Source organism: Pantoea sp. X-Soil-TKNS-1279, from assembly GCF_059730565.1.
In genome coordinates this window covers 1-57,671 of record NZ_AP035951.1, presented here as the reverse complement: position 1 = coordinate 57,671, position 57,671 = coordinate 1, and the positions used below count along the sequence as shown (strand labels likewise).

At 51.1% G+C, this 57,671-nt stretch carries 52 protein-coding genes and 2 pseudogenes (1 of these 54 running past the window's edge); 15 read left to right on the top strand and 39 right to left on the bottom strand.

Features of this window, described 5'->3' with window-relative positions; all coding sequences use genetic code 11:
* The 8 genes from AC6I8N_RS24870 to AC6I8N_RS24835 form a co-directional block, all read right to left on the bottom strand.
* A protein-coding gene (locus AC6I8N_RS24870; RefSeq protein WP_497831494.1) for a mandelate racemase/muconate lactonizing enzyme family protein crosses the window boundary here: on the bottom strand, positions 1-259 show its beginning. 908 nt of this gene lie to the left of the window's left edge; only the first 259 of its 1,167 coding nucleotides appear in the window; its start codon is at positions 257-259; its stop codon lies beyond the left edge, outside the window.
* 51 nt (positions 260-310) lie between these two features.
* Positions 311-1,198, bottom strand: coding sequence for an SMP-30/gluconolactonase/LRE family protein (locus AC6I8N_RS24865; RefSeq protein ID WP_497831493.1), 888 nt, complete (start codon positions 1,196-1,198; stop codon positions 311-313).
* Between the two features lie 220 nt (positions 1,199-1,418).
* The gene (locus AC6I8N_RS24860) at positions 1,419-2,099 is read right to left on the bottom strand and encodes a type 1 glutamine amidotransferase domain-containing protein (RefSeq protein WP_497831492.1); all 681 of its coding nucleotides are present in this window, start codon (positions 2,097-2,099) and stop codon (positions 1,419-1,421) included.
* Between the two features lie 49 nt (positions 2,100-2,148).
* Positions 2,149-3,276, bottom strand: a complete 1,128-nt coding sequence (locus AC6I8N_RS24855) for an alkene reductase (RefSeq protein ID WP_497831491.1) — start codon at positions 3,274-3,276, stop codon at positions 2,149-2,151.
* 108 nt (positions 3,277-3,384) lie between these two features.
* Positions 3,385-4,332: a LysR family transcriptional regulator gene (locus AC6I8N_RS24850; RefSeq protein ID WP_497831490.1), complete on the bottom strand. Its 948-nt coding sequence runs from the start codon at positions 4,330-4,332 to the stop codon at positions 3,385-3,387.
* 219 nt (positions 4,333-4,551) lie between these two features.
* On the bottom strand, positions 4,552-5,940 hold the full coding sequence (locus AC6I8N_RS24845; RefSeq protein WP_497831489.1) for a c-type cytochrome: 1,389 nt from the start codon (positions 5,938-5,940) through the stop codon (positions 4,552-4,554).
* Positions 5,937-7,541 carry a GMC family oxidoreductase gene (locus AC6I8N_RS24840; RefSeq protein ID WP_497831488.1) on the bottom strand — a complete coding sequence of 535 codons (1,605 nt, stop codon included), beginning with the start codon at positions 7,539-7,541 and terminating at the stop codon, positions 5,937-5,939. Before AC6I8N_RS24840 ends, AC6I8N_RS24845 begins: the two co-directional genes overlap by 4 nt.
* 11 nt (positions 7,542-7,552) lie before the next feature.
* Positions 7,553-8,089, bottom strand: coding sequence for a sugar dehydrogenase complex small subunit (locus AC6I8N_RS24835; protein WP_036625989.1), 537 nt, complete (start codon positions 8,087-8,089; stop codon positions 7,553-7,555).
* A 302-nt stretch (positions 8,090-8,391) separates the two neighbouring features.
* Between AC6I8N_RS24835 and AC6I8N_RS24830 the strand changes: the two genes are divergently transcribed.
* Positions 8,392-9,291, top strand: a complete 900-nt coding sequence (locus tag AC6I8N_RS24830) for a LysR substrate-binding domain-containing protein (RefSeq protein ID WP_497831487.1) — start codon at positions 8,392-8,394, stop codon at positions 9,289-9,291.
* 80 nt (positions 9,292-9,371) lie between these two features.
* On the opposite strand, the gene AC6I8N_RS24825 is transcribed toward AC6I8N_RS24830, so the two are convergent.
* The 11 genes from AC6I8N_RS24825 to AC6I8N_RS24775 all read right to left on the bottom strand — a co-directional run bounded on the left by AC6I8N_RS24825 (position 9,372) and on the right by AC6I8N_RS24775 (position 22,928).
* On the bottom strand, positions 9,372-10,919 hold the full coding sequence (locus tag AC6I8N_RS24825) for an HAL/PAL/TAL family ammonia-lyase (RefSeq protein ID WP_497831486.1): 1,548 nt from the start codon (positions 10,917-10,919) through the stop codon (positions 9,372-9,374).
* A gap of 54 nt (positions 10,920-10,973) precedes the next feature.
* Entirely contained in the window at positions 10,974-11,849 is an 876-nt protein-coding gene (locus AC6I8N_RS24820; protein ID WP_497831485.1) for an ABC transporter substrate-binding protein, read from the bottom strand.
* Between the two features lie 5 nt (positions 11,850-11,854).
* Positions 11,855-12,574, bottom strand: coding sequence for an ABC transporter permease (locus tag AC6I8N_RS24815; RefSeq protein WP_497831484.1), 720 nt, complete (start codon positions 12,572-12,574; stop codon positions 11,855-11,857).
* Positions 12,571-13,221 carry an ABC transporter permease gene (locus AC6I8N_RS24810; RefSeq protein ID WP_497831483.1) on the bottom strand — a complete coding sequence of 217 codons (651 nt, stop codon included), beginning with the start codon at positions 13,219-13,221 and terminating at the stop codon, positions 12,571-12,573. The genes AC6I8N_RS24815 and AC6I8N_RS24810 overlap by 4 nt, the downstream gene beginning before the upstream one ends.
* Positions 13,218-14,321, bottom strand: a complete 1,104-nt coding sequence (locus AC6I8N_RS24805; RefSeq protein ID WP_497831482.1) for an ABC transporter ATP-binding protein — start codon at positions 14,319-14,321, stop codon at positions 13,218-13,220. The genes AC6I8N_RS24810 and AC6I8N_RS24805 overlap by 4 nt, the downstream gene beginning before the upstream one ends.
* A 68-nt stretch (positions 14,322-14,389) precedes the next feature.
* Complete coding sequence (ertE, locus tag AC6I8N_RS24800) at positions 14,390-15,655, bottom strand: N-carbamyl-l-glutamate amidohydrolase ErtE (RefSeq protein WP_497831481.1); 1,266 nt, start codon at positions 15,653-15,655, stop codon at positions 14,390-14,392.
* A complete protein-coding gene (ertD, locus tag AC6I8N_RS24795) occupies positions 15,649-17,046 on the bottom strand; it encodes a hydantoin-5-propionate amidohydrolase (protein WP_497831480.1) in 1,398 nt (465 codons plus the stop codon). Before ertD ends, ertE begins: the two co-directional genes overlap by 7 nt.
* A gap of 155 nt (positions 17,047-17,201) precedes the next feature.
* Positions 17,202-19,523, bottom strand: a complete 2,322-nt coding sequence (locus AC6I8N_RS24790) for a molybdopterin-dependent oxidoreductase (RefSeq protein ID WP_497831479.1) — start codon at positions 19,521-19,523, stop codon at positions 17,202-17,204.
* A 5-nt stretch (positions 19,524-19,528) separates the two neighbouring features.
* Positions 19,529-21,160 carry an S-methyl thiourocanate hydratase gene (locus AC6I8N_RS24785; protein ID WP_497831478.1) on the bottom strand — a complete coding sequence of 544 codons (1,632 nt, stop codon included), beginning with the start codon at positions 21,158-21,160 and terminating at the stop codon, positions 19,529-19,531.
* A gap of 74 nt (positions 21,161-21,234) precedes the next feature.
* On the bottom strand, positions 21,235-21,837 hold the full coding sequence (locus AC6I8N_RS24780; protein ID WP_497831477.1) for a glutathione S-transferase family protein: 603 nt from the start codon (positions 21,835-21,837) through the stop codon (positions 21,235-21,237).
* 11 nt (positions 21,838-21,848) lie between these two features.
* Positions 21,849-22,928: an S-methyl thiohydantoin desulfurase gene (locus AC6I8N_RS24775; RefSeq protein ID WP_497831476.1), complete on the bottom strand. Its 1,080-nt coding sequence runs from the start codon at positions 22,926-22,928 to the stop codon at positions 21,849-21,851.
* Positions 22,929-23,246: 318 nt separating this feature from the next.
* On the opposite strand from AC6I8N_RS24775, the pseudogene AC6I8N_RS24770 reads away from it, so the two are divergent.
* Together AC6I8N_RS24770 and AC6I8N_RS24765 are read left to right on the top strand one after the other, a co-directional pair.
* A pseudogene (locus tag AC6I8N_RS24770) lies at positions 23,247-24,520 on the top strand (O-acetylhomoserine aminocarboxypropyltransferase/cysteine synthase family protein).
* Positions 24,521-24,556: 36 nt separating this feature from the next.
* Positions 24,557-25,567, top strand: a complete 1,011-nt coding sequence (locus AC6I8N_RS24765; protein ID WP_497831475.1) for a substrate-binding domain-containing protein — start codon at positions 24,557-24,559, stop codon at positions 25,565-25,567.
* Between the two features lie 138 nt (positions 25,568-25,705).
* Here the strand turns inward: AC6I8N_RS24765 and AC6I8N_RS24760 are convergent, their stop codons facing one another.
* The 5 genes and pseudogenes from AC6I8N_RS24760 to AC6I8N_RS24740 all read right to left on the bottom strand — a co-directional run bounded on the left by AC6I8N_RS24760 (position 25,706) and on the right by AC6I8N_RS24740 (position 30,259).
* Positions 25,706-26,560, bottom strand: coding sequence for a fumarylacetoacetate hydrolase family protein (locus AC6I8N_RS24760; protein WP_021183865.1), 855 nt, complete (start codon positions 26,558-26,560; stop codon positions 25,706-25,708).
* 20 nt (positions 26,561-26,580) lie between these two features.
* Positions 26,581-27,189 (bottom strand): L(+)-tartrate dehydratase subunit beta, encoded by a 609-nt coding sequence (gene ttdB / locus AC6I8N_RS24755; protein ID WP_021183864.1) that lies wholly within the window; start codon positions 27,187-27,189, stop codon positions 26,581-26,583.
* Positions 27,186-28,046: a L(+)-tartrate dehydratase subunit alpha gene (ttdA, locus tag AC6I8N_RS24750; RefSeq protein WP_497831474.1), complete on the bottom strand. Its 861-nt coding sequence runs from the start codon at positions 28,044-28,046 to the stop codon at positions 27,186-27,188. Before ttdA ends, ttdB begins: the two co-directional genes overlap by 4 nt.
* Positions 28,047-28,106: 60 nt before the next feature.
* Positions 28,107-28,967, bottom strand: a pseudogene (locus AC6I8N_RS24745) (MFS transporter); the annotation flags it as partial.
* A 383-nt stretch (positions 28,968-29,350) separates the two neighbouring features.
* Entirely contained in the window at positions 29,351-30,259 is a 909-nt protein-coding gene (locus AC6I8N_RS24740; RefSeq protein WP_497831473.1) for a LysR family transcriptional regulator, read from the bottom strand.
* Positions 30,260-30,389: 130 nt separating this feature from the next.
* Between AC6I8N_RS24740 and AC6I8N_RS24735 the strand changes: the two genes are divergently transcribed.
* From AC6I8N_RS24735 to AC6I8N_RS24710, 6 genes are all read left to right on the top strand, one after another.
* Entirely contained in the window at positions 30,390-31,700 is a 1,311-nt protein-coding gene (locus tag AC6I8N_RS24735) for an MFS transporter (RefSeq protein ID WP_497831472.1), read from the top strand.
* Positions 31,701-31,718: 18 nt separating this feature from the next.
* On the top strand, positions 31,719-32,807 hold the full coding sequence (locus AC6I8N_RS24730; RefSeq protein ID WP_497831471.1) for a tartrate dehydrogenase: 1,089 nt from the start codon (positions 31,719-31,721) through the stop codon (positions 32,805-32,807).
* Positions 32,808-32,809: 2 nt separating this feature from the next.
* On the top strand, positions 32,810-34,069 hold the full coding sequence (locus tag AC6I8N_RS24725) for a glycerate kinase type-2 family protein (RefSeq protein ID WP_497831470.1): 1,260 nt from the start codon (positions 32,810-32,812) through the stop codon (positions 34,067-34,069).
* A gap of 434 nt (positions 34,070-34,503) precedes the next feature.
* Positions 34,504-35,232 (top strand): gluconate 2-dehydrogenase subunit 3 family protein, encoded by a 729-nt coding sequence (locus AC6I8N_RS24720; RefSeq protein ID WP_497831469.1) that lies wholly within the window; start codon positions 34,504-34,506, stop codon positions 35,230-35,232.
* Positions 35,233-35,249: 17 nt separating this feature from the next.
* A complete protein-coding gene (locus AC6I8N_RS24715) occupies positions 35,250-37,019 on the top strand; it encodes a GMC family oxidoreductase (RefSeq protein WP_497831468.1) in 1,770 nt (589 codons plus the stop codon).
* Between the two features lie 10 nt (positions 37,020-37,029).
* On the top strand, positions 37,030-38,292 hold the full coding sequence (locus AC6I8N_RS24710; protein ID WP_497831467.1) for a c-type cytochrome: 1,263 nt from the start codon (positions 37,030-37,032) through the stop codon (positions 38,290-38,292).
* A 49-nt stretch (positions 38,293-38,341) separates the two neighbouring features.
* Here the strand turns inward: AC6I8N_RS24710 and ydfG are convergent, their stop codons facing one another.
* The 5 genes from ydfG to AC6I8N_RS24685 are packed head-to-tail and all read right to left on the bottom strand — an operon-like array spanning position 38,342 to position 40,769.
* On the bottom strand, positions 38,342-39,091 hold the full coding sequence (gene ydfG, locus AC6I8N_RS24705; protein ID WP_497831466.1) for a bifunctional NADP-dependent 3-hydroxy acid dehydrogenase/3-hydroxypropionate dehydrogenase YdfG: 750 nt from the start codon (positions 39,089-39,091) through the stop codon (positions 38,342-38,344).
* A gap of 17 nt (positions 39,092-39,108) precedes the next feature.
* Positions 39,109-39,294 carry a tautomerase family protein gene (locus tag AC6I8N_RS24700; protein ID WP_208727054.1) on the bottom strand — a complete coding sequence of 62 codons (186 nt, stop codon included), beginning with the start codon at positions 39,292-39,294 and terminating at the stop codon, positions 39,109-39,111.
* A gap of 9 nt (positions 39,295-39,303) precedes the next feature.
* Positions 39,304-39,852, bottom strand: a complete 549-nt coding sequence (locus AC6I8N_RS24695) for a YbhB/YbcL family Raf kinase inhibitor-like protein (protein ID WP_497831465.1) — start codon at positions 39,850-39,852, stop codon at positions 39,304-39,306.
* 21 nt (positions 39,853-39,873) lie between these two features.
* Entirely contained in the window at positions 39,874-40,167 is a 294-nt protein-coding gene (locus AC6I8N_RS24690) for a putative quinol monooxygenase (protein ID WP_497831464.1), read from the bottom strand.
* A gap of 26 nt (positions 40,168-40,193) precedes the next feature.
* Complete coding sequence (locus tag AC6I8N_RS24685) at positions 40,194-40,769, bottom strand: cupin domain-containing protein (protein ID WP_497831463.1); 576 nt, start codon at positions 40,767-40,769, stop codon at positions 40,194-40,196.
* Positions 40,770-40,930: 161 nt separating this feature from the next.
* Between AC6I8N_RS24685 and AC6I8N_RS24680 the strand changes: the two genes are divergently transcribed.
* Together AC6I8N_RS24680 and AC6I8N_RS24675 are read left to right on the top strand one after the other, a co-directional pair.
* Positions 40,931-41,263 carry a helix-turn-helix transcriptional regulator gene (locus AC6I8N_RS24680; RefSeq protein ID WP_013512403.1) on the top strand — a complete coding sequence of 111 codons (333 nt, stop codon included), beginning with the start codon at positions 40,931-40,933 and terminating at the stop codon, positions 41,261-41,263.
* Positions 41,263-41,895, top strand: a complete 633-nt coding sequence (locus AC6I8N_RS24675) for a hypothetical protein (RefSeq protein WP_021183850.1) — start codon at positions 41,263-41,265, stop codon at positions 41,893-41,895. The genes AC6I8N_RS24680 and AC6I8N_RS24675 overlap by 1 nt, the downstream gene beginning before the upstream one ends.
* Here the strand turns inward: AC6I8N_RS24675 and AC6I8N_RS24670 are convergent.
* From AC6I8N_RS24670 to AC6I8N_RS24645, 6 genes are all read right to left on the bottom strand, one after another.
* On the bottom strand, positions 41,892-42,728 hold the full coding sequence (locus tag AC6I8N_RS24670; protein ID WP_021183849.1) for an aldo/keto reductase: 837 nt from the start codon (positions 42,726-42,728) through the stop codon (positions 41,892-41,894). The genes AC6I8N_RS24675 and AC6I8N_RS24670 overlap by 4 nt on opposite strands.
* Positions 42,709-44,058 (bottom strand): NTP/NDP exchange transporter, encoded by a 1,350-nt coding sequence (locus AC6I8N_RS24665; RefSeq protein WP_497831462.1) that lies wholly within the window; start codon positions 44,056-44,058, stop codon positions 42,709-42,711. The genes AC6I8N_RS24670 and AC6I8N_RS24665 overlap by 20 nt, the downstream gene beginning before the upstream one ends.
* A 143-nt stretch (positions 44,059-44,201) precedes the next feature.
* Complete coding sequence (locus tag AC6I8N_RS24660) at positions 44,202-46,490, bottom strand: membrane-bound PQQ-dependent dehydrogenase, glucose/quinate/shikimate family (RefSeq protein ID WP_497831461.1); 2,289 nt, start codon at positions 46,488-46,490, stop codon at positions 44,202-44,204.
* A gap of 39 nt (positions 46,491-46,529) precedes the next feature.
* Positions 46,530-47,999: a prolyl oligopeptidase family serine peptidase gene (locus AC6I8N_RS24655; protein WP_497831460.1), complete on the bottom strand. Its 1,470-nt coding sequence runs from the start codon at positions 47,997-47,999 to the stop codon at positions 46,530-46,532.
* A 29-nt stretch (positions 48,000-48,028) separates the two neighbouring features.
* The gene (locus AC6I8N_RS24650) at positions 48,029-49,366 is read right to left on the bottom strand and encodes a hypothetical protein (protein WP_497831459.1); all 1,338 of its coding nucleotides are present in this window, start codon (positions 49,364-49,366) and stop codon (positions 48,029-48,031) included.
* Positions 49,366-50,019 (bottom strand): O-methyltransferase, encoded by a 654-nt coding sequence (locus AC6I8N_RS24645; protein ID WP_497831458.1) that lies wholly within the window; start codon positions 50,017-50,019, stop codon positions 49,366-49,368. Before AC6I8N_RS24645 ends, AC6I8N_RS24650 begins: the two co-directional genes overlap by 1 nt.
* A 116-nt stretch (positions 50,020-50,135) precedes the next feature.
* On the opposite strand from AC6I8N_RS24645, the gene AC6I8N_RS24640 reads away from it, so the two are divergent.
* Together AC6I8N_RS24640 and AC6I8N_RS24635 are read left to right on the top strand one after the other, a co-directional pair.
* Complete coding sequence (locus AC6I8N_RS24640) at positions 50,136-50,777, top strand: TetR/AcrR family transcriptional regulator (protein WP_497831457.1); 642 nt, start codon at positions 50,136-50,138, stop codon at positions 50,775-50,777.
* Between the two features lie 79 nt (positions 50,778-50,856).
* Positions 50,857-51,480: a TetR/AcrR family transcriptional regulator gene (locus tag AC6I8N_RS24635; protein ID WP_497831456.1), complete on the top strand. Its 624-nt coding sequence runs from the start codon at positions 50,857-50,859 to the stop codon at positions 51,478-51,480.
* A gap of 307 nt (positions 51,481-51,787) precedes the next feature.
* On the opposite strand, the gene AC6I8N_RS24630 is transcribed toward AC6I8N_RS24635, so the two are convergent.
* Entirely contained in the window at positions 51,788-52,072 is a 285-nt protein-coding gene (locus AC6I8N_RS24630) for a hypothetical protein (RefSeq protein ID WP_497831455.1), read from the bottom strand.
* Between the two features lie 376 nt (positions 52,073-52,448).
* The gene (locus AC6I8N_RS24625; protein WP_244634106.1) at positions 52,449-52,919 is read right to left on the bottom strand and encodes a hypothetical protein; all 471 of its coding nucleotides are present in this window, start codon (positions 52,917-52,919) and stop codon (positions 52,449-52,451) included.
* A gap of 118 nt (positions 52,920-53,037) precedes the next feature.
* On the opposite strand from AC6I8N_RS24625, the gene AC6I8N_RS24620 reads away from it, so the two are divergent.
* Positions 53,038-53,706: a DUF3313 domain-containing protein gene (locus AC6I8N_RS24620; RefSeq protein WP_497831454.1), complete on the top strand. Its 669-nt coding sequence runs from the start codon at positions 53,038-53,040 to the stop codon at positions 53,704-53,706.
* A 117-nt stretch (positions 53,707-53,823) separates the two neighbouring features.
* Here AC6I8N_RS24620 and AC6I8N_RS24615 read toward each other — a convergent pair whose 3' ends face one another.
* Positions 53,824-54,714 carry a LysR family transcriptional regulator gene (locus AC6I8N_RS24615; RefSeq protein ID WP_497831453.1) on the bottom strand — a complete coding sequence of 297 codons (891 nt, stop codon included), beginning with the start codon at positions 54,712-54,714 and terminating at the stop codon, positions 53,824-53,826.
* 129 nt (positions 54,715-54,843) lie between these two features.
* Here AC6I8N_RS24615 and gstA point away from each other — a divergent pair, with 129 nt between their 5' ends.
* Positions 54,844-55,449 (top strand): glutathione transferase GstA, encoded by a 606-nt coding sequence (gstA, locus tag AC6I8N_RS24610; protein ID WP_497831452.1) that lies wholly within the window; start codon positions 54,844-54,846, stop codon positions 55,447-55,449.
* A gap of 600 nt (positions 55,450-56,049) precedes the next feature.
* On the opposite strand, the gene AC6I8N_RS24605 is transcribed toward gstA, so the two are convergent.
* Positions 56,050-57,129 carry a RepB family plasmid replication initiator protein gene (locus tag AC6I8N_RS24605; protein ID WP_021183835.1) on the bottom strand — a complete coding sequence of 360 codons (1,080 nt, stop codon included), beginning with the start codon at positions 57,127-57,129 and terminating at the stop codon, positions 56,050-56,052.
* Positions 57,130-57,671: the final 542 nt, after the last annotated feature.

Below are 57,671 nucleotides of genomic sequence, written 5' to 3'. Positions count from 1 at the left end.
CGTACAGCTCCTCCCAGATACGAACCGGCTCGCAGGGATCGCGCCCGAGGATCCGTGGGGTGAAAACATGGTCAACCACTGCGGCGACCGGTTGCGCTGGCCCGTATTGTCCCCCTTCACCCCAGCCGACCAGCCCGATATCGGTTTCGATCCGCACCAGATAGCTGTTTCTTTCCGGAAAGGCCGCCTGCGATGAATAGAACGTTTTATCGCCCAGCGGCACACGCAAAAGATGAGACGTCACTGATGTTATTTTCATTGATAAGTTACTCATGAAGGAAAGTGGCAGAACGCTGCACGGTGCAGCACGTTAACGATGAAACCGGTGTTCTCGCTGCCCCCGGACGCCAGGCCTGAAAGCAAAGACACTGCCAGCAAAGGGCTGCTGCTGGCGCTGATCCTCGGTTAGCCCCCACCAGGCGGAGGTAATAAACAACACATCCCGCTGGGGGCCACCGAATGTCAGGCAGGTCGGGTTGTCGACCGGGAGAGAGACAATGCGATCGATGGCACCGTCCGGCGAATAACGCACGATACGCGCCCCACCCCATTGCGCATTCCACAAGTACCCTTCTTCATCCACCACTGATCCATCAGCCAGACCAGGCTGTTCGGCAAGGTCGGCAAACAGGCGTGGTTCACCGACTTCACCGGTGTCCAGGTTATAGGGATAGGCGTTGATGGTGCCCTCCGGCATATCGGTGAAATACAGGGTTTTACCATCCGGGCTCCAGCAAAGTGAGTTTGCACATGACACATGTGGCAAACACAGGCTGACCTGGTTGTTGCCTTCCCAGCGCCAAAGCGCGGAATGCGGCAACTGTGGTGAGCCTTCATGCATCCCGCCGCAGAGAAAACGTCCGGCGGGATCCACCCGACCATCATTGAGCCGGGTGTCAGGCACGGCAGACTCAACATCCGCGCACCATTCAACCGCGCCAGTAGCGGTATCCATCATCCCAAAACCTTTTTCCAGCGCCAGCGCAATCCCCGGTCCTTCACATAACGCAATGGCCCCAACCCGCTGTTGCATGGCATAGATACGTGGAGATTTCTGCTGTCCGGGTGCCCAGCACCACACTTCACGGGCATGAATATTCGTCCACCAAAGCTGGTTGGTTCGGTCATCCCAGAGGATGCTTTCACCCAACACGTTTTGGCAGTCAAGAATGACTTGAGGTGACTCGGTAAGTTGCATCGCTAAATTATCCGATCAGGTGACATGTTAGATATAGTAAGTATCAAATCTGATATATCAGGCAAGTCAATTTGTGAACAACTTGTGATAAATGTGATCGTGATGGCGATTTTTTATGCGGGAACAGCAAGGTGGTCAGATGCACAGGAGGGTTGAAACCGGTACAAAGATAAGTATTGCTGCGGCATAAGCATCCAGCAGCAATAACTATCGATCTCAGTTACCCCTTCAAGGCGTTGAGAATCGCCTTGCCCACACCTGTTGCCGACTGCGGGTTCTGGCCTGTAATCAGGTTTCCGTCCACAACAACTTTTTCGTGCCAGTTCGGCACACCGTGATGATGTGCACCACGCTGTTTCAAAGCAGATTCCAGCAGGAAAGGAACCGTATCCGCCATGCCGACTTCCTGCTCTTCGGTATCGGTAAAGGCCGCCACATTTTTACCTGCTACAAGGTACGAGCCATCGCTGAGTTTCACATTCACCAGAGCAGCCGGGCCATGACAAACGGCGGCTACGATTTGGCCATTCTCATACATCTCTTTTGTAATATGTTTAACCGCGTTGCTATCCGGGAAATCCCACATCACACCATGACCGCCAACGTACATGATGGCGCTATATTTGCTGCTGTCCGCTTTATCCAGGGCGAGAGTGTTGCGGATATTTTCCCGGAATGCCGGGTTTTCCCAGTAATGTTTATTGATTTTGTCTTCGAGGTCGATGCCATAAACCGGCGGTTCTCCCCCCAGGATCGAAGCAAACTCGGTGGCGATCCCGGCCTCATCAAGCACATGAAGCGGGTGGGTTAATTCAGGCAGATAGAATCCGGAATCGTCGTGGCCTTTTCCCAGATCTTTGTGGCTGGTCAAAACAAATAATACGGGTTTAATAGCTGACATGGTTTACTCCATTACGTCATTAATTAATTTAAATCGGTGTGATATCAGGTTACAGCTTAATAGTAGTCGCACCACTGAAGGTGGGGTAATCTGTATATCCCTGCTCCGTTCCGCCATAATAATATTTATGGTCGGGTTCACTCACTGGCCAGCCATGACGATAACGTTCAACCAAATCGGGATTGGAGATGTATTTCGCACCGAATGCAGCCAGATCAATAATATTATTATTAATCATCGCGTTGGCTTTATTCAGGTCCATACCCCCCGCAAGGATTAATGTTCCATTATAAGCCTGACGGAATTTTTCAAGAAAGCCATCGGGCATCGCAGGTGCGCCACGGCTGGCTTGATCCATAATATGGATATAGGCGATATTGCGATGACTGAGTTCATGCGCCAGTGCCAAAAACGTTTCTTCTTCTTCGGCAAAATCCCCCAGCTCATGCAAACGCCCGAAGGGTGACAGCCGGATACCCACGCGGTCAGCACCGATTTTGGCTATACAGGCGTCAACAACTTCAAGCGCAAATCGCAGGCGGTTTTCCAGCGTGTCAGAACCATAACAATCCTGGCGGTCATTTACCGCACCATTCAAAAACTGCTCAACCAAATAACCATTTGCACCGTGAATTTCAACACCGTCAAATCCAGCTTTTGCTGCGTTGACGGCGGCGTTGGCGAAATCCTTAACCACCCGTTTCACCTCTTCGGTGGTGAGTGCATGTGGTTTGCTGGCAATAACAAAATCCGGCTCTCCGGCCTCATTAAATCCAAAGGCCGAACTCCTCGCCGCCTGGACCGCCGTAGAGCTGACAGGGGGCTGACCATTCTTCTGAAGAGAAGTATGACTGATGCGGCCAACGTGCCAGATTTGCGTAAAAATCAAGCTACCACCGTCATGAACACGCTGCGTAACCTGTTGCCACCCGGCAATTTGTTCTTCGTTCCAGATACCGGGACAATCGACAAAGCCATTCCCCTCCTGGGAGATCGGCGTTCCTTCCGTCACAATCAATCCAGCATCGGTGCGTTGTGCATAGTAACGTGCTGTCGCTTCGGTCGGTATATTGCCCGGCGCACGAGCGCGGGTCATGGGAGCCATGACCGCCCGGTTTTTAAGGGTATTCCCCGCTAACTGGTAGCCATCAAAAAGACTTGTCATTAGTGCTTCCATCTTCTGAGTTGGAAAGACCAGGAGAATAGCGAGAGTTTGCTATATGTAAAACATCGTATTCTCTATAACGACTATATTGATAACTTATATCAGAACGGGGATTTTCGACTACACGCCAGAAACCAGGTGGGGTTCAGACGTCAGGGATAAGATATTCGGCCTTTGGCCAACCTCAAACAATAAGGCGCGAATCCACTGATGGGCCACATCGCGGTGAGAACGTTCATGCCAGGCCATCGTAAGATTGAACCCTGGCACGTCTAACGGCAACTCAAACCGGGCAAGAAAGTCATAAGCACAGGTCAGGCGGTAAGGGACAACAGCAATCATATCCGTCGTGCGTAACACCTCGGGCAGCACGACATAGCTGTTTACCGCCATACCGATCCGGCGGTGGTATCCTTTTTCAACCAACCGCTGATCGATGTCATCCTGGAATTGCCCGGTCGAAGACACGATGACATGTTCAGGTTCGCAGAAATCATCCAGTGTCAGCGCGTTTTTGCTGGCGACCGGATGATCCGCTCGCATCATGCAGACATAGCGTTCCTGATATAATGTTCTGAAATGTAGCTCCTCTGGGGTTGCATCATGTCTGACGAGCGCAAGGTCGATATCACCCCGCTCAAACTGACCGGACATTCGTTCTGCATCAACCGGAATGACAGCCAGGCGAATGCCTGGTGCGCGCTTTTTCAATACTGACATAAAGGGTAAAACCACGGCTTTCAACGCGTAATCTGTTGCTGCCACGGTGATATCCATTTTCGCGGTGGCGGTATCGAACTCTGTGGGCTGCGATAAAAGCGCGATATTCGACAGAATCTGACTGACAGGCAAAGCGAGTTCCATCGCTCTGTTGGTGGGGATCATTCCCCGTTGCCCCCTGACAAAAAGCGGGTCGCCGAAGTATTCACGTAATCTTGTCAGCATCAGGCTCACCGCAGGCTGCGAAAGCGATAACTGTTCTGCCGCCCGTGTCACACTGCGCTGTTCCAGCAACGCGTTCAGGGCTTTGAGAAGATTAAAATCTAACGCCTGCAAATCGTGTTTCATTTTTTACCAGCATGGATGAATGTTTAGAAATGAGCGAAGAATACCCATTTGACGCTGTGAGGGAGCATAACCTGGGAAAAAAGAATATTGCATCATAAATATTTAGTCAGGTTAGATTGATCCGCAGAGGAGATGCGCTTCCTGAACAAAAAAAATGGGCCAGTGAATATCACTGACCCATTAACGTGAGCAATTACCTGCTACGTCTATTTTGATAAATTAACTTATCTGGCGCAGTTTTCCTCTGCGACGGAAATAAACAACAAGGGCAATAACGATCAGCGCGCCCACTCCGCCACCCGCGATCAGCAAATAACCCGGGATAACGGTGACATTATTGTCACGCAAGGTTTTCACCGCAGCAGCGTCAACATTATCTCCGCCGTTGCCGTATTGATTGCGCACATAGTTGGTTAACGTGGCGATCTGTGCATCGGTCAGATTGTCACCGAATCCCGGCATGACAATGTGATCCCCTGCCCCATTCTCACGGTCTATTCCATGCAGTATCACCTGCACCAGATTGTTCGGCTTATCGGAACCGACAACACTGTTTTGCGACAATGAGGGGTAGTATCTATTTTCGCCAATACCCTGCCCGGCAGTACCGTGGCAGCTCGCACAGTTACCGTTATATAACACTGCACCAGAAGGCGAAGCATCATCAATCGGCATACCACGCACATCCTGTGTGATATTGCTTTGTGCGTCCTGACCGGCAGCCGAGCGGTTGCGAGAGGATGTCTGCTGTGCCGGCACACTTTTGATATAGGTCGCCAGCGCGCTCATATCTTCCGGGGTCAGGAAACGCAAGCTGTGCGAGATAACATCCGCCATACCGCCGCCCGTGGTAGCCTTGCCGGGCAGTGCCCCGGTACGAAGATATTGCATCAGATCGTCATGGCTCCAGTTGCCAATACCCGACACTTTATCTGATGAGATGTTAAACGCCTCCCAGCCATCGACCATCGCCCCGGCGTAGGCTTTGTTACTCAGTCCCATTGCGAGGTTACGGGGTGTATGGCACTCCTCACAATGTCCAAGCGCCGTAGCGACGTATTTCCCGCGGTTCCATTCGGCAGATTGCAGCGGATCGTCTTCAAAAGGTTTGTAGTGGAAATTGATTAAATTCCACCCCTTGAGTGCCAGACGCTGGTTATACGGGAAGCCCATTTCGTTTTCCGGCGGATTATGGTTAACCCCCTGGATCGACATAAAATACGCATACATCGCATGAATATCGGCGTCAGTCAGCTTCGAGTATGACGTGTAAGGCATGGCCGGATAGAGATTTTTCCCGTCGGCGCGGATCCCGTGTTTCAGTGCATTGCTGAACTGTTGTTCCGTCCAGCGACCAATACCGGTGCTTTTGTCCGGGGTGATATTCGAAGAGTAAATCACGCCAAACGGGGTTTTGAACGCTAACCCACCGGCAAACGTCGTCCCACCGGGTGCGGTATGGCATACCTCACAGTCAGACGCTTTGCTGAGATATTCGCCCTGCCGGATTAAATCCTGCGGCGCGCCAGCGGCAAAACTTGCAGAACAGAAAAACAGGCCAGCCAGGGGAGCCATCAGTAACGATGCTCTGAGTGATAAGCGCATCATACGTGTTTACACTCCTCGATCAGTTTATCCGCCAGTCTCATCGCCAAAGCGGAGAGTGTCAGCGTACAGTTGACGGTGCCGGCGCTTGCCATCACACCACTGGAAGCGACAAACAGATTCTGGTGATCGTGTGTACGTAAATCCGCATCAACGACTGAATCATTTGCATCATTGCCCATGATCAGCGTCCCCATAATATGGTTGTTATTGAAATACTTATCATCGTGGCGAACTTCTGTGCCACCAAACAGGCTGGCAATGTGATCGAAGTGCTGATGCGCGACATCACGGGCTTTATTGATGTAATCGTTGATAAAATAATGCACGCCCGGTTTTGGAATACCGAGGGCATCTTTTCTGTCCTCAACCGCCACAATTCGGTTATTTCGGTCTGGCAGAATGTCGAAAAAGGTATTCACTGCGACCCAACGCGATGCATAGTCGCGCACCATATCGGGCAGCTCTTTACCTGAGATTCCCTTGCTTAACAGATAATTACTGACGGCCAGCGTCGGAGAGTAGTTACCCAGGTTAATCTTCATGGCGGAATATTCAGAACGGAACGCACCGTCACGCAGATTGTTAATGCAGCTAAGACGCATCGGGCCACGTCCCGGCCACATCGGCTCTTTGCTGAGGAAGTAAACGGATGTCCCCGGATGGTCCATCAGGTGACGTCCGACGTTATCGGTGGTGTTGCCGATACCGTTCGGGTACTTATCACTTTTGGAGATCAGCATCAATTTCGGGGTTTCGATGGCATTGGCGGCCAGCACGAAAATTTTCCCGGTGACGCGGAAGCTTTCACCGTTCGGATCTTTGTACAGCACCGAGGTGATATTGCCCTTTTCATCGTGCTCGATTTTATAAACCACCGCGTTCGGCACCAACAGCGAGCCAGCACGTTCTGCTTTACGCAAAGCCGTCTCGCCGGTGTATTGCGCTTCAATCGGGCAGATGGGCATGCAGTTACTGTTACCGCAGCAGGCAGGACGGCCATCAAACGGTTGGGTGTTACGCGCAGCCGGTTCAGTGATCAGGTGATAGCCATTCTGATCGACCACCTTCTTGAAGGCCTTGTCAAAGTCAGACAACGGCAGCGGGGGCTGCGGATAAGGTTTACTGCGCGGGGATCCGGTATCGTCGGGACCACCAACGCCCATCTCAACTTCTGACTCGTAGTAATAGGGTTCCAGATCATCGTAGCTGATTGGCCAGTCGCGCCCGACACCATAAAGTGTTTTGAGCTTCATATCATTGGGCAATAAACGCCATGCCTGAGCCGACCAGTGCCAGGTGGTACCGCCCGCGACACGCAGGTATCCCGCCTTGTAAGGCTCCGGACCATACTGAATAAAATAGTCGTTATCTTGAGGTGAATATTGCGGGTGAGGTGCATGTTGCGTCGGTGGATAAGGTGATTGAAAATCGCCTTTGAACGGAGAATTACGGTAGTTTTCTACGATTTTCCATCTTTCGATACGCGGGCCCGCTTCCAGCATCAGGGTATCAATCCCCGCTTTCTGTAACTTTTGGGCGATCTGAGAGCCAGCAATTCCCGAGCCAACGATGACGACGGTGGCTGAATGCGTTGTTTTCATCAATTATTCTCTTACAGGCTTTTAATGACAGGCGGCTTGGCCCAGTAATGCGGTTCACCTCTGGCGTAGGTCGGGAGTACCACAACATCGGCAATGGGGGTGTACATCAGCGCATATTCATACGCGACCACTTTCGCCTCTTTCCCGCTACCCACAATCCCTAATTGCCAGGCGCGTAAAATATCGGTGAACAACGTCTGGGTATTCTGATCAACACCCTGCAAAGCCTTTTGCATATCAACAGAACGCATGTCTGCATTCAGAATTTTATTAAGTGTCACTAACTGGTTTTTTAATTCTGCATTGCGACTTTGCATCAAGGTAAAAATGCGCTGCCCAAGTGCGTTATCCAGTTCGGGATAGCCGCAAATAATCTCAGAGACGGTCATAAAAGCAGTAAAAACGGGGTTTGAACGCATGCCAGCATCTATTGCCCAGGCCATCTGTCCGGGAAGTAAACTGCTGGTTGCTCCGAGTACCGTGGTTGTTGCCAAAAGCTTGATGAATCGCCTTCTTCCCGCGGGACTGACGTCAGTCGACATACTCATATTAATTTGCCTTGCTTAAATTTTTAGACTTGCCTTTTTGCATCTATTGAATATTGTAATGTGCTGTAGGAGCAGCAATAAATGTCCAGATTCAGAACAAACAACTGAAAAACAGACACTTAAAGTTACATTGCTTTGATTTGGTTATTGCATTGTTTTCATCCCACAACGTCGGTCAGGCAGACACATTCATACAAAATGGTCCCCTTAGTCTTCATGTGGGTAGTATTATGATTTGATAAAAAAATGTGATCCAGATAACTACAATGTTAATTTGATAAGCAAATGCTTATGAGAAAAAGATGGCTGATACGTTAAAAAGATTAGAATATTTCACCTGTCTCGCCGAAATTGAACATTATGGCAAGGCAGCTGAGAAACTTGGAATTGCTCAATCAGCACTCAGTCAGCAAATAAAAGCACTTGAGCTGGAAGTGGGATTTCGCCTGTTTCAACCGGCCGGAAGGGGGATATGTCTCTCTGCGGCGGGCAGACATTATCACCAGAGCGTTATTGAGTTACTTGAGAATCACAAACTTGCCATTGAAAAGGCCAAAAAAGCCGCATCCGGAGAGATGGGAAAGGTCACGATAAGTCATGTAGGTACGGCACTGCTGGATGAGAAGTTTCTCAATCTTTTAAAAGACTTCCGTAGTCATTATCCGGCGATCGAAATACAACTGATTGAACTCGCCATGCCAGAGCAACTTACCTTGCTTCGTAAGCAAAAAGTGGATTTGGCAATCATTCGTGGGCCTTATCCTTTATTACCGGAAGGAACGCTCAATTGCACATTCTCGGCGCAAAGGCTTTGTGTGGCGATGTCACCTAATCATCCCCTCGCCTCACGACAATCATTGTCAATGAAGGATCTGGAAAACGAATCCTTTGTGAGTTATCAGGAACCGGATATTCAGGGCATAAGCGGCTCGTTAATCCAACTTTCCCATCAGGCCGGATTTAATCCAAAAATAGAATGGCGAGTATCAGCGGTAAATAATAGCCTTGGCCTGGTCAATGCGTGGATGGCTGTCAGCCTGGTTCCGGAAAACATTATTTCCTATAGTATTGGGAATGTGGTCTTCCGCCCGCTGGAAGATGCTAACGCATTGACTCAGCTAATTTTTGTCTGGAATCATGATCAAACCAATCCTGTGCAGAAGTTAATGACTGATTTTTTCAGAAACTACTCGACAAAATAATACTCTGCCACGAAATGGCCAGTTCTAGCCCAATGGTTCCCGGATAACAGGAGGCTAAACATACTGGCCATATCAGCCTGTCAACCGCTGAGTACGTTATCCACAATATGATTCAAACTGCCATCATCAATAAAACGGCGCACATCGGCAAGATCCGGGTACATTTCACGATCACTGACGCGGAAGGTGACTTTAGTTCTTATTAATTCCCACGCAGCCGCTGTCGCTTTTCCCGGACGCAACGGTTTATGGAAATCCAGCGCCTGTGCCGCGCAAAGAAATTCTACACTCAATAAATCCGCCAGATTTTCAATCGCAGTCTGCACTTTACGCGCTGCCAACGCGCCTTGAGAAATATGATCTTCCTGCCCGGCCACTGTGGACAGGGTATGCACGGAGGCTGGTGCGGCAAGCGCACGATTCTCCGCCGAGAGCGCAGCAGCAATACAAGGTGAGATGGAAAATGCAGCCCCTCCGCCCTCACGGCCCGAGAGAAATGCAGGCAATCCGCTCAGATGCTGATTCACAAGCCGGTCACTTCTGGCCTGAGAAATCGTTGATAATGTGGCAACCGCAATCGCCAGATTATCCAGTGCCAGCGCAACCGGTGCCCCGTGTCCATTGCCCCCAGGTAACGCGACCAACTCATCATATTCCACAATGAAAATAGGATTGTCCGTCAGTGAATTGAGCTCGGTAGTCAGCACTTTCCTGCAATACGTGATTGCATCCCGAACTGCGCCGTGGACCTGAGGAATACAGCGTAAACTCAGTGCATCCTGTAGACGGTAATGCCGATGTGCATCAAGAATTTCACTGTCGGCTAAAAGCTTCAGAAGCCGATCCGCGGTTTCCAGTTGGCCGGGATGCGGGCGAAAACGGTGCAGTCGGGGATCGAACCCACGAACATTTCCGCGCATAGATTCTAAACTCATTGCCCCCGCAAGGTCGGCAAGCGCGATCAGCGCTTCGCACCGCACCAGCGCGATAGCACCGAGTCCGGTGATCTCATAGGTGCCGCTGATTAATGCATGTCCTTCCCTTGGGCCGGGTTCGCGAATCGTAATACCCGCGCGTTGCATGGCTTCAGCGCCCGATAGCCATTTACCCTCAAACCATGACTCTCCATAACCAAAGACACTCAGTCCGATATGTGCCGTCGCGATAAGATAGCCCACAGATCCACCCAATGGTGCCCGCGGTGTCACGCCTTTGTTTAACATGGCGGCTATTGTTTCCAGCAATTCGGGTGAAACACCGCTCGCACCTTTCAGCATGGCGACAATAATCGTGGCCATAATGGCCCGAACATTCCAGCTATCCAGTGGGGTGCCCACGCCGCTGGCATGACTGCGTAACATGTTGAGTTGTGTTTGTCTGATTTCTTCGGGAGTAAGTTTGACACTGTACAGGTCCCCAACGCCGGTCGTCAGGCCATATATGGGAACGCCACTGGTAATTGCATCCTGCATTAGCTGCTGCGTTTTTCTCATATTTTCCAGAGAACATGGGTCAAGCATCACTTTTGCACCGGCGGCAATGGCAACAATATCCTCAACCGTACACCCTTGCTCACTGAGAGTTATCGTCTCTTTTTTCTTCAGCACAGCATGCATGAAATCTTTCATTTTTTTATCCAGAAATATGTAGGTGGAGAACCGCGCTCCCCACCTGCGGCGGCATTAATTTAATTTGTGTGCTTTGAGCCAGTCAGAAGCAATAACATCGTAATCATCATGATTATCGAGACGCGCATTCATCGCAATCAGATCCTGTGTCGTTAATGCCTGTGAGATGGCATTCAACGTGTCAGTTACCGTGCTATTGACCTTAGCTGAAGAAATAAGAGGGACAACGTTCTGTACCGGATTTAAATTCTGCGTGTCGTTAAGAGAAACTAAATTTCTGGTCTTAATAGAGGGATCGGTTGAGAATACACAGGCAACATTAACCTGACCGTTCACCAGCGCCGATAATGTCAGTGGGCCACAAACATCCAGCGTTTTATAGGATTTGAACTCAAGACCATAGACAGATTTCAGTCCCGGCAACCCTTCGGGACGCGTTTTCCATTCAGCCGGGCCGCCCAGTGTCATACTTTGACTGTGCGTTTTCAGGTCACCAATATCTTTCAGCTTAAACTTTTCCGCTGTTTTTTCGGTCACTGCCAGTGTCACCACGTCCTGTGCTTGCGACGGTGTCAGCATGGTGATGCCTTTGGGCAGCGCTTTTACAAGGTCACCGGCCACCTGCTCGGTCGTTTTGGCCTGTGATTTTTTATCAAAATATTGCAGCGCGGCACCGGTGTACTCAGGCATAAGATTGACCGACCCGTCAATCAGCGCGGGCATATAGACTTCGCGACTCCCAATATTCATTTTTCTTTCTACATGAATATTTTTTGCCGCCAGTGCATCCGCATAAATAGTTGCCAGGACCTGGCTCTCAGGGAAATCTGCTGAACCGATAATAATCGTTTCTGACGCTTCTGCTGCATGGGTGACCTGGCAAAAAGCGAGCGATAACACAGATGCCGCAAATAAATGACTCAATTTCATTTAAGTTAACTCCGGTTGCGTGTAAGAATAAATGGAACGGAAGATTTTTGTGATGTTTCACGCCGTAAAATACCGGGCGAAACCACTACCCTGATTAATAATGAAAATATAAAGTCAACTAATAATGCTAAAACAGCCACTAACAATGCACCTACGATCATTTGCTGGTAATCACTCTGCGCACGCCCATCAATAATCAATCTTCCTAAGCCACCTAAAGAGACATAAGCAGCAATGGTCGCCGTAGAGATGATCTGTAGCGTCGCACTTCGAATACCGGAGATAATTAAAGGTAACGCACAAGGTAATTCCACCGTTAACAGTAAACGCCACGGGGAATAGCCCATTCCTCTGGCCGCATCAATAACGGTACGGTCGATGCTGGTGATACCAGACCATACTCCGAGCATAATTGATGGTAACGCCAGTACGATTAAGACAATCAGGCTGGGTATAATGAAAGCCAAATCCGAGGTGAAAACCGGGCCTAAGATAATCACCAGAATAATGATCAGACCAAAGGACGGTAAAGCCCTGAGCGCGTTTGCGCACCCTATCAACACGCGTTCACCTTTCCCGGTGTGCCCGCAATAACAACCAATCGGAAAAGCCACCAGCAATGTGCACACCAGAGCAACCGCACTGTAAAGCAGATGCTGCCAAATCAGGAGCAGCAAGCCGTCATCTCCCAGCCAGTGTGAACTGTCCGCAAACCATGTAATCATGATTTTCTCCTTGCCGGTTGCCATACCACCAGCTTGTGCGTGCCATATACCACCAGGCTGTCGAGCAACAACGCCAGCAGGACACACAAGACCACACCCGCGATGATCGGCGTCAGGAACTGTAGCTGAAACCCTTGTGTAAACAGGCTGCCAAGCTGCGGCGTTCCCACCAGGGCAGCAATCGATACAATGCTCACGTTCGAGACCACCGCGACCCGAAATCCAGCGGCGATGACGGGGATCGCGACAGGCAGGTCGATCGTGAGAAACTGGTGAAAGGGCTTGTATCCCAATGCGATGGCAGCCTGGCGGGTGTCTGGTGATACGGAATCCAGCCCATCACATACCGTGCGCACCAGCAGTGCAAAGGCATAAATAACCAGAGCGACTATCACATTAACCGTATCCAGAATGCGCGTGCCCAGAATACCGGGGAGTAAAATGAATAATGCGAGGGAAGGAATGGTATATAACAACCCAAACAGGTTAAGCAGCACCGCTTTCAGACGGGGTAGCCGCTGAATCAGTCCACCAGCCGGGAGCGCCAGTGCCAGGCCGATGAGCACCGGTAACACCGATAACCAAAGATGCCAGAGAAACAACTGGGCTATCTGGTCACTTTGCCGTAAAAGCCAGTCAAATCTCATAGCCCCACCGCCTTGTTGCTGGCGCGCAGAACGTCCAGAACATCATCAAACCCCAGCGTTCCCAGCAGTTGCTGCTCGTCATCAACAATGACACCTCGCTGGCAGGGTGAACTGAGTACCGCATCTGTCAGCTGACGCAAGTTGCCGGAAAGAGGCGAAAAAGTGCTCCCCAGATTGATGTCACTGAGTTCAATCGTTGACTCAGTGGCCTGTTCCAGATCAAACCAACCCAGTGGTTTATTCTGCCCAGTGACCAGTACCCAGCGTCCCTGAGCCATCGCTCTGGCCCGTGTGACGCTTTCACCCAGATTAACGGTCGGTTCGGTTTGCAGGGGTAATTGAGGCTGCAATGGGCTAAAGGTTAAACGACGATACCCTCGATCCCTGCCGATAAAATCGGCGACAAACGGACTCTTCGGTGAGGTCAGGAGTTCAGCCGGTGAGGCAACCTGTGCCAGTCGTCCCCCCGGCATGAGAACGGCAACCTGGTCACCCAACTTCATCGCTTCATCAATATCATGCGTGACCATGATAATGGTTTTGCCAATCTCCCTTTGCAGACGCAAAAACTCATCCTGGAGCTGCTCGCGCACAACGGGGTCAACTGCGCTAAAGGGTTCATCCATCAGCATAAACTCAGGATCGGACGCCAGCGCGCGGGCAACACCGACCCGTTGCTGCTGCCCACCGGAAAGTTGCCAGGGATATCGATTGGCCAGCGATGCAGACAGGCCCACACGTTCCAGCAATTCCATGGCCGTTTTACGCGCGGCGTGGCGCGTTGCACCATTAAGCATGGCGGTCACTGCAATGTTATCAACGATGTTTTTATGCGGGAAAAGTCCGGCATTTTGAATGACGTAACCAATCTTTCTTCTTAATTTGACGACATCCAATTCGTCAATCGACTGATCATTAAGTAAAATTTTCCCCGATGAATGCTCAATCAAACGATTGATCATGCGCAATGTTGTCGTCTTTCCGCATCCCGAGGGACCGACAAGAATAGTCAACTTCCCCTTTGGTGCCGTGAATGAGAGCCGGTCCACAACAAGGGTTCCATCTTCATAATGTTTTGTGACGTTCTCGAACGAAATCATGATTAGCCCACTGTCTTATTTTTTGAGCAGCCCCTCATCTCATGCTGACGAGGGGCACCGTCTGATATTCAGGAAACGTTGCGTACCGATGGCTCGAATCCCTGCCTGTCAAATGCGATGGCAGAATCCAGCAGCACACTGATGCCACGAGCCAGTTGCTCCTGCGATGTCCATTCCTCCGGGCAGTGGCTTTTCCCCAGTAAACTGGGGACAAAAAGCATTGCTGCGGGTGCGAGCGTCGCCAGGAAGGCGCTGTCATGCCCTGCACCACTGGGCATAATGCGGGACAACCATCCCCGTTGCTGAGATGACTGCTGAATCAGCGACATCAACTGAGCGTCACAGAGGGTGGGTTGTGTATCCGTAAGGATGACGAAATCCTGTAATGAAACGCCAAACTCCTGCGTGACCTGCCCGGCCATGTTGCTGAGCGCATTGGCAAAATCTTCCATGACCTGATGGCTGTCAGAACGAATATCGAACACCAGCCGCACTTCGCCGGGCACGACATTACTGGCGTTGGGAGAGGAGAATATTTGCCCGCAGGTAACGGTGAGATGATGCTCGCCTGCGGCTGAAATCGCTCGGGCAAGGTTATCTGCCCGTTGAATCGTATTGGCCGCGGCAACCAGGGCGTCATGACGCATATGCATTGGCGTAGTCCCTGCGTGTGCAGCCTGGCCCGCCAGCGTAAGCGACAGGCGTAGAATCCCGACGATACCACTGACAATCCCAATATCTTCATGATGTTGTTCCAGGATCTGTCCCTGCTCAATATGCAACTCGAAGCTGGCTTTGATGTCCTTTCTGATGCTGAGTTGGTCAGGATTTCCGCCCACTCTGCGGATTGCATCTCGTAACGACTCACCGGTTTCAGGATGAGGCGTTTCCAACAGGGCCTCATGCAGAAAGCCACTGATCCCTCGGCTACCAACGCAGGAAATGCCCCATTCACTGGGTTCTTCAGCCAGATAATCAATGATCTCTATACTATGGCGAGGACGATAATTGGCGTCATTCATCGCGGCAATGCATTCCAGACCGGCAATGACCCCAGCAATACCATCAAAGCGGCCGCCACCCGGAACCGTATCGCTGTGAGAACCCATCACCAGGGTTCCGGCATCAGGATCAGTGCCGTTGATGCGGCCAATCAGATTACCTGCGCTATCAATGTGCGTATCCAGACCCAACATTTCCATTTGCTGCGTTAACCAACTTCTGCCCGCCAGGAAGCGCTCGCTGAATGAACGCCGGGTGTAGGGTTGTGCAGGATCGGTATACTGGCTCAGCGTCAGCAGCCACTGCCACATACGAGAATCATTGATCAGCATTTTTCCGCCACCTCACGGCGACAATGTGGAGAAACGAACTGGCCATTCCCCGGCTCAGCCGTCACGACATTGTCGGCATAAATCCATTCACCTCTCAGCATGGTGCGTTCAACGCGATAATAGATTTCGCGCCCGTCATAGGGTGACCACGGAGAGAAGTTGTTGCCACTTTCAGCGGCTGAGTAGATATAGGGATCGCGTTTAATGATGATCAGATCGGCATCTTTGCCAGATTCCAGCGCACCTTTACAATTATCCAACCGGAACAGCCGGGCGGCATTGTAGCTGAGGACTTTGGCCAGATGATGAAAAGCGATATTGCGCTGTTCAGCACCGGTCAGTGCCAGGGTAACCAGTAATTCCAGCCCCGACGCACCGGAAGCATTCTCGAACATATTCGCAGAGTTTTTACGCTCCAGTGACCAACTTACGTGGTCGGTCGAAAGGACCGTAATATTCCCTTTTTCGAGATGCTGCCACAGCGCTTCACGTTCTGCCTTTTGCCGCACCGGGGGATTAATTTTTGCTTTCCCCACCAGCCGGGCCACATCCTCTTCTTCACTCAAGATTAAATAATGCAGGCAGGTTTCAACCGTCACGTCATAACCCAGATCGCGGTAGCTTTTGCATAATTCAATACCACGACCATTAGAACAATGGACAATATGCGCACGACATCCCGTTTCTGCGCCTAATTCATACACTTCCGCACTGGCAATATTTTCAGTGTAACGCGGTCGTGAAAGATTATGCGCCCGGTAATCGGTGATATTTTCCTGTTTTAATTTTTCAATAAGGTATTTTACGGATTCATCGTTCTCATTATGCACGCCAGCAATCAAGCCAAGTTTAGATATTTCACTAAAACATTCATATAACATATGCGGAGCAATACGTGGAAAACGCTGGGCATCAGTTCCAAAACTTGAGAACTTGAATCCAATCGCACCTGCCTCAGCCATCGCCTGCAGATGTTGTTTCCCTTCTTCAGGATGCACAGTGCCATACAACGCAAAATCAACTCTTACCTGTTCTTCAGCTTCTTGTCTTTTAAGGTTGAACAGATCTTCATTGCAGATGAGGCGTCCTGCATCATAAGGCATATCAACAATTGTGGTTACTCCGCCTGCGGCAGCCGCCTTTGTTGACCAGATAAAATCCTCATTGCCTTTCTGACTGCGGCTATGCACCTGAGCATCAATAGCACCCGGAAAAATGTAACTGCCACGATAGTCAATGAGATCAGTGGTTTTGGGTAATGATTGACTTGATTCTCCCACGGCAACAACCAGGCCTTTACTGATCGCCACAAAGCCTTCTTCAATAATTTTATCGGAAAGAACCACTTTACCTAAAATAATTTTTTCGCATACAAACTCATTCAAAGACATATTCATCTTACCTGTAGTAAATTAAATAACCGTCACTCCCCGCATCTTTAACAAGATATTGCAGTGGAATATTATAAGTAATCTGGCAACATCAGGTTTCAATAACCCGCTTGAGCGGACCCTTCATAAACAGGCGGGAGAATTCACATAAATATTTATTCATTGACATCCTGATATCGCCTTAATATTTTCGGTGGTGTAAATGCGGTTATTTCTGGCAACTCGGAAAGATAGCGTTCAATTTCAACCAACAACGAATTGCAACTCGGCCCCTGTGAGAGTCGGGAACTTCCCTTGTCCTGCGTCAGCACATTAGGATTACCATGTTTATCCAGACACTTCCCATCCTGATATAATGGATCAAACCAGGCACCTGTCGGGAGTTGAGCGACCCCCGGCATTATGGCATCACTGACCTTTACACCAGCCAGACACTGTCCACGGTTGTTAAAAATCCGAACAACATCCCCTTCAACGATCCCTCTGTTCTGTGCATCAATGGGATGCATCAACAACCGGTTTCGCCCGCTGATTTTACCTGACCGACTGACCTTGCCGTGGTCATATTGACTGTGCAATTTATCCGCTGGTTGCGGCGACAGCAGATGAATTGGGAATGTTCGCGCCAGGGGTGACCCCAGCCACTCCTCAGGTTCAAGCCAGATCGCATGCCCAGGACAGTTCTCATAGCCATAACCGGCAACCCTTTGTGAATAGAGTTCAATACGTCCTGATTCTGTCGACAGCGGGAAATGCTCAGGGTCCGCACTGAAATCCTCCAGAAGATTGTAATGGCTCTCAGGTTGGTCAAAGGTCACCACATCTTCGCGCCAGAACTGGTCAAACGGCGGCAGGAGGGGGTTTCTTTTGCGGGATTGTTCATAAAGATCCTCTACCCATTCTTCAGCGGTTCGGCCTTGGGTAAAGTTTTCTTCTATGCCGAGCTGCTGCGCAATAGATTGAAAAATATGATAATCATCACGCGCTTCCCTGAATGCAGGGAGCGCTTTTTTCATGGCAACAATCGTGTTATCACGATTTACCAGTGCGATGTCATTGCGTTCAAATGACGTCGTGACGGGCAGGATGATATCGCCATGCCGCGCGGTCGCGTTCCAGAACGGCTCCTGAACAATGATGGTTTCCGGCTGTTGCCACGCCTTAACCAGTCGATTGAGATCCTGATGGTGGTGAAAAGGATTGCCACCGGCCCAGTACACCAGTCGGATGTCCGGATAACGCCGGGTCATGCCGTTGAAATCATACTCATCACCCGGAGCCAGAAGCATGTCTGCCAGACGCGCAACCGGGATGCTTTCAGCAACCGGATTTTTACCCTGAGGCAGACTGGGCCAACGATAACCCAGCTCATTTTGTCCGACGCCATTCAGACAGGCATAACCAAAGCCAAATCCCCCCCCTGGCCGCCCAATATCACCGGATAGCGCTGCCAGGGTGACAGCCGCCCAGTAAGGTTGCTCGCCGAACTCTGCTCGCTGAATCGCCCAATTAACCATGACCATCGTACGGTGCGAGGCGATCAGATCGGTCAGTTCTCTAATTTTGGCTTCCGGGATCTGGCAGATAGCCGCCGCCCATGCAGCGTCTTTCACAATGCCATCGTTATCACCCCGCAAATAAGCTGAAATCTGCTCAAATCCGACGGTGCATCGCTCGATAAACGCCTTATCGTAACGTTGCTGCTGAATCAGCTCGTAGCACAATGCCAGGAGTAATGCGCTATCCGTGGTGGGTCGCAGCGGTAACCACTCAGAAGGGATGTTCTCAGGCATATCATCGCGACAGGGGGAAAGATTAATAAAACGCACGCCCTGCTCCACAGCACGTTGCAGGGATGCATTGTGCAGATGTCTGCCAACGCCGCCCCCCTGAATCTGACTGTTACGCCCTGGTAGACCGCCAAACGCCAGCACCAGCTCACCGTGACTGGCGATTTGTTCCCAGGTGGTGTAGTGGCTGACCAGACCATATTGGTTGCCAATGATATACGGCAGCACCACTTCACCCGCCGCTGACGAATAGGTGTTCTCTGAACTCGTGTACCCGCCGATCAGATTCAGAAAGCGATGAATCTGGCTTTGCGCATGGTGAAAACGCCCTGCGCTTGCCCAGCCATAGGAACCCGCATAAATAGCCTGATTCCCATATTGTTGCCGTACCCGATCCAGTTCGGCTGCCACAATCCCCAGCGCCTCATCCCAGGAAACCTCAATAAACGCATCTCTGCCGCGCGGGGTAGCTTCTCTGGATGTCTTATCCAGCCACCCTTTACGAATCAAAGGGCAGGCGATACGCACCGGCCCGTCGATCGCCCCCGGCAGTGATTGACCAATTGGTGAAGGTTCCGGGTCTTCCGTCCACGGTTTAACCGCAACGAGGGTCGAATTCTCAATATGAAGCTCGTAAATACCCCAGTGGGTTGAAGTCAGGATTTTACGTTCTGGCGAGAGTGACATGACCGTTAATCCTTAAACTGCGCAGAGATACCCAGACCAGACTCGCGTGCAAGGTTTACCGCAGTTTCATACCCGGCACTGGCGTGGCGCAGAATACCGATGCCGGTATCATTATCCATCACCCGCGATAACCGCTCCGCCGCATCCTGATCCCCGGTCGCCACCGTGGTCACTCCAGCCGAGACCCCCCAGTTACCTAAAGAGTGAACGGCCACCAGATCGGCACCTGACCCACAGTTCAGTAAGGCATTCAGGATTGGCCAGTCGGCAATCGCATCCGAACCGTCAGACATATTTTCAGTTTCACGGTGCGGCAAGGTGGCAGATCCAGAATCAAGATGGTCACGCGTGAAGGCAATCGGTCCAATCTTACCCTCCGCCACAAGCTGATTGACGGCCAGCGCCAGTTTCTTGCGTTCGCCATATCCCATCCAGCCGATACGCGCTGGCAGGCCGGTGAACTGAACGTTATCTCTGGCGGTTTTTATCCAGTCGACAATCCGCTGGTTGCCCGGAAACAATTCCAGCACCAGATCATCAATTTTATAAATGTCCTGAGGATCGCCACTTACTGCAATCCAACGGAAGGGGCCAATCCCCTGACAGAAAAGTGGACGGATAAACATTTCAATAAACGAACGAATTTCAAAGGCCGCACTGACGCCGGCTTCACTCGCATATTTTCGGAGATTATTCCCATACTCAAAAACGATGGCTCCACGTTTCTGCAACGTCAGCATCGCTGAAACATGCTGCCTGATGGTTGCGTAGGACAAGGCCTTCAGTTTTTCAGGATCCGATTGGCGTAAGCTCACGACGTCTTCTTTTGTCACGCCAAGCGGGAAATAGCCGTTTACCGGTTCAGCAATCGTCTGATCGGTGACGATATCCGGTGTCAGACCGCGTTCAACCAGCACCGTTAAAACTTCAGCAATATTTCCAACCAGCCCTACTGAGATGCCTTTTCCTGCACGTTGAGCATTGGCGCACAGGGCAAGCGCTTCATCCAGCTCATATGTCAGGACCTGGCAATAACCGCTGTCCAGCCGACGCTGGATTTTGTTTTCGTCAACTTCAACCACCAGGGTGGCCGCACCGGCGAGCTGTCCGGCAAGGGGTTGCGCACCACTCATGCCGCCACATCCTCCTGTAACAATCAGCCGCCCCGCCAGACTGCCCGAGAAATGTTCACGCGCCGCAGACATGAATGTCTCATAGGTGCCCTGCAAAATGCCCTGGCTACCAATATATTGCCAGGCGGCAGCCGTCATCCCCGGCATAACGGTGAGTCCCGCCCGCTCAAGCTTGCGATAATCATCGTCACCCGCCCATCCGCCAACCACATTGCCGTTAGCCATTAACACGACTGGCGTGGTGTTTTGTGATGGAAAAATCCCCACAGGCTTACCCGATTGCATCACCAGGGTCTGGTTGCTTTCGAGACGCTTAAGGGCATCGACCGTCTGGTCAAAACTCACCCAGTCTCGTGCTGCTTTCGCCCAGGCCATGTAGATCACCAGTTGATCGGGGTTCTCAGCATTCTCAAGATTATTTTCCAGCATTCTGAGAATGGCTTCCTGGCGCCATCCTTTACACCGGAGTTCACTACCCCGCTGGGCAGTAATCTTACGTGACATAATTAATATCCTGAACAATCGAAAAAGTTAACCCATTAACTACCTGATGAAAAAGTAATGACGCAGAATAAGCATCAGGCGTTCACAATATTTTCGTAACCAGGGATATCTTTAAAATCTTTCAACCAGCGTTGGATCGATGGCCACTCATTTAATACATATCCACCTTCTTCAGCCATCGAAATATAAGGATAGAGGCTAAAATCGGCCACACTCAGGCTTTCACCCGCAATCCAGGTATTCTTTTCGAGACACTTATCTACATGGGTAAGGGCGGGTTTACCTAATTCCATATAGTGAGAAATGATATCCTGGTGCTTTTCACGTTGATTGATCATTGTATAAAAGCGTGGGTACGCCAAAAAGCGCAGCAAATCCGCTTGTTCGAAGAACAACCATGCATTGATTTTGCACCGTAATACGGGATCGGCAGGTAATAAAGAGGTACCCTCGGCAAAATAGAGTAGTATGGCGTTAGACTCATTCAGGAAGCGTCCGTCTGCAAGCTCCACAGCGGGAATACGAGCAAAGGGGTTAATTTTTTTAAAGGCGTCTTCTTTATGCTTTCCTTCGGCCAGATTAAGCGTTTCCCTTACATAAGGGATCTGTAAGAAGTTCAGCATCAATCTAATTTTCCATGCATTGCCTGAAAGTTTGCTGTCATACAACTTGATCATAAAATGCCCTATTAATTCGATTTGATATAAGAATAAAGTTCAACACCAAGTCCCTGTTCTATTTCTGTAAATACAACCGGATCAATAGCACCTTTGCCAAGCGGAAACTGAGTATGATGCGCAATAATAATGCTGACTTCCTGTCCTTCCGACATCGTTGAAATAGCAATCGGGTCACCCGTGCGAGCATCAACTGAACCAATCATGTCTGGAAAAGTCGCCACGCGAGTCCCTTCTTTATCCGCCGTCATAAATTCGTTATAGACACCCAGACTGAGAGTTTCACTGCCATTACTGACCGTGACATAACCGATGTCGAATCCATCTTTATAAACCACATCATTTTTTATTACTCTGCCGCTGATAATCACTTCGCCTCCCATAAATGAGGCTGCTGCCGTGGCACGGTTCAGACCCGGCTCCGCTGACAACATGGCTTCTCCCAGCTCAATTTGAAATGAAATAGCACCAGAAGCACCATTTTCTACAATAAAATCAGGTTTATACGGCCCTCTGGCGGAGGCAACCAGTCCCCCGCTTATTGTGGCGCAATGTCGCATCACCTGGGATGTTTTAACCAAATTCCCTTCCGCGACCACGGAGATTTTTGATCCTGTTGAGGCATATCCTGCCTGAGCAACCTGCACAATTGAAATATCCGGTCGGGATGCTAACCCCATCCCACCCATTTTCACTGTCGGGTGACCACGACCATTTGCCGCTGCATCAATATAGGGAACATCTAATGCTGCGGCGACAAGCCAGCCATTAAATCCCGGTACATGTCCACACATGATACCGACAGGTTTACTACCGAGTTTTTCAATTAATGACTCTGCGGCACTAATATGATCTTTTAACACCAATTCAGGTTTTGCAAAACCTGGTGCACCCACTGATGTCGAAATTAACACATACCCTTCATCGTCTATTTCATCAAGTTTTGCAAGACGGATGGTGTTAAGCCCAAGTGCCACTTCAGCAGCCAAATCGTGTTTCTCTAACGAGTTATTAACACCACTTCCACCGGCGGAGAGCAGCAAGCCACCATACATTGCCGGGAGGACATCTTTAACACTAAGGTCTCTCATTTATCAATCACCATGACAGTACAATTTATTAATAAGCTTATTTAAAAATAAAATAAGTCGATATTTATAGTTAGCTGCAAGCAAAATGCCAGTTAACAAAACCGTTTTTGTTCGCGTTTTTACCCTGTACTACCTAAATAACTCGATCAAATAACGTGCATTAGCACCATTTTAGTGCACCAGCATGGATCGCAACATGATTTTTATCCTGGATATGTAAAACAGGAGGGATTGAAGTCATTCCAGAGATGCATTACATCTAATGCACAATTTACTTATTCCGCTACGCCATTCATTACACATTTTAAGGAGAGAATAATGAAAGATGCTACGCTTGCCATTCATGCCGGATTTCAGTGCGACCCCGTCACAAAAAGTGTCGCGGTTCCTATTTATCAAAACGTGGCTTATGAATTGACAGTGCACAGCATGCCGCCGATCTGTTTAATCTGGAAGTACCGGGTAACATTTACAGCCGCATAATGAACCCGACAAATGATGTGCTGGAGAAACGAATGGCAGCCCTCGAGGGAGGGATTGCCGCTTTGGTATTATCTTCGGGGAGTGCCGCTATTACCGCTGCAATATTGGCGCTCGCTCGCTCAGGGGACAACATCGTTGCAACACCGCAATTGTACGGCGGTACCTATACGCTTTTAGCCCATATGTTACCGGGGCTGGGGATAAAGGTGACTTTTGCCGAAAATGACACACCCGAGGCAATTGAAAAAGCGATCGGCCAAAATACTAAAATCGTTTTCTGTGAAAGTATTGGTAATCCAGCGGGTAACATCATCGACATTGCCGCTCTGGCAGAGGTTGCGCATCGGCACCACATCCCATTGATGGTGGATAACACCGTCGCCTCACCCGTTTTATGCAAGCCTATCCAGCATGGTGCAGACATCGTGGTCCACTCATTGACCAAATATGTTGGAGGACATGGTAACTCTCTGGGTGGCGTCATCGTCGATGCGGGAAAATTTCCCTGGCATTTGCATCCGGAAAAATTCGCTTGCCTCACCTCACCTGAACCTGCTTATCATGGTGTTGTTTACACAGCAACTTTTGGTGATGCAGCCTTTATCGCCAGAGCGCGCACGGTTCCCCTCAGAAATACAGGCGCGGCGTTATCTCCAATGAATGCATTTCTTATCCTCCAGGGCCTGGAGACGCTGACTTTACGTATGAAGGCGCATGTAGAAAACACCCTCAAGGTCGCTGAATTTCTTCAAAACCATCCTGCCGTTTCATGGATCAATTATGCGGGATTACCCGGTCATCGCCATCACGAACTCGCGATTAAGTATATGCAGGGCCGCCCGTCAGGCATATTGTCCTTTGGGTTAAAAGGAGGATTTGACGCAGGTGAGGCATTTTATGATGCACTCAAACTGTTTAAGCGCCTGGTAAACATTGGTGATGCACGTTCACTCGCCTGTCATCCGGCATCGACAACCCACCGGCAACTGAACGACGCCGAGTTGCTCGCTGCGGGTGTTTCACCGGAAATGATCCGTCTGTCTGTTGGAATAGAAGATATTGAAGATATCCTGAATGACCTGATTCAGGCTTTGGAACACACCGCATAAGGCATAACAGCCCAGTTATCAATACCAGGAAAAGACATGTCGCTTTCTGAACTTGCCAGAGACCTTAAATTATCCAAATCAACAGTGTCACGGGCACTCAACGGCTACAGCGATGTGGCTTATGATACGCGACAGCGCGTCATGCAACGGGCGATTGAACTGGGCTATATACCGAATCCCGTAGCAAGAAGACTCAAGGGCGGACGAACAAACATGATTGGCGTGGTTCTCCCCCCTCCGCTGGTGAATGGCATGTTGGTGGAGCCTTTCTATTCTTCAATGCTCGGCGCACTGGTGTTTGAACTCCAGGCTGCCGGGCTGAAGCTGCTGATCACCAACCAATATAGCAACGAAAGTGATGAGGATGTCCGCAGCTATCAGGATATGGTGCAGCAGAATTTGGTTGATGCCATTCTGATCCTGAGAACCCGCGTTAATGATCCGCGCGTCGAGTATGCACAAAATAACAACCTGTCATTTATCACGTTTGGCCGGACACAGTCACAGCAACCCTATGCATGGGTCGATGTCGATCACTTCGATGCCTTTTATCAGGCCACTGGCCGACAGATTGCCCGCGGCCATAAGCACATTGCCTTTATAAATACCTCCACTGAGTTCAATTATGCCCGGTTGCGGCATGAAGGATACCGGCAATGTTTGCAGGATCATCAGCTTATCTATCGTAACGAATGGCAGATGATGGGAGGACTGACCGAAATGGACGGGTATGTGCTAGCCAGCCGCTTGTTGAAAGTTCAGCCACGGCCCACGGCAATTGTCTGTGCCACGGATGATATTGCGATTGGGGCGATGGCTGCCTGTCGTCTCATGGGTTTACAGCCGGGAAAAGACATCTCCCTGATTGGTTACGGTAATACGCCGGGGGCGGCTTATGCCAGCCCGCCCCTCACCACGATGGATCCCTTTCCTAAAGAGAATGGTAAACAGTTGGGGATGTTTTTTAGCCGCCATCTGTATCAGCGAAGTGAGTCAGAATTTCACCACTTACAAAAAGCGATGCTGATCATTCGGGAATCGGATTAAATTTTCCATTTTGGTCGTAGTCGCGTGTAAGTTCAGCCATCATCCGGTGCTCTATTCGGCCAATAACGACGAACTCACGCCCTTTAGAGTTAACGTGAGTTCGTCATGATACTGATAGTAATACCGGGTTAACGATGACTACGAATGAAGTGACTCAATCACTCTCAAACCCGCCACGCGATTAGATAAACGCCCGATCCCGCTGATTTCAACTTCGATAGTGTCACCCTCCTGCATAAATAACGGTGGGGTTCTTTTTTTACCCACACCGCCGGGTGACCCGGTAATAATCACATCCCCTGGGTTGAGCGGGCTGAAGCGGGAAATATAAGCAATCAGCTCCGCAACCGAACGCACCATATTTTGCGTGGAATCATGCTGTACCCGTTGCCCGTTCAACCAGGTGTTGATGGATAGCGTCTGCGGATTTTCAATCTCATCGCGGGTGACCATCCAGGGGCCAAATGCGCCGGTTCTCTGCCAGTTTTTACCTGACGTAAACCAGGTGTACTGCATATCCCGCACAGAACCATCCATAAAACAGCTATAACCTGCCACATATTGCAGCGCGTTATCGCAGCTTACGTTACTGGCGTGCTTGCCAATAATCACCGCCAGCTCACCTTCATAATCAAATTCATTACTGCTTTCCGGTTTGCACAGCTCTGCGCTGTGTGCCGTTAGCGAATCAGGGAAACGGACAAACAACGTCGGCGCATCAATGGTTTGTTCAAACTCGATACGTTTATCCTGATAGTTCATCCCCACGCAGAATATTTTATCCGGATTGTCGATCACGGGCAGAAAGGTGATTTCGTCCAGTGAGAACGTCGGAAATTGTTCACCCACAGGGAGAATATCGCTTAAAAAATCACTCATTAGCGCAGACTTTAAATCCGGGTAATGACCGCCTAAATCAACCACTTGATCATTTTGATGATATCCCCACGTTCGTTTTCCGGTGTTGGGATGAATAAAACTCAGTAGTTTCATATAAACCCTCAGCCATCAGGCTATTTAATGAATTTGACCTGTTGGTTAATCTCTTCAATCACCGGTAGCTTGCGCTGATTATAAACCTGCTTATTCCCTTCAATCAGGTTGTTACCTTCGGTATCGATAGAGATGATTAACGGGCCAAACTCTTTAACCCGGCATACCCATAATGTCTCCGGCATTCCTAAATCCCGCCACTGGGCATCCTCAATTTCTTCTACGCAGGTTGCGGCTAATACCGCGCAACCACCGGGAAAGATGGCGTGTACCGCTTTATGCTGACGGCAACCTTCTTCGGTATTTGGCCCCATGCCGCCTTTGCCAACAATCAGCTTCACCCCGGTTCGTTCGATAAACTCTTTTTCGAATTTCTCCATGCGCATGCTGGTCGTCGGTCCAATCGAAATCATTTGGAACTGGTTATCCCCCTGCTCGACGACGATTGGGCCAGCATGGAAAATAGCCAGACCACGCAGATCCACCGGGAGCTCACGCCCCAATTCAATCAGGCGGCGGTGCGCCACGTCACGGCACGTCACCAGGGTTCCGGTCAGATAAACCACTTCACCCGGTTTCAGCGCCAGCAAGTCTTCATCTTTAATCGGTGTTGTCAGGATTTTTTTCACAGTACCGCCCCCTTGTGAGACAAAATTTCATACAACAAATCAGCAGAGAAACGGATAGCTCCACGGCGGTGCGCCCAGCAGCCGGTAGACACCGCCACCCCGATGGTGGAGGGATGGCGCGCCGACGATTCAATATTGACGCCCATCACCGAAGCATTGCCGCCCAAGCCCTGCGGCCCCAGTCCCACCTGATTGAGGCCCGATTCGAGGAGTTCCTCCATTTTCGCCGCATCCGCATTGGGATGGCGTGAATCGACCGGGCGCAGGATGGCTTTTTTCGACAACCGTGCCGCCGTCTCAACCGAGGTAGATACCCCGACCCCCACCAGTAACGGTGGGCAGGCGTTGACGCCATAGGAGGTGATCACATCGAACACAAACTGGTTAACGCCTTCGTAGCCCTGACCTGGCATCAGCACCTTAGCCGCGCCAGGTAACGAGCAGCCACCACCGGCCATATACACTTCAATGGTGCAACCGTCGTCATCGGGAATGATCTCCCAGTCCAGCCAGGGCACACGCGAGCCGGTATTGGTGCCGGTGTTCTTCTCGACAAAAGTTTCCACCGCGTTATGGCGTAAAGGCGCCTTGCGTGTGGCTTCCAGCGTGGCATTGCGCAGCGCGTCTTCAAGTTCGCCGAGGTAAGGGAAACGTGCACCCGCCGTAATGAAGTACTGGATCACGCCGGTGTCCTGGCAGGAGGGGCGATCCAGTTCATCGGCGCGTTTCTGGTTTTCAAACATCGAGTCATAAACAGCGCAGGCTAATGGGGCAGTTTCCTGCTCGCGCAGCGCTTCCAGTTTTTTCATCACGTCCGTTGGCAGACGTTTACCGACGTAGCCCGTAAATCGGGTCATTATATCCGTCAGGTTTTCAACAGCAGTTAATGTGCTCACAAGGGTTCTCCAGCATTAAGTCAGGCAAGGGAATTGTTCACCGCTTCCGGTTTGCAGGGTGGTCAGGCCAAAAGATTTCAGGAACTGCGGCGACCAGATATTCAGAGAATACAGCCCGGCTGAGGTGCCAAAATAGACGATAGCCAGCGTCAATACGCGGATATCAGAGAGTCCTTTCCACAGGCTGGTTTTTTCACCCGGTGCTTTATTCTTGCCTTCCTGCTCAAGGGTGCTAATTAACCATGCCGTCTCGCTCTTATTCAGCCAGCTGTTTTTTTCCGGACGATCATTCAGATAGAAGAAGGTAAAAATACCGAGGATGACAGCGGCAATGGCGTCCAGCAGAAACATCAACTGCCAACCTTTCAGACCCAGGGCGCCGTGCATGCTGAGAATGGTGGCGGCTAACGGTGAACCTAACATCGCCGAGATAGGCGCTGCCGCCATAAAAAAGGCAATCACTTGCGCGCGGCGTTTAATTGGAAACCAGGTGCTGAGATAGAGAATGATGCCGGAGAAGAAGCCCGCTTCCGCCACCCCCAGCAGAAAACGCAACAGATAGAATCCGCTGGCGCTTTTGACAAACATCATGCAGGCAGCAATCACGCCCCAGCTGATCATAATGCGCGCCAGCCAGATACGTGGTCCAACTTTTTGCAAAATAACATTTGATGGGACATCGGTAATAAAATAACCCACAAAAAAAAGCCCAGCGCCAAGACCAAAAACTGATGAGGAAAATCCTAAATCCTGATTCATGGTTAATGCCGCAAAGCCAATATTTATTCGATCAAAAAAAGCAATAAAATAGGCAAACATAACAAAAGGGACGATGCGCCACGTTATTTTTCGTAACGTGAGGTGTTCAATATCATTATTCATATTTTCCAGCCTTTTAAGTATTATCAGGGGTACGTTTTGGACTGATGTTTACATTGCACTGGGAAAACTATAATGAATTAAACTCAGGCAATCATTGCGCCCTGGTTATATAAATAATTCACACAATCCGCAAAAAAAATCCACCAGGCCCTTTTGATTGACCTGGATCACTTAATTCATCTGATAATGATTTATTTTTACAGCGAGACAAACTTAATTACACGATTAAGAAACAATTGACCGAGAAACCAATATACAGAAATGTGATCGAATTCAAATTGTTGCCAGGCGGGAGGGGGATGCAAACAGGATTGAATAACAGTGATTCTCATTACTTCAATAATTTTGCAGACGAGTAACACCCCGCCTGCACTCGCAAAACATCACAACTTTCCGGTAAGTTCGCTCTTATGATCGGTTAATAACTTCAACATATCCCTTAAATATTCATCTTCGTTGCCTTTCTGCCAGGCAATACTCAACGGCAAACCTTTAATATGTTCATCTAATTGCAGGTCGATATAGGCGACATTTTCGCTGTTCATGTTGCGATAGGACGCTGGCACAACCGCCAGGCCAAGACCGGCTGCCACCAAGCTTAAAATGGTCTGTTTTTCTTCAGCAAATTGCGCAATCACCGGCGTGAGTCCCGCCAGTTTGTAGATGCTCATGGTCAGGTCATGGCTATGTGGGCGAGTACGTCTTTCCGGGATAATCATCGCTTCATGTTTAAAATCATCTAATGAAACTTCGTTACGTTCAGCCAGCGGGTGGCTCGCCGGTACTGCCAGGACACAACTTTCGCGCGTAATAAAACGTACGGAAATGGATGCATCAATGATTTGTGGCGCGCGAAAAAAAATCATATCCAGCCAGCCTGATTTTAATTTCGGCAGCAGGTTGATGGTTTTATCTTCAATAATATGAATATCCGTATTGGGGTGCGTCGGAACAAAGCGATTGAGTAACGCCGGGACTAATCCGCGTGCCGCACTGTCAATCGCACCAATCCTTAAGGTGCGACGCTCATCTTTTAACCCACCTTTAAATCGTAGTGCCAGCGCATCAAATTGATCGATAAGTTTGTTAGCTTCGTCAAAAAAAATCGCGCCCTCCGCGGTGAGCGAAACATTACGTGTTGAACGATTTAAAAGTCGGACGCCCAGATCCTCTTCAAGTAATCGAATGAAGCGAGAAAGTGACGCAGGCATCATTTCCATTCTTTGGGCTGCGCGACCGAAATGTAACTCTTTGCCCACGGCGACAAAACAACGCAATTGATTTATATCCACATTTTCCTCGCCAAAGCATTATTCAAATAATTTATATAATCGTACATTAATGATCTGCTAATCCAAAACTGCATACTGAACTTGATTACAAAAAAATAACACACCCCTACACAATCTGGAGCACTTTAATATGAATAATCACCTCGAAAAAAGGGTGATGCGTAAAGTGACGTTGCGCATTGTCCCTTTCATCATGCTGCTCTACTTCATCGCATTTCTCGATCGCGTAAACATTGGTTTTGCCGCATTAACCATGAATCAGGATTTAGGTTTCTCCCCCACCGTATTTGGGCTGGGTGCTGGGATCTTTTTCCTCGGCTATTTTCTCTTCGAAGTCCCATCAAACTTAATACTGCACAAGGTGGGCGCCCGCATCTGGATCGCCCGCGTGATGATCACCTGGGGTCTGGTGTCTGGCTGCATGGCATTTGTCCAGGGCACCACCAGCTTCTACGTGCTGCGCTTCCTGCTCGGTGTCGCGGAAGCAGGTTTCTTCCCCGGCATCATTCTGTATCTCAGTTTCTGGTTCCCGGCGGCGAAACGCGCCCAGGTCACGGCGATCTTTATGGCGGCGGCCCCCCTCTCCACCGCGCTGGGATCACCGATTTCTGCCGCATTGCTCGAGATGCACGGCCTGATGGGCTTCGCCGGTTGGCAGTGGATGTTTGTGCTGGAAGCCATTCCAGCCGTGGTGTTTGGCATCGTGGTGCTGTTCTTCCTGACCGACCGCCCGGCGAAAGCCAAATGGTTGACCGATGAAGAGCGTGAGTGGCTGCAAAATACCATGCAGGCCGAAGAACTGGCGCGTGCAGCAAAACAGAGTCACACCAGCGCCTGGCGCGGGCTGGCTGATAAGCGTGTGTTAGCGCTGGCGCTGGTTTATTTCGGCACCTCGGCTGGCCTCTACACACTTGGGATCTGGTCGCCGCAAATCATCCATAGCTTCGGTGCAACATCGCTGGAAATTGGTTTCCTGAATGCCTTCCCGGCGGTGATTGGCGTTATCGCCATGATTCTGTGGGCGCGCCATTCCGACCGCAAAAACGAACGCAGTTGGCATGTGATTGGTGCCTGCCTGCTCGCGGCGGCCGGGCTGATTTACGCCGGTAATGTCAGCACCCTGCTGACGGTGATTCTCGCACTGACCTTAGTGACGGTCGGCATCAGCGCCTCTAAGCCCCCGCTGTGGAGCATGCCAACGCTGTTTCTCAGTGGCCCGGCCGCTGCCGCCGGTATCGCCACCATCAACTCGATTGGCAACCTGGGTGGATTCGTTGGTCCGATGATGATCGGCGTGATCCGCCAACAAACCGGCAGCTACACCTGGGGGCTTTACTTCGTTGCGGGCTTGCTCGCCCTGTCGGCCCTGATTGTTTTGATTCTGTCTGCCCAGGCGAATAAACCGCAGACAGTCGATATTCCACATCCTCATACACATTGATTTAACAGGAGAAATAACATGCGTAACTACTCAATTGCCGCTATCCCTGCGGACGGTATCGGCCCTGAAGTGATCTCTGCCGGTGTTGAGGTGCTCCATGCGCTGGAACGCCAGAATCCACAGCTGAAATTTGACATCGAAACTTTTGACTGGGGTTCGGATTACTACAAAAAACACGGTGTGATGATGCCGGCAGACGGCCTGCAAACGCTGAAGAAATTCGACGCGATCTACTTCGGTGCCGTGGGCGCGCCAGATGTGCCGGATCACATCACGCTGTGGGGCCTGCGCCTGCCGATTTGCCAGGGTTTTGACCAGTACGCTAACGTACGTCCGACCAAAATCCTGCCGGGCGTCACCTCGCCGCTGCGTAATCGCGGTCCTGGCGACCTGGATTGGGTGATCGTGCGTGAAAACTCTGAAGGCGAATATTCCGGTAACGGCGGTCGTGCACACCGTGGCCTGCCTGAAGAGGTTGGGACTGAAGTGGCGATTTTCACCCGTGTGGGTGTGACCCGCATCATGCGTTACGCCTTTAAACTGGCGCAGTCTCGCCCGCGTAAACTGCTGACCGTGGTAACAAAATCCAACGCCCAACGTCACGGTATGGTGATGTGGGATGAGATCGCCGCAGAAGTGGCACAGGAGTTCCCGGATGTGAAATGGGACAAGATGCTGGTCGATGCCATGACACATCGCATGACCGTGCATCCGCAGAGCCTGGACACCATCGTCGCGACTAACCTGCATGCCGATATCCTCTCCGACCTCGCCGGTGCGCTGGCGGGCAGCCTGGGTGTCGCCCCAACCGCCAATATCGATCCTGAGCATCGTTTCCCGTCCATGTTCGAACCGATCCACGGTTCAGCCTTTGATATCACCGGCAAAGGCATCGCGAACCCGATCGCCACCTTCTGGACTGCGGTGCAAATGCTGGAACATCTCGGCGAACATGATGCCGCTGCGCTGGTGATGGAAGGTATCGAGTATGCCTGCACCAAAGGCATTCTGACGCCGGACGTCGGCGGTACGGCAAAAACCGCGGATGTGACCAAAGCCGTGGTTGAATTTATCACCTCGAAGGCCACCGTAGCTGAGACCGCATAACGATGAGAAATGAACAGGCCGCAGAGATTCTGCAAGATATCTTTCAGCGTGCTGTTGACAGTGCCCGTCCCGGGCCTGTCATTCCCCCGGCACTGCCTGAAAAACCGAAAGGCCGTTGTGTGGTGATTGGCGCGGGTAAAGCCTCTGCCGCAATGGCCGCAGCGGTAGACGCGGCCTGGCCAGATGTGGATGTCAGTGGCGTCGTGGTGACTCGCTATGGTCACGCCGTCCCTGCCGGTCGCATTCGTATTCTGGAAGCGGCCCACCCGGTGTCCGATGCCATGAGTGAAACCGCCGCGATGTTGATCGTGGAGTCGCTGCGTGGACTGACCCCGGATGATCTGGTGCTGGCGTTGATTTCCGGTGGCGGTTCGGCGCTGATGGCACTCCCTGCTCCGGGGCTGACCCTGGCTGATAAGCAGGCGATTACCCGCGCGTTGTTGCACAGCGGGGCCAATATCAGGGAGATGAATCTGGTGCGTCGCCATCTGTCAGCGGTTAAAGGGGGCAAACTGGCGCTGCTGGCACAACCGGCACGGCTGGTTTCTCTGATTATCAGCGATGTTCCGGGTGACAACCCAACCGACGTGGCCTCTGGTCCAACGGTTGCCGATAACAGTTCTCCGGCGGATGCGTTGAAAGTGCTGGAACGCTATGGCATTCCCATCGCAGAGCCGGTGCGTTATGTGCTGACTCATCCCCAGCAAGTACCACCGCAGACCGGATATGCTGAAACCAGGCTGATTGCTACCCCGGCATTAGCCCTTGCAGCTGCCGCCGCAGAGGTACGTAAGCTTGGCTTAACTCCGTTGATCCTCGGTGACGCCATCGAAGGCGAGAGCCGCCAGGTTGCTGTTGTGATGGCGGGTGTCGCCCGATCGGTGAAACAGTATGGTCATCCCGTTAAAGGGCCAGCGGTGTTGCTGTCAGGGGGCGAAACCACCGTCACGGTGACCAATGGCCGCGCGGGTAAAGGCGGGCGTAATACTGAATTTCTGCTCAGTCTGGCCTGTGCTTTACAGGGGGAAGCCGGTATCTGGGCGATTGCCGGTGATACGGATGGTATCGACGGTACGGAAGATGCAGCCGGTGCCATGATCTCGCCGGACACGCTGACACGCGGGAAGCTGAATGGTCTGAATGCCGCCACGTATCTGGATGGACATGACAGCTACAGTTATTTCCACTCCATTGGCGACCTGGTGATGACCGGTCCCACCCTCACCAACGTGAATGATATTCGCGCCATATTAATTGCCTGACCCTCCTTAACAGTTTTCCCGGACATCCGGGAAAACTGTTATTTCTGTAATCACCAGCGTGATTTATTAAATATTGTGAGAGCAAAAATAAGTCAATTGTTAACACCGTTATCTCGGATGGCTGGATAACTAATGAGCTAAAACATTTCACAAGGTTGTGAAGATAAAACAAAGTGTAAATGTACCATAAGGTACAATAATGTTTTTTCTTATAAATCATATAACAAGGCCGAGATGGATTATTTAAATAGTTTATATAAACCAGATAACGTGATCATGTTCTACCAATGCGCCTATGATGCGCCGTTACAAAATGGCAACAGGATTTCTAAGGCTATTTAAATATTAACGTCGATTCGTTAACAGTAATGAAGCGTTGTATTCCCACCAGGCAAGTGAATGATTTTCGCACGATAACGAGAAACTGAAAGCAAATGGCAAATGAACCCTGTCGTATTGGAAGGCGTCCTTTTATTATTGGGTCGCTGATTGGCATCGCCTCACTCGGGATGAAAGGCGGTGTGAGTCGTGTTTTTGCCGCCGTTCCCTCCACTGCGGACGAGCTAAAACAATATCAACCGGTATTTTTCACCGCAGAAGAGTGGCAATTTATGCTGGCCGCCTGTGACCGCCTGATCCCGTCGGACAGAGAAGGTCCGGGAGCATTAGATACCCATGTTCCGGTCTTTATTGATAAGCAGATGCTGACCCCTTATGGCAAGGGTGAAGACTGGTATATGGAGGGTCCATTCGACAGCCATGCCAGCCTGCTGTTCGGCTATCAGATGCCCTTCCCGTTACAGGTGCTGTACCGCAAAGGCATTTCACTGACCAATCAATACTCGCGCATCAAATACAATCAAAATTTCTGCGACCTGCCAGCCAGAATGAAAGATGCGGTATTAACCGATCTGCAAAAGAATGTCGCCGATTTTTCCCAGTTTGGCGAAGCCGACCTGAATGCCGGTTATTTCTTTATCCGACTGCTGGAAAATACCAAAGAAGGCTATCTGGCCGATCCGCAGTACGGCGGGAATAAGAATATGGCGGCATGGAAGATGATTAATTTCCCCGGTGCACGCGCCAGTTTCCCGCAATGGATAAAGATCCATAACGTTAAATATCCCCTTGGCCCGGTCTCTCTCAGCGGCGAGCAAGCCTGATTCTTCCTGGAAAATAAATGAAAAAGATCAATGACGCCGTCGATGTCATCATCGTCGGTTTAGGTTGGGCTGGCTCGATTATGGGTATTGAGCTGGCGCAGGCCGGATTAAAAGTGCGCGCGCTGGAGCGTGGAGAAGACCGCCTGAACAGCGATTATGCTTATCCCAAACCGGCTGATGAACTGGCCTTTACCAAACGCCATAAAATCATGCAAAGCCCGCATGATGCGGCTTTTACCATTCGTCACAACGCTTCAGAAACCGCCTTGCCCATGCGTGAATTGGGTGCCTTCCGTCTGGGCGATGGCGTGGGTGGTGCGGGTCTGCACTGGACCGGGATGATCACCCGTCCAACGCCTGTCGACCTTAAAATGAAAACTTACGCCGACGAACACTTCAAACGAGGTGAACTGGATGAAGAACTGCGTATCGCCGATTTCCCGGTCAGCTGGGAAGAGATCGAGCCGCATATGGATTTCTTCGATAAAGTGTGTGGCTCCTCCGGCGAGACGGGCAACCTGCGAGGCGTGATCCAGCAGGGCGGCGATCCTTTTGAGGGTGCGCGCTCCAACCCCTTCCCCAATAAACCGCTGGAAGATAGCCTTAACGCAACCCTGTTTCGTCAGGCCACCCAGGAGATGGGACTTCACCCGTACTCCATGCCTTCGGCGGCGGTTTCTGTGCCTTATACCAACCCTTATGGTCAGCAGATTGCCCCCTGTAACTACTGCGGCTTTTGTCAGTTCTACTCATGCCTGAACTATTCAAAGGCATCGCCGCAAACTGCCATCCTCGACCGACTGAAGCAGTTTAAAAACTTCGACTATAAAACTCGCGCCAACGTGATTCGCGTGGAAAAACATGCCGATGGTAAAACAGCGACAGGTGTGACTTACATTGATGAAAATGGCGACGAGGTGTTCCAGCCCGCCAGCATCGTGATTCTGTCTACCTTTGGCCTGAACAATGTTCGCCTGTTACTGAACTCCTCAATCGGTAAGCCTTACAACCCCATTACGGAAGAAGGTGTGATTGGTCGTAACTACACCCACCAGTATGGCGGCGGATTTACCCTGTTCTTCGATAACCTTGAGTTCAACCCGTTCGCCACGGCAGGACCGACCGGTACCGTCATCAGCGACTACGGCACCGGCAATGTTGAGACGGCCCAGCTTGGTTTTATTGGTGGAGCCAAGATCTACAGTTCACAACCGACCGGTACGCCAATGGGAGCCGCAATAAAGAAAGGCGCGCCATCATGGGGCAGCGGCTGGAAAAAAGCGCTGAAAGAAAGTTATGGCCATTCAATGGGCGTGAAGCTTGAAGGCAGCAATATGGCAACGCGCGGCAACTACCTCGATCTCGACCCGGTATATAAAGATCGTTTTGGTATGCCGCTGCTGCGTGTGACTTACGATTACGTGCAAAACGATCTGCGTATGTTGCAGTTCATGAAAGAGAAGATGGAGGCGATTACCAGACACCTCAATCCAACGCAGTACTCGCATAACATTCTGAAGATGGACAGCCATTTCGCCAGCTCGCCGAACTATGTCAACACGCATAACGCCGGTGGCGCGATTATGGGCGATAACCCTCGCACCTCTGCGCTTAACCGTTATCTGCAAAGCTGGGACGTTCACAACCTTTTCGTGATGGGGGCTAATGCCTTCCCGCAAAACTTCTATGCCAACCCCTCGGCGATGGTTGCCGGACTGGCGTACTGGTCAGCAAAAGCGATTCGCGAACAATATCTGAAAAACCCCGGCCCATTGGTGCAGGCATAAGGAGATGACCATGAAACTGCAACTTCGTTATCTGCTGATGGCGGGCCTGGTGAGCACAGCCGTGCAGGCGGCTGACAATCAGGATGCTACGTTGATTGCCAAAGGGGAATATCTGGCACGCGCCGGGGATTGCACCGCCTGCCACTCCATTGCCGGTGGAAAAGAGTTTGGTGGTGGCCTGGCGATTGCCAGCCCGATGGGGGTGATCTACTCCACCAACATTTCTCCTGATCCCGAAGCCGGTATCGGCAAGTACACCGAACAGGAGTTTGCTGATGCGGTGCGCAAAGGTATTCGTCGCGATGGTAAGCATCTCTATCCGGCGATGCCCTACCCGGATTATCGTGGGATTACCGATGAAGATATTCATGCCTTGTATGTCTATTTTATGAAAGGCGTAAAACCGGTAGCTGAAAAAGCACCGGAAACGTCGTTAATGCTCCCTTTCAGCCAGCGCTGGGGCATGTGGTTCTGGAATGTTGCGTTCACCGAGGATAAGCCGTTTGCACCGCGCCATTCCGTGCCTGACGATATCAATCGCGGTAAATATCTGGTGGAAACACTCGGTCACTGCGGCAGTTGCCATACCCCCAGGGGCATCGGCATGCAGGAGAAGGCACTGAATGAATCCAGCGACAAGTATCTCGCCGGTGGGGAGTTAAATGGCTGGCCTGTGCCTTCACTGCGCGGTATGCCAATCTGGAGTATCCAGAACATTACCGATTACCTCGCCACAGGCCGTAATGATTTTGCCTCCGTGGGCGGGGAAATGACCGGTGTCGTTGAGCACAGTATGCAGCATATGAATGATCAGGACCTGCACGCGATCGCGGCGTATCTCAAGTCATTGCCTGCGGATACCCCGGTGATCAATCGCCGCGCCGATGCAGAGCAGGAGACGAAGAAAACCGCTGATTACCTGACCCAGGGGCATAATCTGAATGCCGGGCAGATGCTGTACATGAACAACTGTGAAGCCTGTCACTGGACCGACGGCAACGGGGCCAAAGGAATCTTCCCGCGCCTGAACGGGGGTGATGTGGTGGTCGCGGATAACCCAACCGGGTTAATCAACATCATCCTGCAAGGGGCACAGATCCCTTCGACACCGAAAGCACCGTCTGTGATGGCGATGCCGGGCTTTGCTTCCCGGCTGAGTGATGAACAGGTGGCGCAACTGGCAACTTTTGTGCGTAGTGGCTGGAGTAACAACGCACCGGCTGTCACGCCAAAAGAGGTGACAAAAGTACGGGAAAGTCTGGCTAAACCTTAATGTAATCCGCGTAGCGGTGCGATTTATCGCGCCGCTACGGGGGCTTTTTTTACTCGCCTTTAATCACGCGTAATCCGCCATATGACTGGCAAACTGGCATCATTTCCAACGTGTTGATATTCACATGCGCAGGTAGATTGCTGACCCACCAAATGGCTTCAGTGATATCTTCCGGCAACAGGGGTTGCGTATTGGCATACGTCTGTTCAACGCGCCCGGCATCACCTTTGAATCGAACACCGGAAAACTCAGTTCCACCGACCAGCCCAGGCTCAATATTGGTAACACGTAACGCTGTACCCGCTAAATCGGTGCGTAAATTCAGGCTGAACTGCCGCACGAAAGCTTTTGACGCGCCATAGACGTTACCGCCCGCATAAGGCCAGCTGCCCGCCGTCGAGCCGAGATTGATAATATGGCCGCGATTGCGTGCAACCATCCCCGGTAAAACCACCCTTGTCACATGCACCAGACCTTTGATGTTGACGTCAATCATCCGGTTCCAGTCGTCCATGCTGGCCTGCTGAGCAGGTTCCAGACCCAAAGCCAGCCCGGCGTTATTAATCAGTACATCAATATCACGCCAGTTCAGCGGCAGTTGTTCCATAAGGCTATCAACAGCCAGAGAATCACTGACATCCAGCTTGAGAGTGAAAATGTTGTCTCCGGCAATGGCTTTAAGATCATCAAGACGTTCCTGCCGCCGCCCGGTGGCGATCACCCGATGTCCATGTTGCGCATAACGCAGCGCCAAATCCCAGCCGAATCCGGCCGTGGCTCCGGTAATAAGAATAAGCATGATAACTATCCTGGTAATTAAAGATCTTTAAATAAAATACCGCCGCGGGACTTGTGTTCTTTGTCCGTTTCAATCAGCGAAATAACAATGTATTCCTCTTTAACCGGTAATGCGTCTTTCACTGCCTGATAAATTCCATCCATCAGTTTTTTCTTTTGGTCAGCTGTACGGCCACTCACCATGTGCACAATAATTTCTGGCATCTTTTCACCTTATTTCTTAGGCATAATAAACTGACCGACCAGACCTGCTGATGCCAGAACATGGCCTTTCAGTTGCGACATGACAGCCTCTCTTGCCAGGCCTTTTTGCAGCGCATCAGGAGCATAATCGGTAGCAATTAAGGTGAAGTTATAGTTGTGAATATCACCATTCACGGGAGGGCAAGGACCGGAATAACCCTGAACATTCTTCCCATTGGTGCCTGGGGTATAGCCAACAACACCGGTCAGATCCCCTTTAGCAAATTGGTGACGACTGCTGTCGATGCCGTAACCAAGGAAATGGGTCATGCCCAGGCCGTTGGCCCCCTGTGGATCTTCAATCAGCAGCACATAACTTTTGGTGTTGGCCGGTGCGCCACTCCAGCTCAGCTGCGGTGAAACGTTTTGCCCAGGACACTGGCCACCGCCGCCCATCGCAACCGGTAATTTCCCTGCATTGTGGAACTGGGTTGAGTGCAGCGTAAAGGGCGCAGCCAACGCCCCGGCAGAACATAACATCAGGCCTGCAAATAATCCTGTATGAACGCGTGATAACACGGCTTTCTCCTTTCTTCTGAATTATAAATCGATGCTTTTAATATCGGGTACGGCAGCAAGTAATGGATCAGTATCAGCAAGCAAACGTTTAAAATGGGTTTGCTCGAAGTGAAATTGAATCGCCGGTTCGCCTTTCCATTTTTCGTGGATCAGAAAGATATTCTCATCTTGCGTATTCTTATAAACGTCATAATGAATACATCCCTCTTCAGCGCGACTGGGAGCAATGCAGCGCTCAATTGCTGCAAATAATTCCTCTCCCTTCCCTTCCTGCGCAATAAACTTGGCAATAACCAGCTTAATATTTCCGCTCATCAGGTTTTCTCTCGTATAAATTTGATTTAAATCACTGTACCGCTGCGGTTAAAAAATCGGCGGGTGCGATTTTCCAGTTTATGGTTTGAGGCTCTTTGCAACGTTTCCGTATTGATCGCCGATCGACAGACATCCCAGTTATTGCCCTCGGGATAGCAGGCCAGAACCGAAAAATCATGGCTGCTCTGCAACAGGCGCTGACCTGTCCCTGCCGGTAAAAAAATCACATCGCCAACCCTGGCTGGCACCACCTCGCCGTTATCGCCGCCAATCTGCAACTGACCATTGCCTGCCGCCACGACAAAAATCACATGCGTACTGCTGTGGAAATGCTGATAGGCGAAGGGTTTTCCCTGCCATTGCTGCGTCCATCCGGCCTTAGTCAACCCGCCCGCAGTAGTCTCAGGTTGTGTCGTACGGAAATGCATAACGGGTAAGGCGGGATTATTCGGCACCCATCCATCAGCTGACAGACGCCATTGATTGACCAACTGCAATGGCATTGCGGTTGAACTGTCTGCGGCCTGCACGGCGAGAGAGGGTAAAAACAAAGCCAGTAGCGCCGAGTGCTGCAAAAAGTTGCGTCGGGTGAAGTGAGCCATATCCCTTCCTGAAATATCGTGGTCTGCCAGTACCGGAACAGATTGCAAAATCAGCCATCCGGTTTCATTATCATACCTAGATAAACTAGGTATCAAGGCAGCCTAAGTCAAGCTAAGATAACGGCGAAGTTTGTATCTATCTTTGTAAGCGGAAAATGACCATGAGAAGCAGTGCTGACGACAATCTGAAGAGCCATATTGAAATGGTCATACTTGCCGCGCTGGAGCGTGGCCCCAGTCATGGCTACGCATTAATTGAATTGATCCACCAGCTGACGGATGGCGTCCTCTCCTTCCAGGAAGGGACTGTCTACCCCCTTCTGCACCGCATGGAACAGCGTGGACTGATTGGCGCTGAGTGGGAGATCGCACCATCCAAACGGAAACGTCGCGTTTATCAACTGACCAAAGAAGGTCAGCAGGAGTTGGTGAGAAAACGCGAAGCCTGGGATAGCTACTCCCTGGCTGTCTCCTCTTTATTACAGAGGTCATAATGTCCACGCTGACTGAACTGCCAGAACCTGCGCAACGCTATCTGCTGGAGCTAAAGCATGAACTCAGTTTTGAGCAGAAATATGCAGACAACATCTGTCTGGAGATCAGTGAGCATTTCTATGAAGCGGTGGAATGCAGCCACGATACGCCAGAAAAAGCGGCCCTGCGCGTGACGCAACGTTTTGGTTCCCCGCAAAACCTGGCCGCTGAATTTGCCGTGGTATTAATCACGCGCAAACTGCGCAACACCTTATTTATCAATCTCGGCATCATTATCGCCATCGTGTTTGCCGTGTTTACCTGCCTGACCAATCACCACGGTGGGCCTGCGGTGATCACCGCCGCACTGAGCGGTTGTGTCACCTGGGCGGGTCTGCTGGCAATTCATCGCAATCAACTCGAAGGGGTTCGCCTCTATCACTGGCTGTGTACCCCGATGATCGCCTGCCAGACGACGTCATGCGCCCTGCTACTGGCGCTGCTGTGGAACATTTTTAGCTCCCCCAACAGCTCCCTTTACTACCATTCTTTCGAATCGGCGGCGGTGGTGATCCTCGCCGCACGTATGCTTCATTTGAAATTACGCAGCCGCAGTATGTGCGCGCTGTGGAAGAAAACCGCACAGCATTAACGTGTCTCCAGAGGGACTTTACGCCCAGGGGGCGGGAAGGCTTCGTCCATGACGTTAAGGTCCGCTGGCTGTAACTGCACGCTTAACGCGGCGGCATTCTCTTTGATGTGTGCCGCCTCCCCTGACTCCGGTATAGCGATCATATTGCCATTACGGATCACCCAGGCGAGAAGAATGGTGGAGGGACCGGTTTGATATTTGGCCGCCAACTGAGTAATCAACGGATGGCGCAGCAGCGATGCCCCTTCACCACCCAGCGGGGAGTAGGCCATCATCGGCATATGATGCTGGTTACACCACGGAATCAAATCAAACTCAATGCCACGACTCGCCGGATTATAGAAAATCTGATTGGTTGCACAGCGATCGCCATTCTCGGTAGCGAACAGATCCTCCATATCGCTGACATCAAAATTGGAGACACCCCACGCTTTGATTTTCCCCTGCTGCTTCAGCTTTTCAAAACCGGACACCGCTTCAGACAGCATACTGCTGAAACGCCAGTGCAGCAGGTAAAGGTCGAGGCATTCGGTGTTGAGCCGCTTCAGGCTGTCGTTACAGCTACGCTCCATCATCAGACGATTGGCGTGATAAGGATAGATCTTTGACACCAGATACACCTTATCGCGCAAACCATCGATCGCTTTGCCGATCAGTGATTCAGAACGGCCATCACCGTACATTTCGGCGGTGTCGATCACCTTCAGCCCACTATCAATACCGGCGCGTAACGCATTAATTTCCGCCTGTGCGCTGTGCCTGCCCTGGCCCAGATGCCAGCTCCCCATACCAATAGCGGGAACTGTCTGACCGTTAAGAGTGACTGTTTTCATGCAATGTCTCTTTGAGGGGATAAAAGGTTTTCTCTTCAAGCTGTATCTGTTTGCGGCCCAGCCACTGACTGTTAACCAGCCAGATCAGCGAAAGGGGTAAAGCCAACCACAGCAGCATGCCGCCACTCATGCCAGCCGCATTCATGGCCGCCCAGCTCCATGCGCCCACCTGGTCACCGGTACGATAGACAGCGGTGTCGATCACGTTTTTCGCTTTGTATTTGTCTTCGCGTTTTAACACCGTGAACAGCACTTCGCGCGCCGGGCGCGCCAGGGCAAAATTACTGGCGCGTCTGAGCACCGAGAACATCACAATCGAAGCAGACACCGGCCAGATCGACAGGCTGGTAAATCCCAGCAGCGTGATAACTGGCAACAGACCGAGCACCAGCTTAGTGCCATAACGCGCCATCAGGCGGCTGGTGATAAATAACTGCGTCACCAGCGTCAGCACATTGACCACCAGATCAAGGGTGGCAAAAAAGGCGGTACGATCGCTGTCATGTTGAAAAAGGTGGTGTACCAGGTCGGCCTGGCGGAAATAGATCAATGTCGAGGTGACCGAGTAGAGCAACATATACAGGCAGATGTTCAGCAAATACGGTGATTGCGCGATGCGCACAATGCCTGAGAACACCCCACCGCCAAGCGGTTGCGTCTGGACTGCGCCATCATTGGCTTCATCCGCCAGATGCGTCACGTTGTTCAGCCGCTTGACGCAGACAACAGCACATTCCAGCAGCATCGCTGCCAGCACGAACAGACCGAGGGTATTGAAACGATGTACCAGCAACGCGGTAGTCGCCGACCCGACGATCGCCCCCAACGTGGCCCCGGCAGCCATCATGGCAAACAGCCTGCTGGCACGCTCACGCGAAAAGATATCGGCAACCAGTGACCAGAACACCGACACGACATAAAGGTTAAAGACCGAAAGCCAGACGAAAAACACTCTCCCCAGCCATACCTGGGCATCCACCGGCAGATAAAACTTCAGCACGGCAAAAATCAGTAAATGGCTGATAAAAAAGCGATACACCAAAGGAATGAGCTTTTTGCGCGGAAGTTTACGCGAGAGCGCCGCAAACGGCAGATTAAGGGCCAGCATCGCCAACAGCGTGGCAGAGAACAGCCATTGCAGATTGTGCATCCCGCCATCAATACCAAAGGTGTCGCGGATCGGGCGCAGGACATAATAAGCAGATAACACGCAGAAGATGTAAATCATACAGACCAACAGCGCGCTCACTTCCTCTGCTTTGACGGGTGTCAGACGTAACCAGAAAGGCACCTTTGACTGACGGACAGGTTCAGTCGGCTGATTGCCCATAACGACTCCTGGATAAATAATGATTCCATGTCATCAGGTATCAAGCCGGATGACCCACTTACCTAGACAATCTAGGTAAGTGGGTTTTCACTGTCAAGGAATTGTGACCTGCTTCACAGCAGGTCGTTTAACTGGAGGGAAACTCAGACCTTGTCAGGCAGGGCATAAGCGATGACTTCATCGCCTTCCGGCGTCATCATGCCGTGATGGCCTCCCGCCATAATGAGCAGGAATTGTTGGCCGTTGACCTCATAAGTCATTGGCGTTGCCTGACCACCCGCTGGCAGCTCATCTTTCCACAACGTTTTGCCCGTCTTCACGTCTATCGCACGCAGGTAATCATCAGTGGTCGCCCCCACGAACGCCAGGCCGCTTTGCGTGGTTAACACGCCACCGTTATTCGGCAAACCGATTTGCAACGGCAACATGGAGTGCAGCCCCCAGGGACCGTTACGTTCTGCGGTGCCCAGTGGACGATCCCACAGCGTTTTACCCGTTGCCAAATCGATGGCTTTAATCATGCCAAACGGCGGCTGTTTACAGATTACACCGATATTGGATACCCAGCCGGTGTTAACATCCTGACCGTAAGGCAGACCAGCCTGCGGACGATTACGTCCCGGTGGTGGGTTCTTGTAACGCGGGTCACCCAGCCAGAACACGCCCATCTGGTCATCTTTGGCACGCGGCACCAGACGCGAATAGCTGGGAAGATCGTTGTAGTTGGAGATAATGACACCATTGTGCACATCAACTGAGATGCTGCCCCAGTCTGATCCACCGTTGTTACCCGGGTATTCAATCCACGGTTTATCCGCGCTCGGTGGCGTAAAGATGCCCTGATAGTTCGCTTCACGATACTGGATACGACACACCAGTTGATCGATAGGCGACACGCCCCACATCATTCTTTCTGTCAGATCGGGTTTCTGCGTGTGGCTATACAGCGAGCGTGGCTGGGTTTTCGCCCGTTCTTCTGGCTCCACGCCGCCCTGCGGTGCCGGTTGCTCCTCAACCTTGTGCAGAGGTTGACCGGTGCGACGATCCAGCACCCAGAGATCACCCTGCTTGGTGGTTTCAATCAGCGCCGGTACCAGACCTTGGTCGGTGGGGAAATCCACCAGGCTTGGCTGTGCAGGGGTATCGTAGTCCCAGACATCGTTATGCACGAACTGATACACCCAACGCGGTTTACCGGTGGTGACATCCAGCGCGGTAATCGAGGAGCTGTATTTACGCTCTTCCGGGGTACGGGTGGAGCTGTAGTAATCTCCCGCCGAGTTGGCCATTGGCAGATACACCAGCCCTAACTTTTCATCAGCCACCGCCGTAGACCACATATTCGGCGTGCCGAGTGAATAGGTTTTACCCGGCGGCGGTGTGGTGGTGATATCCGGTTGTTCCATATCCCACGCGAAGCGCAACTGACCGGTGACGGCATCATAGCCGCGCACCACACCAGAAGGTGCGTGGCGGAGCTGGCCGTCCATCACCTGCTGACCTGTGACCACCACGCCTTTCACGACCGTCGGTGCCGCTGTGACGGAAACGATACCCGCAGGCCATTTGCCCATGCCATCCATCAGATCGACAAAGCCGTGATGACCAAAGTCCTGGCACAGTTCACCGGTACGGGCATCCACCGCTGCCAGTTTGGCATCCAGGGTACCCACGATAATGCGCTGTGAGCAGGCCTGGTCGGCAGGGACGGCAGGGTTTTCATAGTAAGCCACGCCGCGACAGGCCGAGTTGGGCGGGGAGGATTCTGCCGGGGTTTTAGGATCGAACATCCACTTCTGTTTACCGGTAGCGGCATCGATCGCGAATACTTTATGGCGGATGGTACAGCCATACACCACATCACCAATTTTAATCGGGGTCAGCTCGTTACCGAAATTCGGCGTATGTGCTTCACCGGTGTGATAGACCCAGACGCGTTTCAACTGGCTGACGTTTTGCGGAGTGATCTGCGTTAGCGCAGAGAAGCGCTGTGCACCGTGACCACCTCCATAGGTCGGCCAGTCCTGCGCGGCTGGCGTGGTGACAGTGTCAAAATAATCCCCAACCGGCGTAGTCGCCGCTTCAACCGGATAGGGCTTCTGCGCCAGCGGGATGGCAATTGCCAGGCCCACCACTGTCACCACCAGCAAGCCCACCCCATAGCGTCGATAAGCGCGTGATCCATCAGCACGGCGGGCTGGCATCAGCACCACAGTAATGATCAGGTATAGCAGGGCCAGATCGAGGCGCGGCACCAGCGCCCACCCGTCAAGGCCCGATTCCCATAGTGACCACACCAGCGTGGCAATAAAGCTTACCAGGTACAGATACAACCCGCTCGCACGACGTAATACCGCCAGTAAACCCGCAACGATCCACACTACCCCCATCACCAGGTAGTAGGGACTGCCAGAGAGTCGAACTATCGGCATAAGGCAGGACCAGTAAACCGTCTATATCCGATTTGATAATTACACCTTTTGTTGTTTAAACAACCACGCCCGTGCGGCATTGATATAGAAGAATTTGCGTGCAGAGGCCATATGATCAACACCTTTGAAGGTCAAAAACGTAATGTTCCCGCCTTGATCCAGATAATGATTAACCTGCTCCGTTAATGCCTGCTGATTGTTAACCGGGAAAATCAGTGTCGGATCCAGCAATTCACTCGGGCGAGTCACCTTCGCGCCACCCTGCTCCCACACGGGCACACATTTTTCATTCCACGGCGTGGCTTTGTTGTCGTCAGACCCGGTAATGATCAGCAATTTCTGGTTCGCCAGGGTCGCAACATCTTTGGGGCGCTGTTGCCCGGCAATGATGAGTCCTGCGGCGAAGGTTTCCGGGTGTTTCGCCATCAGCCACAGCGATGTCATGGCCCCCATAGACCATCCGGTGCAGTACACCCGCGATGCATCAATTTTCAGCACCTTGTCGGCACGATCTTCGAGATTCGGATTACCGTAGTCCCAGGTGTTACTGAGCAGGGATTGCACCAGCCGCCAGGTATTCTCCACATCACTGGTGTGCTCCCAGTAATCGTTCATGGTGGTGCGCTCGTAACGCGGTGTGATAACCACACATTCATGTAAGTCCTGCTCTTCCGGCATGCTCCAGATCGTCGCAATACATTGCTCAGTCAGCGTCTGGGCACAGGTGCCATCATAGCTGGTGCCGGAGTGCGTAATTGCCAGTACCAGCGGATATGCCTTGTTCTCACCACCCGGTTTGAGGAATGACTTCGGCAGATAAATGCTGTATTCAAGCCACGCCGAGCGGGTGTCATCCCACCACCAGTGATGCTGCTCCCACTCATCAACGCCCCGAATAACAACGTTGTTGCCGCGCGCAGCGGCATTGCTCCACGGCTTATTGCTGGCGGCATAGACATGACCGGCGAGGGTCTTGACGTTTTTAACCTGCGTCAGCGATACGATATCGCTGTCCTGGGTCGGCAGGCTAAGGTCCGGATCGTGAGCGAATTCGATAATCACATAACGTCCGGTTACGCTGGATTGTCCTGCCAGCAACGCGGGTTCGGCATGGGTGTAAATTGATGTGATGGCGCGTGGTAAGGGCTTAGCCTGCGTGGCATTTTTATCGGGTTCGTTGGGCATACCGGCAAAGAATCCCTCGGCTGCCGGTATTACCCCCGCTTTAAACGTTGTGAGCGCCAGGCTGGTGGGATCGATATCTGTGTCATATTCAGCGGCAATGCCGTAAATCTTCTCCCCACCCCCCGTGACTTCGCAAAGTGCGAAAATACGTTGTAAACCGGGTCCTTTTTTCACGCCATCGTCTTTGCTCGTCGCATTTGCCGATGCCGCCATAAATCCATTTTTATCTGCCGCCACCGCCTCACGGGATATCCCTGCCGCAGAGATAGCTCCGGCCAGCGCGGTTCCGGCCACCATGAAAGTTCTTCGTGACATATTTGCCATATTTTATCTTCCTGAATGAAGGTTGCGCGTCATGCAGGTAACGCCCGCATCTGCTTTAACTGTTTAATAATGGCCTGGGCTGCCACTTCACCGGCGCCAGGTGCAAAAGGTGAAGAGCGAGCTTCATAGGTAAAGCGGACGTAGCTGTCGCTGTCCGGGAGATATTTGGCCGCACCATCCACCATGGTCATCACAAAGGTCTGTGCGAAAGGGGATTCGGCACGAATATGTGCACCGAGGCTGGCAGAGAACTCTGGCTGGACACCGACTAAGACGCTGTCTCCCCATTGCATCATCACCACTGGCAGGCTGCTGACACCGCTGACCTGATAATCAAATGTCTTAACGGGACCGGTTGGCGCATGCCGGGGGGAGAAGTTTTGCGATTTGACGGTAATGTTGTGCCGTTCGACTCTGAAGATGTCACTTGGCTGAGGGCTGATACCATCAGCGATTCGAATAACTTCGTCCCCCAGCCGCTGTCCGAATGAATCCAGCAACGCGAAACCTTTTTCGTGAATATCGATACGATCGGTGCTGCCATCTTTATGCACAACATGACGACTGGCCTGGAGATAAGGCACCTGATCCCCGGCACAGCCCACGAGATAAAACGCCACCGTGCCACTGCCGTAATGGTTTTCGACATAACGACAGGTCGCTCCCGCCAGATCCGCACTGACCAGACGGCCCCCGGTTGCTCTTTCGGATGCATCCATCACCGCCGGTTGCACGGCATAGTTGATCAGAATCGCCAGCGGATGGCCGTCTGCCGTATTCAGACTTATCAGCCCCACATGGGGATCGCTATAACCCGCATCGTCAGCGCCAAGCCACCAGCCCGCAGGGGTATTGATATTACGATTGACGCCGATTCTGCTCAGGCCATTACCGATACCCGGCTGTACGGGTTGTAAAGAACTGACCGCCTGTGTTGCTGCGCTACGCACGGCATTCTCAAAGGCGGCGAGCACCGCTGCTGAGGCTCCGGTAAAAATATGCGGTGTTGAGAAGGAGTGACTGGCGTTGATGATGGTGTTCGCAGCGGTGACACCGCTGACCTCTGCCAGAATAGACTTGAACCAAACAATGACATCCTGTGTCAGTGAAGTCAGGTCCACTACGACAATGGCCTGACGCTGGCCATCCTGCTCCAGCAGCAATACACGGGTAGCCAGTGGATCGTGTTCACCGACAAAATCATCCAGCGGATATAACCCGGTCAGAACCACATTTGCCCGTCCCACGCCCGCCTTAAGCCGATTGTTTTTGCCGGACAGGAAAGCGGAAAAGCCAGGCGTCAACATCGCGGCAGCCCCCAGCCCTACACCGGCCTGAAGGAAATGTCGTCGGGTAAACATCGACATTATCCGACCTTCACTGCCAGTTCAGTTCCACGCTTGATGGGCAGCGTAACCGAGATGAATCCGTTGTCCGGATTACGGATAAACGCCAGGAAATCAGGTTCCGCGTTATCATTCAGCACGTAACCCCCCACCCGTAACTGCGGCGCCATGATTTCAATGACCTGTCTTGCCAGCGTCGGACCATCTGCCAGCGGCCAGCCATCAATCAGGACAAAATCGACCGGACCGCCGAGATCTTTTAACGTTTCGCGTGCATCACCGATACGGATATCCACGTAATTCTCCAGCCCGGCGGCAGCCAGATTGCGCTGTGCGGTTGCTGCTTTCGCCGCCACCAGTTCGGCACCAATGACCTCACCCCCGCCGTTGTCACGCATCGCGGCCGCAAAATAGAGGGCTGACATCCCAACCGAAGTGGCAAAGTCCACCACCTTTTTTGCCTTCATTGCCCGGCATAACAGATAAATAAGGTCGCCCTGCTCGGGATGAATCGAGAAGCCATAATCGGCAAACATTTCCGGGTCCGGTGCTCCCGGTCCGGCAAATGCGGCCGCATCCGGATGCTTCCTTCGTGCATTCATCTGCGCGATCACCTTTAAAATCTGCGGATCACGGATGGCGGAGGAGGTGTGAGTAAACGGTTCCGTTTTCATGGATGTTCTCCAGGGTTACGTTAGAATCTGCCTTTGCTGAAAAATATCCTGTACCTTTTTATGGTACTTATCAAGTACCATAATTGTGACGAAGATTAACGGAACCCACAGTTAACATGAAAAGTAGTGACTCACTGCCTACTCGCGGTCGCCCCAGAACCCAGGATGCCGCCAGCCGACGTCAGGTCATCATTGAAAGTGCCTATCGCGCCTTCGTTGAACTGGGTTTTGCCAATACCAGCACGGCAGAAGTGGCCCGGCGGGCAAAAGTGTCGAAACGCACGCTGTATGAGGTATTCAGCGATAAACAGGCCTTGTTTGCCGCGGTGATCAGCGAGCATCGCCATCTGTTGCTTGATTTGCCCAGACCCGAGGATGAACAGTGCGCGCTGGACGAATCTCTGTTTCGAATTTTTCGCCTTGACGTCAGCGAAGAACAATCTCTGGAGCGTGAAGCGATCCTGCGGCTGATGACGCGCGAATCAATCCTGTTCCCTGAGCTTTCTGATTATCTCTATGAAACCAGGGCGGTAAGTTCCAGGGAAATGCTCATGGACTGGTTACAGAGTACCGCCAGCGAGAAAAATTTGCCGTTGGATGATGTGGCGCTCTATGCCGGAATGTTCATGGATGTGGTCTTCGGCGCACTTATGCCACACCGGCGTGTAGCAGACTTCAGAGAAAAACAGGCGATCGCAGAACATATAAAAAGACGCATTCAGATTACGTTACGCGGTATGGGTTGGTTGCCAGCCTGATGGAACGTAGCGGTGAAGTTCATCCTTTAATGAACCATCTGGTTTTGTTAAGGTGGTCTTTCTGACCCTGGAGATAACAATGCGTAAGCTAACTGAACAAAAAAGAAAAGAGATCCTTGACGCGGCTTCCTCCGTTTTTCTTGAACAAGGATATGAACGGGCTTCGATGGATGGCGTTGCAAAAACCGCCGGTTGTTCAAAAGCCACGCTTTACAATTACTTCAACTCGAAAGAAAGCCTGTTTGAGGCGGTCGTCAGAACGTTCAGTACTAACTATCTCACGCGAGCTGCTGATGAGCTGTACAGTGCGGATAATCAATCTCTTAGCCTGGCGGATAAACTACAGCAGTTCGGTGAGAGTATGCTGGGTGTCATGACGTCCGACTGGAAGGCCATGCAACTTTACCGCATGGTCGTTGGCGAAGCCGGTCATTCCGATATCGGAGAGCTTTTTTATGAATCCGGTGTACGGGAAAGTATGAACGCTCTGACGCTGGTGATGGAAAAATACATGGAAAGTGGGGAATTATCCCGTAGCAACCCAGGGTTAAGAGCAAAGCAGTTTTCGGCCCTGGTTAAGGCTGAAGCAGATGAACTCTTTCTGCGACGCCAGATGCCGGTGTATACGGATAAAGAAATTGCCACAATGGTTGAAAATGCCGTGCAGGTATTTCTGCAAGGCACCGCCCTGAACGTCAGATAAGGGATGTAAGTCTGTCAACAAATCATGATTCGATTGACAGACCACAGATTATAATTAAACTAAACGGTATAGTTCATTAATGAGGGTTGTCTTATGTTGCACCGTGTTCTGTTATTGGCAGGTATTACTTTCGGCTCGCTGCTGCTCAGCGGGTGTGTTTCTCTCTTTTAAGGAAATAAAATGCGTTTCATTCTCCCCCTGTTTACCAGCGCGGCGGTCATTCTTCTTACTGGCTGTTTGTCTGTCGGTAGTCATATTTGATCGGATGTTGCCCGCACCTTGCGGGCAACATCATCGCGTCCAACCGTTACAATGTCACACCAACCAGCATAAGCGCGATGAGAATACTGATGGCCACCGCCACCAGTGTTTCCGCAACAAGCAGGGTAATCAGGGAATTCTGGCGCGCTCCCCAGGCCCCGGATACATATTGCCTGCCACGCTGCGCTCTGAATCGTCTGATATAGATGACATCTCTGATGTTACTCCCCACCCGCCACCACATGATAATGACAGTGGTGACAAGTACACACAGCATGGTCCAGTCCCTGAATGTCATTTCTTCCGTTAAGGTCAGAAACTTGTCTCTCATCTGGATGGTTCTCCTGAGTTAAGAAATATCACTCACCCTTATGGGCAGCACGCAAATACCGAAACTCTGGCTGTCATTCACCAGAACGTTACTTCTCTCAACTTAAGGACAGTCAGAACACCGACTACCAGCACCACCACGATCTCAACCATCAGCAAAACAATGAGGGGTAGCAGACGGGCCCCCCAGACCCGGGATGCATAATAATTGCCCCGCTTTATGCCTAATCGACGGATATACCGAATCTCTCTGACATTGCTGCCTGCTCGCCAGAGAATCAGGATGGTTACCGTTATCATTGCCACATCTATGACCCACTCCCTGTACGTCATTTCCCCGGCGACTATCAGCAGTCTGCTAACCATCAGAATTATTTTTATCCCCGGCTAACGGCTGCGTACTTTTCGATAAATACCTCTGTTCTGCGGCGCACTTCGCAACGCAACTCGAAATTCGTCCAGCATGATCCGGCCAGCAGAATGCTCAACTCATTCAGCTGCGAAAGATAAAAACGCACCACTTCTTCAGTTGGCCGGTAACGCAGTTCGCCTCGCAGCATGGCTGCGTCCATTACCCCGCGCACATAATCCACCGCGTGCCGATAAGAAGAGGGATTGCCTGAATGCTGCAAAGCCCTGCTCTCGCTTTTTTTCATCATGAGCATCATCCGGGTGAGTTTCCTCCTGACAGGCAGGCCGATATAGCGGAACGGTAGTTCGCAATGGAATCCTGACTCGGCAATTTCTTGCGAAGTGCTGAGGTGCTCTGGAGCATTAACGTGCTGTTTTGTGCTTGCAGAACAGATAGTTAAATACCGACCAACGGGATGCGACTGGATATTCAGCATATGACCTCCGCAAAGAAAAATACCGAAATGAACTGAAACATATTCTTGACTTAGGCATGTTAATCGATCTTAACTACACCGTACAGTTCATTTAAAGAAATTTGTGGAGAGCCTGGATATGAAGCAATTGTTCCGCCCATTTTGTTGTACCGTGACTCTGGCCGCCGCTATCGCTGTTGTCGGTTGCGCTGACACCTCCCCAGTAAAGTATTCTGGGATTGAATCTTCATCACGGATGACGCCAAATACGTCAGAGGATAGCGATCGTATACCTTTCCGTTATGCGGCCCCGGTAAACTGGAACAAATATCGCAGCATCACGTTAGAACCCGTGCAGATCTATGGTGGAAGTGACGCACAATTTAACGATCTTTCTCCGGATGATCGGCGCAAGCTCGCCGACTATATGCAGAAAAAATTTAGCGAAGTGCTGGCAGAAAAGTTTGTCGTAGATGCTGCTAAAGGAACGTCCCCCTCCCTCCGGCTTAAACTGACGCTAACCGGTGCGGATACGACACCGCAGGTTGTGGGTACCTTTACGAAATTCGATCTGGCTGGTGGACCTTACAACATTGTTCAGTCTGTCCGGGGCGGTCGCGGGCTGATGAGCGGATACGTTAACTATGCAGTCGAGATAAAGGACGCCGAGACGAACGAACTTCTGCTGGCCTACGTCACTGAACAGTATCCGAATGCAATGAACGTCGGTGCCACCTTTGGCTCGTTGAGTGCTGCTGAAACCGGGATAGACAAAGGGGCTGAACAGCTTTTAGAAAAGCTCCATTAACAAATTAATGGCGTGTTTTGCGTGGAGTTGAGTCCACTGTCAACGTCTCTGTTCTCACGGTACGTGGAGTTTACGTTGTGCTAATGCTCCACGTAACGCTTTAAGACGCTACGGTGATCAATCGTGCATTGCTTTGCTGTATATGCGCAGCCGTGCAATTAATGCCTGAGTTGCCTGGGAAGTTTTTCCGGCCTGTGAACAAACCAGCGCAAATTCACGACAGACAGGAGGAAGCAATGGCACCACGCACAAGCCACGCCGATCTTCCGGAAGGGTTGATTCAGGAACCAAAGTCATACCCATCCCCTCACGCACCATCTTGCTGGCGCTGATCCAATCTCGTACCGTCATACGTATGTCTGAAAGCTGCAAACCCGCTTGCTCCATCAAACTTCTTCCGTTTACAGCGCAGCCACCGGTAGCGAGGATAAAGGGTTGAGAGGCCAGTTCCCCAAGCGTAATACCTTGTGCTCTTACACGGCGTGCTTGCAAGTGACTGGCTGGAAAGACCGCGACCCAGGCATCCTGCCCTATTACCATTTCCGCACGGCCAGAATCAGAGTTCATGACGATCCCCAACTCGACAGTGCTTTCAGCCACCCACTCCTCCACCTCTTCGTCTGTCCCCTCCAACACGACAACTTCAATACCAGGATGCAGGCGCCTGAAATCCCGCAACAACCCAGGTAGTAGCGTTGACGTGACCGAGGGAAAACTGGCCAGGCGAATGCGTCCAGTGCTTAAACCGCGATTGTTATCGGCCAGCGCCCGAATCGCCTCCAGCTGAACCAGCATATTCCTTGCGTGCTCAACCACCAGCTCGCCCAATGCGGTAACGGTGATCTGCCGTCGCTCACGGGTAAAAACCTGGAACCCAAGTGATGATTCCAACTGAGCGATAGCCTGGCTGGCACCAGACTGAGTCATTCCCACATCCTCTGCGGCACGCGAGATATTGCTGGCATCGGCGACTGCAACCAGTAGCCGCCAGTGCAATAGATTCATCATGATGATCAGTAGCTCAACTAATACTTCATTAATTAACTATTAATTTTACAGAATATCTCAACTCAATCACAGTGACTGCAAGTGCAGGTAGTGCACTGCGAAACTGTTTTCAATATTTATGGAGATATCATGAAGTTATATTACGCCCCAAACACCTGTTCGCTTTCACCCCATATAGTGCTGCGCGAACTTGAGCTTGAATTTGAGCTAATCCGAGTGGACAACAAAAGTAAGCTGACCGCAGATGGTCATGACTTTCGCACCATTAACCCCAAGGGTTATGTCGCTGCGCTGGAACTGGAAAATGGGCAGATACTTACAGAAGGTCCGGCTATTGTGCAGTATCTGGCTGACCTGAAACCTGAGCGAGAGCTGGCACCGCCCGCAGGCAGTTGGGAGCGGCTACGATTACAGGAATGGTTGAACTTCATCGCCACTGAAATTCACGCTGGCTCGGCACCGCTGTTCAATACCACGCTATCCGAAACCACCAAAGATATCTTCCGTGAAAAGCTGTTCAAACGGTTCGATTTCCTGCAAGACACTCTCGCAGGAAGAACCTCTCTGACAGGCTCATCGTTCAGCATTGCCGATGCCTACCTTTTCACCGTGCTGGGCTGGTGTAAATGGTTCTCCATCGAACTTCATAACTGGCCAGCGCTATCGGCCTATCAGGCCTCTGTTACTTTGCGGCCTGCTGTGCAGGCTGCATTACGCGCTGAAGCCCCAAATTAAAGGCCCGTGTACCTTTTCCGCGCGTCTGAACTGAATCTTGTTTCAAAGCCCGAGGTTACATTGGAACCACGATGAAGCCTGCCGGAAGACTTGCAAAGAACAGGTGAGATCGTCAGTTGTTGTTGATGACCGCTGTGGAGAGTAACGCGTGTTCTTCAGAATAACCACTATGGAGAGTAACGACCGTTTCAGGGATGACTGCTATGGAGAGAATTGCCAGAATTGAGCGATATCACCCGTGTTTTGATTTTTGCAATGAACATCCACTTGATAAGGGAATCCTCATTGTTAGTAAATACTAACATCACGTATATAAAGGCCTTGCAGGTTAGTAAGTACCAGGGGGGTTGTGCAAAGGAAAGCCTGAAAACATCAATGCTTTCTCTCTATAGTGGTCATTACTGGCAAGTTGGAAGTCTTCTTTCTCTCTACAGCGGTTTCTTTTCAGAAGGGCCAAATGACCACTATGGTGAGTGAATATGACTGCTATAGCGAGTTGCGATCGTGGATCTATTGAGTGGCTGAAATACAAAAGACTACTGTAGTGAGTAAAACTCACTACAGCGTTAGGGGAATGTTGAGCGCATGACAGCTGACGGACTATTCAGCTTTTTTGGTCTTCCTGATGGTTTCCAGGATGGCCAACTCCTCATCAGAAAGCATCACCATCTTCCCTGCCGACTCTTCCCTGGTCTTCTTCACCGTCGTTTTTGCCCTCACCTTCTTCTTGACCGGGACGATATCGATCTCATTATCGAGATCGTCTTCTCCGAGTTCTGGCAGGCTCAGCGGGATGTTTGCTGGTCTGAGTTTGGGCTGTCGATAATGAATGGAGAAGTAAACGGTGCTGGCACGCTTAAACTCGGTGTAATCGAGGTAGCCAATCTCTTTGAGCTGCTCCATCGCCTTTCTGACGGTCGCGTATTGGGTGTTTGGTCGCGAAGTCAGATTTAAGCGCGCCTGTAAGCGCTGCATTGACACAGGAGCAGGATCCGGGGGCAAACTCTCGATAAAGGTGTAAAGCGCCTGAGCTGACTCTTTGCGGGCTAATTCGTTAATTGCGCGAAGCTGAAGCAGCACCTTGCGATCGAACTGATACAGTTCGAAGATCTTGGGATCCGCCTGCAAAGTGACAGTGTCATTTTTTACGCTGTATTTCGCTGACTGGACGAGATGCGTAACGTAATACTCCCCTTCTTTATTGGTGAAGTGGATGGTATTCGTCGCGATACGCGTCAAAGAGGCTTCCAGGCGTGTTCTGAGCTTAGCGGAAGAGCGAAGTGACGGGATCCCGCAGAGTTTGGCAAAATCGACGAAAGGCAGCGTGACACTGTCTCCCAGCACTTTGTACTTGGCAAACGCATGAATAATGCCAACCCATGCTTTGAAATCGTTGTCCATATCAAGACGCGCGCCGGTGATCTTGATATTTTCATACCCTTCGGCTTTAACGATCGTCAGTTGCTTCAGCTCATCAGTGACATCCATAGTGGATAACTGATTTTTTCTGCCATTCGCGGTAGATTTGAGGGTCGGAACGAACAGTCCCAGCCTCATTAATGCAACCGGCTGAACAGTATTATTACTGTTCGGCGTGAGGTGAACAACCTCTCCAGTTCGTTTATCCGTTTCACTGAAAGCCTCAGCTATCAGTTTGTTTTCTTGTTCTTTTTTCGGCATTTGAAAAATCCGTGATCTGAACAAGCGATGATCGCCGTTACTCGATATTTCGGATACTAGCACTCACTACAGCGGTTATTCTACTCACTACAGCAGTTTAATTGCTCTCCATAGTAGTCATTTGACTCATCACAGCAGTCTTCTTCACTCTCTATAGTAGTCATTTACGGGGGTAATCTGTTATAAATCATTATATTGACGATAATCGAAAACGATCAAACTGCTGCGCTAACTTGCGGATCGTTTATTGGATCCAGTTTGAGGATGACTTTAGAGGATTATTTTTATGATTTTGGCCTGTGTATAACTCAATGAAATCAAATTACAGAGAACTCAGGCAGTCCGTTGATAACAGTAAGGACGCAGCTTAGCGCGGATTTTACGCATTTTGACTTATAAACAACCAAATCAAACAGTTACTCACTACAGCAGTCATCGCTTGCTCAACATAGCAGTCATCAGTACTCTCTTTAGCAGTCAATTAACTCAACACAGCAGTCTTTCCTCTCCCTACAGCAGTCATCAACATCTATCCAGGCCAT

Excerpts from the sequence above, each read along its gene's own strand:
- AC6I8N_RS24640 (WP_497831457.1), top strand. The coding sequence starts at position 50,136 with ATGAAAAGTAGTGACTCACTGCCTACTCGCGGTCGCCCCAGAACCCAG.
- AC6I8N_RS24630 (WP_497831455.1), bottom strand. The coding sequence starts at position 52,072 with ATGAGAGACAAGTTTCTGACCTTAACGGAAGAAATGACATTCAGGGAC.
- AC6I8N_RS24635 (WP_497831456.1), top strand. The coding sequence starts at position 50,857 with ATGCGTAAGCTAACTGAACAAAAAAGAAAAGAGATCCTTGACGCGGCT.
- AC6I8N_RS24650 (WP_497831459.1), bottom strand. The coding sequence starts at position 49,366 with ATGTCGATGTTTACCCGACGACATTTCCTTCAGGCCGGTGTAGGGCTG.
- AC6I8N_RS24675 (WP_021183850.1), top strand. The coding sequence starts at position 41,263 with ATGTCCACGCTGACTGAACTGCCAGAACCTGCGCAACGCTATCTGCTG.
- AC6I8N_RS24855 (WP_497831491.1), bottom strand. The coding sequence starts at position 3,276 with ATGGAAGCACTAATGACAAGTCTTTTTGATGGCTACCAGTTAGCGGGG.
- AC6I8N_RS24805 (WP_497831482.1), bottom strand. The coding sequence starts at position 14,321 with ATGATTTCGTTCGAGAACGTCACAAAACATTATGAAGATGGAACCCTT.
- AC6I8N_RS24840 (WP_497831488.1), bottom strand. The coding sequence starts at position 7,541 with ATGAAAACAACGCATTCAGCCACCGTCGTCATCGTTGGCTCGGGAATT.
- AC6I8N_RS24865 (WP_497831493.1), bottom strand. The coding sequence starts at position 1,198 with ATGCAACTTACCGAGTCACCTCAAGTCATTCTTGACTGCCAAAACGTG.
- AC6I8N_RS24835 (WP_036625989.1), bottom strand. The coding sequence starts at position 8,089 with ATGAGTATGTCGACTGACGTCAGTCCCGCGGGAAGAAGGCGATTCATC.
- gstA (WP_497831452.1), top strand. The coding sequence starts at position 54,844 with ATGAAGTTATATTACGCCCCAAACACCTGTTCGCTTTCACCCCATATA.
- AC6I8N_RS24730 (WP_497831471.1), top strand. The coding sequence starts at position 31,719 with ATGCGTAACTACTCAATTGCCGCTATCCCTGCGGACGGTATCGGCCCT.
- AC6I8N_RS24700 (WP_208727054.1), bottom strand. The coding sequence starts at position 39,294 with ATGCCAGAAATTATTGTGCACATGGTGAGTGGCCGTACAGCTGACCAA.
- AC6I8N_RS24790 (WP_497831479.1), bottom strand. The coding sequence starts at position 19,523 with ATGTCACTCTCGCCAGAACGTAAAATCCTGACTTCAACCCACTGGGGT.
- AC6I8N_RS24785 (WP_497831478.1), bottom strand. The coding sequence starts at position 21,160 with ATGTCACGTAAGATTACTGCCCAGCGGGGTAGTGAACTCCGGTGTAAA.
- AC6I8N_RS24810 (WP_497831483.1), bottom strand. The coding sequence starts at position 13,221 with ATGAGATTTGACTGGCTTTTACGGCAAAGTGACCAGATAGCCCAGTTG.
- AC6I8N_RS24830 (WP_497831487.1), top strand. The coding sequence starts at position 8,392 with ATGGCTGATACGTTAAAAAGATTAGAATATTTCACCTGTCTCGCCGAA.
- AC6I8N_RS24655 (WP_497831460.1), bottom strand. The coding sequence starts at position 47,999 with ATGGCAAATATGTCACGAAGAACTTTCATGGTGGCCGGAACCGCGCTG.
- AC6I8N_RS24760 (WP_021183865.1), bottom strand. The coding sequence starts at position 26,560 with ATGAAACTACTGAGTTTTATTCATCCCAACACCGGAAAACGAACGTGG.
- AC6I8N_RS24850 (WP_497831490.1), bottom strand. The coding sequence starts at position 4,332 with ATGAAACACGATTTGCAGGCGTTAGATTTTAATCTTCTCAAAGCCCTG.
- AC6I8N_RS24660 (WP_497831461.1), bottom strand. The coding sequence starts at position 46,490 with ATGCCGATAGTTCGACTCTCTGGCAGTCCCTACTACCTGGTGATGGGG.
- AC6I8N_RS24620 (WP_497831454.1), top strand. The coding sequence starts at position 53,038 with ATGAAGCAATTGTTCCGCCCATTTTGTTGTACCGTGACTCTGGCCGCC.
- ttdA (WP_497831474.1), bottom strand. The coding sequence starts at position 28,046 with ATGACCCGATTTACGGGCTACGTCGGTAAACGTCTGCCAACGGACGTG.
- AC6I8N_RS24685 (WP_497831463.1), bottom strand. The coding sequence starts at position 40,769 with ATGGCTCACTTCACCCGACGCAACTTTTTGCAGCACTCGGCGCTACTG.
- AC6I8N_RS24625 (WP_244634106.1), bottom strand. The coding sequence starts at position 52,919 with ATGCTGAATATCCAGTCGCATCCCGTTGGTCGGTATTTAACTATCTGT.
- AC6I8N_RS24670 (WP_021183849.1), bottom strand. The coding sequence starts at position 42,728 with ATGAAAACAGTCACTCTTAACGGTCAGACAGTTCCCGCTATTGGTATG.
- AC6I8N_RS24605 (WP_021183835.1), bottom strand. The coding sequence starts at position 57,129 with ATGCCGAAAAAAGAACAAGAAAACAAACTGATAGCTGAGGCTTTCAGT.
- AC6I8N_RS24825 (WP_497831486.1), bottom strand. The coding sequence starts at position 10,919 with ATGAAAGATTTCATGCATGCTGTGCTGAAGAAAAAAGAGACGATAACT.
- AC6I8N_RS24690 (WP_497831464.1), bottom strand. The coding sequence starts at position 40,167 with ATGAGCGGAAATATTAAGCTGGTTATTGCCAAGTTTATTGCGCAGGAA.
- ertD (WP_497831480.1), bottom strand. The coding sequence starts at position 17,046 with ATGTCTTTGAATGAGTTTGTATGCGAAAAAATTATTTTAGGTAAAGTG.
- AC6I8N_RS24845 (WP_497831489.1), bottom strand. The coding sequence starts at position 5,940 with ATGATGCGCTTATCACTCAGAGCATCGTTACTGATGGCTCCCCTGGCT.
- AC6I8N_RS24710 (WP_497831467.1), top strand. The coding sequence starts at position 37,030 with ATGAAACTGCAACTTCGTTATCTGCTGATGGCGGGCCTGGTGAGCACA.
- AC6I8N_RS24725 (WP_497831470.1), top strand. The coding sequence starts at position 32,810 with ATGAGAAATGAACAGGCCGCAGAGATTCTGCAAGATATCTTTCAGCGT.
- AC6I8N_RS24645 (WP_497831458.1), bottom strand. The coding sequence starts at position 50,019 with ATGAAAACGGAACCGTTTACTCACACCTCCTCCGCCATCCGTGATCCG.
- AC6I8N_RS24860 (WP_497831492.1), bottom strand. The coding sequence starts at position 2,099 with ATGTCAGCTATTAAACCCGTATTATTTGTTTTGACCAGCCACAAAGAT.
- AC6I8N_RS24680 (WP_013512403.1), top strand. The coding sequence starts at position 40,931 with ATGAGAAGCAGTGCTGACGACAATCTGAAGAGCCATATTGAAATGGTC.
- AC6I8N_RS24815 (WP_497831484.1), bottom strand. The coding sequence starts at position 12,574 with ATGATTACATGGTTTGCGGACAGTTCACACTGGCTGGGAGATGACGGC.
- AC6I8N_RS24615 (WP_497831453.1), bottom strand. The coding sequence starts at position 54,714 with ATGATGAATCTATTGCACTGGCGGCTACTGGTTGCAGTCGCCGATGCC.
- AC6I8N_RS24820 (WP_497831485.1), bottom strand. The coding sequence starts at position 11,849 with ATGAAATTGAGTCATTTATTTGCGGCATCTGTGTTATCGCTCGCTTTT.
- AC6I8N_RS24715 (WP_497831468.1), top strand. The coding sequence starts at position 35,250 with ATGAAAAAGATCAATGACGCCGTCGATGTCATCATCGTCGGTTTAGGT.
- AC6I8N_RS24665 (WP_497831462.1), bottom strand. The coding sequence starts at position 44,058 with ATGGGCAATCAGCCGACTGAACCTGTCCGTCAGTCAAAGGTGCCTTTC.
- AC6I8N_RS24765 (WP_497831475.1), top strand. The coding sequence starts at position 24,557 with ATGTCGCTTTCTGAACTTGCCAGAGACCTTAAATTATCCAAATCAACA.
- AC6I8N_RS24720 (WP_497831469.1), top strand. The coding sequence starts at position 34,504 with ATGGCAAATGAACCCTGTCGTATTGGAAGGCGTCCTTTTATTATTGGG.
- AC6I8N_RS24780 (WP_497831477.1), bottom strand. The coding sequence starts at position 21,837 with ATGATCAAGTTGTATGACAGCAAACTTTCAGGCAATGCATGGAAAATT.
- AC6I8N_RS24735 (WP_497831472.1), top strand. The coding sequence starts at position 30,390 with ATGAATAATCACCTCGAAAAAAGGGTGATGCGTAAAGTGACGTTGCGC.
- AC6I8N_RS24775 (WP_497831476.1), bottom strand. The coding sequence starts at position 22,928 with ATGAGAGACCTTAGTGTTAAAGATGTCCTCCCGGCAATGTATGGTGGC.
- ertE (WP_497831481.1), bottom strand. The coding sequence starts at position 15,655 with ATGCTGATCAATGATTCTCGTATGTGGCAGTGGCTGCTGACGCTGAGC.
- ydfG (WP_497831466.1), bottom strand. The coding sequence starts at position 39,091 with ATGCTTATTCTTATTACCGGAGCCACGGCCGGATTCGGCTGGGATTTG.